Here is a 55,894-nt window from a genome sequence, read left to right on the forward strand (position 1 = left end):
GGGCCCCGACTCCACTTATCAACAAGTCTGTCCACAAAATCTGTGGACAACTTTTTACGATCGACCGAAGGGTGGTCCATGAAGCTGCAGGAGCGAAAGCGCTATAGATTTGGATAGCATTGGAGCCTAGCGCTGGCCGACAGCGAATTAAAGTAGGCAGCTCTACCGCGCGTCTCGCGCATCGACCTCAGCGAGTCCTGGCGACTCGTTCAACCACACCTTTTCGATCCGTTCTATCCCGCAGGGGCATGCTCCCTAGCGGGCGTGCGCTTGCTCTTTTTCATTGGAGAAACGCATGAACGCGCAAGAGCACGACTATCTGACGTATTGGAACCGGGCTAAACCGCTGATGACCCTCAAGCTGGAGCACATCAGAAGGCTCCTCGCTGAAAAAACGGCTTTCGGGCTGAGTGAAATCGTCGAGGGAGGTGACGAAGAGTTTCGCATGAGTCTTGACCTCGTTCGGCCGGACGACATCGTCGTCCTTAGTATGGATTTCACACTGCTGGATTCGGCCGTAAATGGCGGAGCGTCTGGCGCGGTGGCCGTGAGTTTGTCAGCCATAGGCTATAACGCGCTGGCGCTCGGCGGATACATGCCGCGCGGCTATACGTCCGACGCTTTTACCGACGACGTCGTGGAAATGCAAGCGCGGATAGAGCGGCTGGATGCTGCTGAATTCGCACGGTACGTTTGTGACGAAGCGTTGACCAACACGACGTTACTACGCGAGCTTTCCGAAGCTTCCTAAGGGGGCCTCTGCGTACCCCTGCTAGCACCGCGTTGCTTTTCACCGCCGCACCCTGTAAGCCACACCGATCTTCATCTTTTATCACATAGGGGCACGCCCCTGCGGGAGCGTGCTCGCGCTTCTATTCTGGAGTTTCATCATGAGCCGCAAAAGTGCAGAGAAAAAACACGACCAGACCGCCGACCAACATCAGCGCAATCTGATCGCAATGGTCAAGAAGTTCTCGCATAGTCACCACACCCACGCCGTGTTCGCGGACTTTGTAGAGATGGCCGCGATCAGTATCAGCAACGCAGTAGACCGCACGCAGTTTGATCCGCGTGAAAAGCGGTACCTGGACATCGTGCGTAAATACAGTAAAGAGGAAGTTGCGCTTTTCCCGCAAATGTTTGCCGAGCTCTAGCGAGATCCTGCACCTCGACGAGGTGCGTCGTAGCAAGCGGGTGATGGCCCAACATCAATGACCTCGGCAGTGCTTGCAAACTTCCGGGGCATAGATCGGCGAGCCGCAGTCATGGTCATTGCGCTCCGGACAACAGCGTATCCAGAACCTGCTTGAACATGACCGCTTCCACGGCGATGGCGCGCAGGTAGCGGTCTGTAGTCTCGATGTGCTCATGTCCCAAGAGCACCTTGACGATCATCAGCGGGTTGATCGCAGCGCCATCGCTCGCCAGCCGCTGGAGGCGCGCCAACAGCATGCAAGCGAAGGTTGCTCGCAGCAGATGCGTGGTCGCCCTGAACCCGCCGGCCTGCCCGGCCCGGTTGACGACGCGCTGGTAAGCGTTCTTGCCAACGGGCGAGCCGCGCGAGTTGACGAACAACGCTGGGAACTCGGCGCAGCACCCTCTGCGGCGTGCGCGCAGCAACCAGGCTCGCCGAAGCCCGGAAAGGTAGGCCGTCGTCTCATCAAGCAAGCTCGCAGGTGCAATCACGTAGCCCGGCTTACGTCCCTTCCGCATCACTTCAATCGTGTGCTCCGACACTGACGATGATGATCGCTTCGTGATGTCCTGGACGCCCAGGCTCAGTAGCTCGCCAACGCGTAGCCCCGTGAAAATCTGCCAACGCGCCATCAAGTCGTATGGTGATGGCAACGTGGCCAGGAGTTCACACGCCTGCTCGGACGTGAGTGGCCGTGGCAGGGACTCAAACTGTCGCAGGATGAACAGGCTCTGCTCGGCCGACTGAGCTGCGTAGGTCCTGACCGGTCGCGACGGTCTGGTCACTCCGAAATTGAGAGGTATGCAAACCAAAGTTGAAGCAGGCAGCCAATGCGTGCGCACAGCCCAGCTGTAGAACCGCAACACACCGCGTACCCGATGGTTGATCGTCGAAATGCGATACGGTCTGCCGGTGTGGGCACTCGGCTGCGCCAACATGCGGTTGCGATAGGCCACCAGGTCGACCGCGTCAGCGTCGTCCCACCGAATGTTGTTCTGCTCAAGCGTCTCGAACCAGTCGTAAAGGATCTCTGCGTAGGTCCTGAGCGTGTCGGCAGTGTGCCCTTGCCGCACGAAGTGGTCATGAAGGAAGGCAACTGCCGGTTCGATCAGCAGCCCCTGCGCCGTAAATAGAAGTGGAAAGCCTGCTGGCCTTGGTTCGCGCAGCGTCATTGCAAGAGCCTGAGTGGCTGCTGGACGCAGACGTTCGATGACTTCCGCGGGCGCCGGCAGCGCCGCCTTACGAATGGTCTGGACCATGTTGGCCCTCCTTGGCGACAAGGTGTGTGACCGCATCGACGAACGATAGGCCCAATAGATGCATTGCCAGATCGATCGCACCGCCTCCACCGGACTGCGCCCGCGTGTCGTACCACTTGACCCCTGTGACGAGGATCTCGAATTCACCGCACACAGTGGTCACATGCCAGCGTTGGCTGTGCTGGTCCTTCAAAGGCAGGTACGTCGTGTCGGTCTTGGCGTGGACGGACAGCAACTCCAATGCGACGCTCATCGGCATCGCGCGAAGCCGTGTCAACGTCGTCGCATCGAATGACCTGCGCACCGGCATCACGGGCCCCTCGGGACTGCCGCAAGAAAATGCGGCGCGCCGGGCTACTCGCCTCTGAAAGAGGCATGGGCTGCTCGGGCAGTGCCCAGTGTTCATCAATTCGCCAGATCACGCAATCATGTTGACACTCGTGAATGCAACCTAACAACTATCGTTGCTGCATATTCCAGCGGTGGTCGTGCATGGAAACGCCCTTTCTCTCGATGTATGGGGCATGTGGTACACGCCGGCTCACGTCATGGGTGGTTGGAAGTGGAAGCTGCGCAGACGCGAGGCCGAGTCTCAGGCGCAAGCGTTGCTCGACACGCCTGTGGCCGAGCCAACTCGATCTGACCCACACCCTGCATCGGATGTCGATTATCCTTACAGCGACGGCGATCTGGTGATTGAGGACCCTGTCGTGGTAGACGATATAGCGTGCATCGAAACGGTGGCGCATGAGGAAACGCCGACGGTGAAGCTTTTCACGAAGATCGACCAGCTTGCTTTGTTTTAAGTATTGCCCTTGTTCGAACCCGGCCGCGTGTGCCGGGCTTTTTTGCCTATGCGCCTAGAAAATCGTCTCCGTCCAGGATGGTGGCAGAATTGCGTGTAAGATCCGGCAAGTTATGCCGCGCGGTCGCACCTTCTACGTGAGCCACCATGACGATTCCCCCACGGCCCAAGACGCAGGCCATTACGACGCACGTCCCGGAACATCTGGTCGAGGGTTTTCTCGAGACCACCACCGAATTTCTCACGAATGCGCGTGGCGGGAAAACCGCCAGTCAGCGGGCGGCGGAGTTGAGGGCGCAGGATAAGGATCAGGGGCTGGACTCGCTCGAGTATCTCCTACGCGTCGCCGAGAGCGACACAGGGCAATCGGCCGTCATCGCGCGATTCCTGGCCGGCCTATACAACGGGACGGATTTTCCTTTTGACCTGACTGACTTGCGGGGGCTGGATTCAGACTTGCTCGAGCACTGCCTCAACGTCTTGCGGCTCGATAGCCGGCCGGCTGTCGAGGTTCACCAATACTTCCCAGGCGGGCAGGTACGGTGGCAGCGGATGATTGCGAGCTGGAATCTGGATAACCGCCCGAAACCTGCACCAGCGCCCGTCGAGGGAGAGCGATATCAAGCGAGGTATGTGAGATATGCCGATTCGCCGGGTTATCGCGACGTGACGTTACTGGTTTCGTTGAACGACGATCCAAAGGCCGCGCCGGTCGAACTGCACTTTTCGGGCAACGAATCGTTGGAGATGGCCAAAGACATAGTGGACCTGGACGGGCGGGCGTGGAGCGGCCGCGTGCCGATCGATGCGAAGCCCGGCGAAAAACGACCGATCTGGATCTAAATCACCGCCCTCAAATTAAAAGATGGGGTGAATTCGAGAGCTTTAGCATCAATGCGAGTTTGCTAACTCGGTATCTTCTGCATATCACCTGCGTCTCTGACGCATCGACCCAAGGCCGGACATCGTTCGGCCATCATTTTTTTGTTCAACCCTTCGGGAACCTCTCCCGACGGGGCAGGTTCCCTCCTTGGAGACCTGCATATGCAAACTGCTGTCGAGCAACAATCACCGACTAGCACAGCACTCGTGATGACTATGGCGTCGCTTAAGCCACCGACTTTGCCGCTGAAGGCTATTGTCGTGCGCCACAACCCCCGTAAGTACTTCGATCCGGCTGAGATGGCGGAAATGGTGGCATCCGTAAAGGAAACGGGCGTCATTCAGCCGATCATCGTGCGCGTGGATGCGGACGGTGTCTTTATCCTGGTCGCGGGCGAACGGCGCTACAGAGCGGCAATGATTGCTCACGGCGAGGACTATGAAATTCCGATTAAGTTGACGGAAGCGGATGAGATAGGGGCGAAGCAGCTTGCGCTTATCGAAAACGTGCAGCGCGCCAACATGGCGCCGTCCGAAGAAGCGGCTGCGGCTGCTGAGCAAGTGGGCATCTGCAAAGGGGACCGCGAAGAGGCGGCACGCATCATTGGCTGGTCGCTCTCGACGCTTGAGGTGCGACTCGCGCTGATGAACTGCAGCAATGCGGTGTTGGATGCACTCAACACCCGCACGATCAAACTCGGTCATGCCGAACTGCTCGCCGCGCTCCCGAAGGAGACTCAGGACAAGCTTTTGCCTGTGATCATCAAGGAAGACAAGTCGATACCCGAGATCAAAAAGACGATCGAACAAGTCGCATGCTCGCTCTCCGCGGCAATCTTCGACAAGACGGATTGCGCAGGTTGTCACCACAACTCGGCCAATCAGGGCGAGATGTTCGGTGAGTCCATCAGCACGGGCAACTGTACCAATCGCACCTGCTACAACGAGAAGACCGAAAAGCAACTTGATTCGGTCTCGATGGGGTTGCGGGACGAATACCCGGTCGTGCGAATCGTGCGCGCAGGTGACAACGAGACCCGCGTGCAGCTCGCCGTCGACGGCCCGAGAGGTGTCGGCGCCGAACAGGCGATCGCCTGCCATGCGTGCCAGAACTACGGCGCGGCGGTGAGCGGCTTGCCCGATTCGTTGGGTAAGGTCTACAAGGGCCAGTGCTTCGATACCGTCTGCAATATGAAGAAGGTCGGAGCGCGCCTGCAGGCCGAGAAGGCTGCAAGCCAGACGCCGGCGTCACCAGCGGCCAAGGGTGCGGCTGCGGGCGGCAAACCGGCCGCAAAAACTGCCGGTGCCGCGTCGACGTCATCGCCCTCGACCAATCCATCGGTCACCGTGGTGTCCGAGTCCGACAAGATGAAGACGTATCGGGTTGCGCTCTGGCGCAAGTCGCTGCGTCGGGAAGTCGGTAGAGATCCGGCCACGGCGCGTAAATACCTGATCGCCATTGTGCTGTCGGGGAACGCGCGCTGTATCGAGGACAAGACGTTTTCGGGTATCTGGGAAAAGATGACCGAAGAACGGATTCCCACGATGGACGTCGCCAAGTCCGTAGCCGCTGTACAGGCCGCGCCGGAAGACACGCTCGACAAAGCGATGGTGGGTATCGCCATCGCCGCCATCGAGGGGCTCGAAGTCAACTACCTGACGCAACTCTGCAAGCACCACAAGCTCGATCTGGGTCTGCACTGGAAGCTCTGCAAAGAGTTTCTGGAACTGATCACGAAATCGGAAATGATGGTGGTGGCCGATGAGCTTGGTATCCGCGCGGCGCTTGGCGAGACCTTTAAAAAAGTCTTCGCCAAGCCGAAGTCGGAAGTCATCGACGCGCTGTTAGCCGTCAAAGGCTTCAGCTACGAGGGCAAGCTCCCGAAAGTTCTGAAATTCTGAGCGCGCCTCGGCGCATCGAAAAGCAGTATCCCTTTTGTTTGGACCGCCCTCGGGTGGTCCTTTCTTTTTTATGGAGTTCCTATGTTTGTAGCACTCGAACCGCTGTTGAACACGTGCGAAAAGATCACGCTCACGCTGAAGAAAAAAGGCGATGAAATCGTGGTCTTCGTTATGCCGCAAGGCACGACAAAAGACGCCGCCATGCTTCAGCCGCTCGCGATGACTGCGAGCGCTGCAGAGCTGGATGCGGCCTTTGTCGAACACCTCGCGGCCTATACCGGTGCTCACGCGTCTTTGGCTGAACAGGTCGCTGTTACGACCGCGATTCTCGAGGCAGCCCAAAAGACGCAAGTCACCAAGGCAACCAAGACGCTGGGCAAGGGAGGCAGACCAGCGCTACCCGCGCCGAGTACGTCATCGGAGGGTAGCGACGATGAATCCGACGCGGCTGAAGAAGGTGACCAGGACGATCAGCAAAGCAACGCTGTCGTGCCTCCGGCCGCCGTCGAAGAAGCCGCGCCGAAAGGCACCGACCTTTCCTCTCTTTTCGATTGAGGTGATTCATGACTATCTCCATTACCAAGCTAATCCGCGAATTCACCTACAACGGAATGACGTTTGTCGATCCGGGTGCTGCGTTCTCGCCTGACGACGTTCGCGATCTCTACTCCGCGCAGTATCCGGAGTTGACGACCGCGGCCATCGACGGGCCGGAATACAAGGGCGAGGTTGCCCATTTCAAATTCGTGCGTGCGGCCGGAGCGAAGGGCTCCGATGCGTAAGCGCGATCTACTCGAGGCTTTGTCCGATCCGGATAAGGCCCTAGGCAATGATGAACCGCCCGGAAGGGCGGTTTTTTTTCATGACAAGGAGATGGAAACATGCTCTTCGATCCTGGGCAGGCTGATTCAGAAGTCCTTGTCGGCGAACAGCGTTGGCAACAGCGACGCATTGCGCTTGCCGAACGTCGACTTACCAATGATTTTTTAACGCTGCCAGCTATCGATACCGACGTGCAAACCAAAGCAGTGATGCGATGGAATGCACAGGGGCAGATCGGCTCTCTCGTTACCGCGCAATTCGATGCGGGTGTCCTTCGTGCGCGTGACGTGCCCGGTTTCGCGGGGGCGGGTCACGCGCTCGCGCATGGGTTCTTCGCGTGGGCTAAGCGACAGTGCAACGCCTGGCGGCGCCTGACGTTGAACCTCGTGCTGTGCGACGTCGCAGCGGTACAGGAGCAGATCCAGTACCAATACGATGCCAGCGGCTTCGATCCGTCATCCCCGTTGTATCTGGGAGTGGAGGTGGGGGAGGACAACATCTATGAGATCGGCCCGAAAGCGGACGAACTACGGGCGGTTCACCCGCGTCTGGTTTCAACTGCAATCACGCTGATCAATCGGGCGGCTGGCCGTACGGTCTGGATCCGTACGCCGGACGAGTTCCTGGGCATGTTTGCGTCCTGGCACTGGGACGGTGATACGCACGCGACTGACGAAGCCGCACTTGAATCGCTACGAGAGTGTTTCGGCGAAGAGGATTCCGAGCTGGAGCGCTACCTGCCATCTGTTGTGCGGCCGGAACTCTGCCCAGACGACATGGACGTCGTCGGCTGGGATTCGCGTCAACGGAAGTTCCGGCACTCGCATGCGCTGGGCATTGCTGCCTTGCGTCGTCTTCAACGATTAAAGGGCGGATGGATTCGACGTTTTTGTTTGGAACTCGAAGTCCTGACGCTATTGCTTCGTAAGGCCGGAAATCGCTGTTTGTTTGATACCACCTATCAACCGCAGGCAGCGTATGCGACCTGCACTTTGGTCGCTGACGATAACCCGCGGATCACAGAGTTGCTTGATGACCATTATGAACATATGGCATCCAGCAGCGAAGGCTCGACCTTTCTTGGATTTATCCCCTTTGCCACCACACCGGATGCCATCCGCGCGCAGTACGCGGACTGGGCACTCGGTTTTTCCATTCTGAATCAACTCGATCGCGTCCTTGAGATGCTGACCGATCACAAATGAGGTTTTGACATGAAAGGCTTGATTGTGAGCTCTGACCGTCGCGAGGAGATTGCGGCAACGAGCGCGATCCTTCTATACACGGGCCGAGACGGCAAAGTGGTCTACGGCACTGCGCATTCGGTTTCCCCGCGCGGGGACTCCAAGCGTGCAGCGATCGGCGCCGGTCGGCCGATTGACCGTGATGGGCTGCGTAAATGCTTGCTCGAGCTGTCCGAGAGCAACGCTCCGAAGGCGGAATTTTTGCCGGACTCCGTGCTGGGTGTAGGTCAAGACTCGATTACCTGGTGGTGTAGACCGGCGACGAGGCGTGTGTTTTTCGATTGCCCTGAACTTGGCAAACGAACGGCAATTACGTCGCATCCGGGTCTTGTGTTCCAGGCAGCAACGAACGGGTTTCGCGTATTCGCGCTGGAAGGTCTCGACCGGCCGACACCCGACACGAGGCTGTTCGAGCCGCCGTATTTCAACACCTGGGATCTCGGAAAGATCTGCATCGGCACGGCTCATGTGCCCAAGCGGATCGATGTCGCATCGATTGCCGGCTGGGAGAGCGGCTTTTTCGATTCGGCCTTTACTCATCCGAACGTTGGCGGCCAGCGTGTGAACTTTCCGAAGGGCATTTTCGCCTTCTGGAAAGCGATGCTGGACGGTAAGTACCGCACGACGTTTCCAAAAAAGACGCTCGTCCCCATGAAATTTACGCTCGGGCAGTTCATTGCCGGCACTAAAGGAGCTTGATATGAACGCAGCAGATATGGTGTTGCAGCGCTCGTTTCCGACTGTCATGGTGCCGCGCCGTGAGCCGGTGGCACCAATGCAGTCGATAGGCGAGCGGTTGTTGATCGCGCAGAACGGCGTGTTCCTCGAAATCAAGCAACCTTGGATTTCGTTGGTACGGCGCATTGCTGACTTCTCGGTACCGACCGCTATTCCTTACGGGCGAGTGGTGGAGCATACGGCGTTGCACTGCGGGCGTGTGCCTGATTTATTGGTTGCGGAGTTTGCTTCGATGGCACGCGCCGCGCATCCGATGGAAACCGGTGCTTGGATCGTCTGGAACGAGTCAACACGCCAGTTTCGTCTGGTCGCGGTGAAGATTCTTTCCCACACCGCGGGCTCGCTGAACTATGAGCGGCCCGAATTGGAGCCGGACGAAGTGCTGGTCGTGGATTGTCATTCCCACGGCAGGCACAAGGCGCATTTTTCGATAACTGACGACGAAGACGACAAGCACGACATCAAATTCGCACTTGTCATCGGCAATTGTTCGTCGCCCGTTCCAAGTTTCGCGCTTCGGATGTGTGCGAAGGGTGTGTTCGAAGATGTTGAGCGCGTGCCGTCAGCCTGGTACGAGCTGAGCATGGTCAAGGAGGCGGTATGAGCGGAGCAATCCGACATGCGCTGCCGACTTGCATGGTGCAAGGCGCATGGGAAGTTGTTGTGGTCGGTACGGGCGGGACGGGCAGTGCAGTTCTGCCCAGTCTCGCGCGGCTGCACCACGCCATGCTCGAGCTCGGTCATCCCGGGGGCATCAACTGTACCGTGTTTGATGACGATACCGTGAGTCCCACGAATGTGGGGCGTCAGGGGTTTTACCCGAACGATGTCGGCGAATACAAGGCATCGCTTATTGTCAACCGCTTGAACATGCTCATGGGCACGAACTGGCGGGCGGAGACTTCGCGCTTTACCACCAACGTGAACTGTCGAGACATCGACCTGATTATCGGTTGCGTCGACACGCGAGCGGCCCGACAAACGATCGTCAAGGCCGCCACGATGAGCGGTAACGGGTATTACCTTGATTGCGGCAACGACACCGACAAGGGACAAGTTGTGCTTGGTCAGTTGATGAACTCGGTGGCCGCCAAGAAATGTCTGGGCCGGCTGCCGCATGTCGGAGATCTGTTTCCGGATCTGGTTGACCCCTCTCTCGATGCGAAGGATGAAACGCCGTCCTGCTCGATGGCCGACGCGCTGCGCAAGCAATCGTTGGTCATCAATCAGGCGATCGCAGTCCAGGCGTTCAACATGCTCTGGACGATGTTCAGGACGGGCCACGTGCCGTTCTCAGGCGTGTTCGTGAACCTCGCGACGGGGCGCACGAATCCCATTCCCTGTGACCCTGTTACTTGGGCGCGTTTTGGCTATGAAGCGCCAAAGCTTCCCGAGAAAAAAGCGCGCAAAAGTCGCAAGACGAAGGCCGCTGCTTAAGTAGATGTGCAGTCCGAAGCCGGCTCCCGAAAGGGGCCGGCTTTTTTAATCTCGCGGGTACGCAGCCCGTGAGGGGCTGTGCCGCAACTTTTTTGGGAGCAAAAAATGGGTGCAACTGTTTTGACGGGTAAGCGGGCTGGCGCGTTTCAACGAGGTAATGGCGAGTGGATCTTCGCGTTGTTCGAGAGGACGTACGATAAGAACTGCTATCCGCATCGAGACCACTGGTCTGGGATTACGATCGGCAATTATGCGAGCGTGATGCGACGGGTTTTTCGGCACGCCAGATCCTGCGAAGGCGGCATGCTGCAGTCCAGGTCGGGTGGGATTCGATCTGAACACTATATCGAGGCCTGGCGGCAGGAACTGGCGAGGCCCATGGTGCTGAATGATCGCGAAATCGATCTGCGGGTGGGCGAGACGTTTGGTGCTCCCATTCCTAAGAAGGCACTCGATGACGTCCGGCTGTGTCTTGCCAACGCGGGCCAGCATAGCCGTTTCGATGCACTGGTTGCCGGAGGCTTGTCCGTTTCGTTGTTTGCGGACATCGATCTGCTCATCGCGCTGTACGGCGAGGAGGGACCGTTTAGCTTGTGGCGGGTGCTTTCGGTGGACGATTGTGGTCCGGTGTCGATCAGCGCATCGGTGCCTCGTTTGTTGCCTGCCGCGAAAGTCATGGACCAGATGCCTGATCTCCGTTGCCATGCGATCGACGGTGACAGTCGTTTAGTGTCATTTGACGGGCAACCGTGGCATCACGCCGGTTGGCAGTACAGCGCTGTCGGATCTTTCATAACAGAGGTCGCGTACAGGCTTGAGATGGTCCATCCCGGCTTTGCCAAGCGAGCCATCCCTGAATATCGGGACACGCTTCGCAAGGCATCTCCGGTACCGCCTGATACGAAGCTGACCGTTTCGCGCGCGCCGGAGGGTGTCGACAAGTGGCGGTTGAGCACGGCAGACGAGATCGCTCAAGGACTGGGTCTTGTCAGCGAGGGCGAAGACGCACCCGCCACCTTCTCTTTCGAGTTCAGTGCGATCACCGGAGAAAACCCACGATCAAATCTTTACAGTTTGGGCCGCTTGGCTCGCGAACAGGTCAAGTGGGAGGTGCCGCAGACATCCGAAGTTTCGCCCGGCGCCGACGAAACCGACGCTTCAATGGGCAGCCAGCAGTTGGCGCTCGTTCTTCCCTAGCCGTGCAGCACCATCCGCTTTAGAGCAACACCACCCCTGACCGGGTGGCTTTTTTTTCGTGTTCGACTGGTGGACAGCATGTCCGCCGGGTACGACCTCAGAAGGCGAAGGCAGCCTGCTCATGAGACCGATTGAACGGCGGCTGCGGGATGGCACGGTCCGCGAGAAGCGCATCGTATCGATCAAGGATGGTGTCTGCATCGGTATGCCGCGCATCCAGGCCGATCAGATTTGAAATCCGCGAACGCACGCCTGCGAGTAACGTTGCTTCGTCCCGGCTCGGTCGGCAAGTTGGCCAGCCGGCCGTGAACAGCAGGTGCGCGGGGATCGTGGCTTCGATAGCCTGCCGTTGAGCGGCGGTAAGTTTGGCTTGTTCGACGGCCGTTTGCAGCGTGTCGGACAGCAGATGCGGAGCGACATCGGCGAGCCACCGGTTTCCTTGAAACGCGAACGTTGACTGTGCCTCGAGTTCGACCATAGCTCGGTACACGTCGTGGTTGTCTGCGCACCCGGCGGCGGCTCTCAGATCGTCCAGGGAACTCATGATGCAGAAACAGCAGGAAACGCGCGTTGCTCCGTAGCGTGTGTACGCCTCGTGCGGTTCAAGGCCGGCTGCGGCGATTTCTGCAAATACGTCTTCGATGGGCCAATCAATAATCGCGTTCCATGCCACGCCCGTCTTACCCTTGCGCGTGAGGGCGGCGAGCGGCGCTGCGACGGGCATTTTGCTGCGAGCGGCACTCTCCTGCCGTCAAGTCACATCTTCGACAAACCGTGAAAGTGTTACAGGCCTTGTTGCATCGACGGATTCATGCAGGTAACACTTTAAATGTGTCTTGCCTTGCAATTTTTCGAGTTTTCCGCTGCCAGCTTTGGGGAGTGTTCCCTCACCATTCGATGGTGCAATGTGCCGTGACCGGCTCGAACCGATCCTCAACAGCCAATCCCTCCGCTTTCGATTTCGATCGGTTCGAGGCTGACAAGTGACGTTCGCAACTGGAGCGCGAAAAATCAGAAACACGTCGTAATACCAGTGACGATCAAAATCCGGCGACGCCGTCCATGCTGAATTTTCCGCACGCCAGTGTCGGCACCCGTAGTCTCGACACCATCGGTTTACCATCCCGTTTGATACTTCCCATTTCGTCCGCTTCCTAACAGAATCACATTTGCGTTGCCGCTCGCGTGTGCCCTGGAAACGATCATGGAGAAGCCCATGAATGACAACCCGCAAGGCTCCCTGGATCGTGGTGGGAAATTGCGCCGAGGCATCCTGAGGCCAGTAGCGGCGGTTGGCCGTTGGCTGGACCGGGTCGACCCCGGCACGCACCGTCGAATCAAGGGGTTGCGGCTCGTGACGGCGTACGGCATCGCGGCTGCACTCGGGACGTTGCAGGATATTGCCCACAGCGTACCCAGCAGCATCTCGCTGGGTTATCTTGCTGGAAGCTTCGCACTCTGGGCGAGCGTGTCGGAGGGAAAAACGACGCGCGCTGAGTCGAGCCGTGATCTCGTGCTGCTGAGTTTTGCCGCCGCGTCAGGCGCTGGCCTGTTCGTGGTTTTTTCCCAGCCGTTGCAAGTTGCGGGTCGGGCGGGACCGGAACTGATTCTCCTGACCGGCGCGTTTCTGGTCGGATATCTCAAACGATTCGGCATCCTGGGCGCCGGAGTCGGATCGCAAATCTATATTGGAGAATTGCTCGCATACGGCGCGCGTCTGACGATTAATGATCTGTGGGCTATTGGGATTGCGGCGTTCATCGCCGCCCTGGCGTCGGTGGTGCCACGCGTGCTAAGCGGCCCCGCAGAGCGGCCTGTCGCGACAGCGGCGCTCGCTGCCGGACCAGCACCCGCTCCTGGGAGGTGCTCGCCGGAGTTCTTCATGGGACTGCAGGCGGCCATCGGCGCTTTGGTCATCGTCGCCCTGAACGGCTTGATTGGTCTTGAGGAGTCTGCCTGGGCAATCACCGCATGTACCTACGTCGTCGCAGGTTCGGCGACCGGCACGATACATCGTGTGCGTCGCCGGATTCTCGGTACGCTGATTGGCGTTCCGATCGGTCTTGCCTGCCTGCCGGTTGCAGAGCATGCGCCGCTGCTGATCTGGACTGCAGCCGCACTCGCGATGGTCATATATGCAATGGCCTTGCCAGAGCGTTACGACATCGCCTGCGCGGCGTTCGCTTTCACGTTGATCGTGACACTTGCGGCAAGTGGTGTGCACTCAGTCCCCCTGCTCGCAGCACGCGCCTGGGAAACGCTTCTCGGCGGGTCACTCGGCCTGGTTGCCGCCATGACCATTTTTCCGCTCCGATCTTCGGGTCCCGGCGAATAGGCCGCGACCAGGCCCGAATCTATCTGAACGCGACGGCGCCAACGATACATACTGCCAGCCCGTGCTGGGGGTCACCGAACGCAAACGCTGCCGGAAAGGTCATGGCCTCATTGCTGCGACCACTACACGATCGCCTGGCATCGATCTCGACAGTCTCGACGAACGTCTGCAATGGCCTGACCTTTTGTCATCCAACGCGATCCCGCGGGTGTCGGTTCCTGGCCGATCGCCGTCTGCTAGAGATCGTTGGCACGCGACCCAATTCGCGTCTGTCAGATTTCTACAAACCGGCCATTCGATCGTCGTGCAGTGCAGTGGTTATCGGTCCCATCGCGAGAAAGGTAACACTCCTACGCCAATCGCAGATCCCACAATGCATCGAGTACATGTTGCGTGGACCGATCGACGTGCCCCGTGCGATGCGCAATGCCGAGCCGACGCCACAACGCAGGACGCAGCGGACGCATGCCAATGCGGCTGTCGGGTAACGGCGTCGTGGCCTCGTGAGGTAACAGCGCCGCGCCATAACCTGCCGCTACCAGACTCTTGATCGCATCGTTGTAATTGAGCTGAATGCGCGGCGCAGGATGATGCCCCCCGGTTGCAAACCACTCCGCGGTCAGACGTGCGAGACGCGTGGTCGCATCATTAAGAATGAGAGGGCGAGCGGCGAGCCATTCAGGCGTAATGCGAGCCGGACAGGGCCAATGCGCCGGCATAAAAGCCATCACGGGATCGCGGCGCCAAGGCTTTATCACGAGTCCCGCCGCCGGAGGCTGAGGCAATGCGACCAGCCCAACATCCAACGTTCCATCCGCCAATCGGGTTAGCGTTTCATGCGAGGTTAGAACCGCGATTTGAATATCGATGGCGGGATGGTGCTCACGCAGCACTTCGAGCGCCTGAGGCAACAGGTGCGCAATCGCGCCGGTCGACGCACCGAGCCGAACGCGTCCGACAAGCCCTTGCACCTGGCGGTGAACATCGTCTAACGCCTGTTCCGCGTCGGCCAGCAGGTGACGCGCGCGCTCGACCAATAACTCGCCTGTTGCCGACGGCCGAACATGGCCGCGCTTGCGCGACAGGAGCGGAGCCCCGATACGCTCTTCCAGTTCGGCGATGTGGAGGCTGACCGTTGGGGGCGCCAGATGCAACGCACGCGCCGCGTCGGCGAATGAGCCACGGTCGGCAATAGCGACCAGAGTGCGCAAACGGTCCAGGCTGATCTCTCGCATGTCGGGCCCCAGAATCAGAAAAACTGAATGTTCAAGTTATGAAATTCAACTTTCGCTATTCTAGCGGGGCGCGGAACATAGCACGCTCGTTCTACCTGTTGTCATTCAGTTACCGGAGTATCCCGCGCATGAACTCTCCCATTGTTTTCATTGACGGCGACCAAGGCACCACCGGGTTGCAAATTCACGAACGGCTTCGCGGCCGGACCGACCTGAGACTCGTCACGCTTCCCGCGGCGGAGCGCAAGGATTCCAAGCGTCGCGCCGAAGCGATCAACGCCTGCGACATCGCCATCCTCTGCCTGCCTGATGCCGCCGCGCGCGAGGCTGTGGATGCCATTGCTAATCCTGCCGTCAGAGTAATCGACGCCAGTTCCGCCCACCGCACCCAGCCGGACTGGACATACGGCTTTCCTGAAATGACTCCGGGACAGGCTGAGCGCATTGCGACCGCGCGTCGGGTCACCAACCCAGGTTGCTATCCAACTGGTGCAATCGGCCTGCTGCGTCCGCTGCTACAGGCCGGCCTTATTCCAGAGAACCACTCGATCAGCATTTACGCGGTGTCTGGTTACTCGGGACGCGGGCGTGCCGGCGTGGAAGAACACGAGGGGCCGGGTGCTGCCAACGCATCGTCGTACCAGGTATATGGACTCGAACTCGCGCACAAGCACACCCCGGAGATCCAGCAGCACGCCGGACTCGCGCAGCGTCCGATCTTCGTCCCTACTTATGGTGCGTTCCGTCAGGGCATCGTGTTGACGGTGCCCTTGGATCTGCGGCTGCTGACACGCGGCGTAGACGGCGTCACGTTACACGCGTGCCTCGGCCGCCACTACGCCGAGGCGGCCCGCGTCCACGTCTTGCCGCTGCATGAATCGTGCGTTTTAAAGCATTTGGATCCACAGGTACTGAACGGTACGGACAATATGCGCTTGAGCGTATTTCCTAACATGGAACACGGGCACGTCTTGCTATCCGCAGTTTTCGATAATCTCGGCAAGGGCGCAGCCGGCGCAGCGGTTCAGAACCTGAACCTGATGCTTGCGCGATAATAATGTCCGATGGCTTTCGGTGACAGACATGGCGGATTCTAAGATCCTACTACGCGTGGCGTTGCGTGATGATGCACGGTGCATCGCAAGGCTGCACACCCAAAGTTGGCAGGCGGCCTACCGTGAAATCCTCCCTGCTGCGTACCTACGTGAAAACGTCCCGGCCGAGCATGCCTCGCATTGGGAGAACTATATGCTGCAGCCAGCAGTAGCGCGAGGCCTCGTCATGTTGGCGGAGCTTAATGGAACAGCAATTGGCTTCGTCAGTGTCGAGAAGGTTGAAGGCTCGCCCCACGGAACATTACTTGACTGCCTACATGTGCTCGCCATCCATCAAGGACGCGGAGCAGGACAGCTCATGATTGACGCGGCACGCGAGTGGACGAAGGAACAAAATCAGAATCTGATGCATCTTTACGTACTCGACGCAAACGCTCCTGCGATCGCCTTCTACGAGCGGAATGGTTGGCGATTTGCAGGGATTGAAGCCGGTTACATCGACGCTACACCAGTGATCGACCGTCGATACGTTATTGACGTATAGATTGTCGGCGGTTTGGGTGCATTTCGTAACGGTCCGTTATTGGCCGACCGCGGGAGTTCGTCGCATGCGCTGCTCGCCACTGATCGCGTCAATTTGCGTGCTTCCTTTGCCGACCCTGAGCAGCCCTTGACGTACCCACGAGGCTCATGGCTGCTTCCAATGCAAACCAGTCATCAACATGTCCTTTGCCAGGTGTTGGCAGACTTCCGGCGGACGGTGGCAGTTGAAGCGCTATGAGCAGTAATAGCCCAGTCACGTTCATACGCACGGTTATGTGTCAATAGCGGGAAAACGGCCGGGCAATTCAAGTTGAGCTGTGGCAAACACTTTTAGATTGCCATATCCTTGCCGCCGCTCACGCCAATCGCAACTGCGGCATGCGAGGCAAGCAACGCGTCGACGTCTGGAGACCGCGCGACGGTCCTGACTGACGCACCGACGGGAGTGGAGCGGTTAAACAAGCGAGATACATCGATGGGCTGGAGCATTTTGCTGGACAAGGAAGATGACGATTCATCTTCGCAGGCTCTACGCGAAGTCAAGCCTGCACCCAGCGTATGCGCGGTGTTCCGGCGCGCCGTTCTTCAAATATGTGGTGGATAAAGGCGGAAAGAACACCGTGCCGATCCGACCATTCGGCTGATGCGTATCGGAACCGGCGGGTTCTGGAAGGTCTGAAAGACGCGGCTATACTCTACTTACTCTCTCAGGTTTGGCTCTTCCCCCCGGAGTCGGACCCTTAACGCCGTTGGCAACATCGGCGTTTTTTTTAGTCTTAGAAAACCAGTTCAACCCGCGCTTGCTGGAACATGCTGTAGATGAACGAGGGCAGGCCACTTAAGCCTGTCGCGGCTTCGACCGACACTGCGCCCTCGTTGGGAGGGATGTTGCTGCGGCTCATGAGGCCGAGCAACGATTCCAAGGGCCAGCGGGCGAGCAAGCTCAAATCACAAAGCGTTTCTTCTTCGATGTCGCGTAGCAGATGCCACGTTAGATCGGCGTCTGCCGCCCGATATCGCTCGACAATTACTCGCGCCACGCGTTTTACGTCAGCGATGAGGGCTGCTTGGCCCAACTCCAGCGCTTCCACTTCGTTATCCGTCATCTTGATAATTCCGTCGCTTTTATACTGTTTGTGACCGCAGTATAAAAGTCATCCATGAACGGCGCAGATATGGTCCGGCTCTGTCGGGGAAAGGGTGGACATCAGGAGCCGTGCAGTGCGCGGCAGGTGGCCATCAGCGCCCGCGCGCAAAAGCCATAGCGAATTTCTGATCTTTCCGGCGAGCAGTGCGCCTTCTGCCCCGTAGACTCTCCTCATTCCCCGCGCTTCTAGCGCATCGATCCAGGCAGTTCCAGCATGCTGGACGCTTGATTTTTCTCTCTCAGGCTGTTCCCCGGACAGTCTTTTAAGACGGGCAAATTCGTTTGCCCGTCTCTTTTCCATCCCCGTGGGAGTTTTCCCACTCGGGACGACTCCCGTTTCTATCGGAGTCGTCATGCTTGTCACTTTGAAACATGCCTACAACAGCTTGCTCTGGTACATCGAGCAGGATGCCGAGGCATACACAATCTTGCTCGGCGGCGGCAGTTTCATCGCCGCTGTCGTAAGCCTCGCAGTGCTCAACGCAAGCTGATCACTGCATTTTCTCGCCGTAGTTCGATTTAATCCCTTTGGGGCAACCAGCCCCTACGGACTGATTGCCCTTTTCTATTCGAGGCAATCATGTTCAAGGTTCTCTTCAGCATTCTTCTTCTCTCGATCCTGACCGGATGCGCTTCGGCTGACTTCGGTTCGCCGAATGTCTACCAGCGCTATGACGTTCAACGCGTTGGCCAGATGGAGCAAGCAACCATCGTTCGCGTGCGCGCAATCACGATCGAGAGCAATTCCGATTCGTCGGGTGTCACGTCGCTACTCTCCGCCGCTGTCGGCGCGTTTCTCGGCTCACAAACCATTGGCAACGGTACCGGTCGCTATGTCGCCGGCGCTCTATCCGGCACGGTGACCGGCGTCGTTGCACAACGCGTCGGCTCCTACATGTCCCGCCATTCGGGGATTGAAGTCTTCCTGCGCAAAGACAGTGGCCAAATCATTGTCGTGAGCCAGGTCGATGACCAGCAGTTCGCCCCCGGCGAGCGCGTGTATCTCGTCAACAGCAATTCGGGTTATCGCATCACGCATTAATCCGGTTTTTGTACTGATCCACAGCGACGTCCTCGGGCGTCGTTTCATTTTCTTCCCTTGCGGGGCAGTTCCCGCAAGGGACCTGCCTCGTCTTCACGAGGTATCGCATGAAAATCCCGAAGGTCTTTTACGCCGACCGTACCAGCGCTTCTGCCGGTACGAATGCGGTGCTCCACAAGCATGCAAGCCGCATGCTCCGGCGGGTCGCACACGACCTGCGCCTGAACAAACGCGACCATGAGATTTTGGTGGAACCGGCAAGACGCAACGCTTCGAGCCGCGTCAGGCTGAGAACCGACAGCCTTTTCGTGGACGTCATCGACAAACCCTGTCGCCAGGGTGTAGCGCTGAGTTTTCGTACGCGTCGCGGCCGCTCGGATTTATCGGGTGGAGGCGATAACTACGTGGCGTTTGAGCAAATTGAATCGGCATATGGCTATCGAGCGTTTCTCGACGGTCTGCGGCTCGCCGGCGGCATCGCTCCTGACAACGGAGGCCGCTGATGAAGCTCGTCAGGGTCAAGGTCGAGTACTCGTGCGGGTTGACGTTACTCGAGCGCGCGTCGCTTGAGGTCGGTACGGGGGAAGTCCATCTACCTCCCCGTCTGATCGGATTGATGGCGAAAATGCGAGACACCGAAGTTTTTCCGATCGTAAGCGTTGAGCACAACGGACATGTGCTGTCCGCAATCGTTTCTGAAACCGGCGCGGCCGTCGCAACTATCCCGGAGAAATCTGGGTCCGGCATGCGCCGGTTGTTGCACGCGATCACGTTCCCGACGAAGGATCAGCGGCAGCAAAATGGGCGGTTTTTGCATACGCTTGCAGCAGCGTCGATCGGCGGTGCGGTGGGCTATTCGCACTCCGCGGCGTCATGGGATCTGCAAACGATAATCGGGACTGCAAGCCTAGCTGGGCTTGGAGTACTATTGTGGTATGCGGGTTTTGAAGCAATGAAAGGAGATTAGGCCATGGGTGCGACGATTTTTACTTTGGTGTTGGGCGTGTCCATCGCGGCGTTCTTCCTTTGGACTAGCCACAACGGACAAAAGGCCGATCGCGAACGCGACTGGAATTGAACAACTGATATACGGCGTGCGGTAACCCGCACGCTCAACTAGCTAAGGCTGCACCTTCGGGTGTGGCCTTTTTTTGTTTACGCGCTTCGGCGCATTTCTTCGTTTTGGAGGCTCGAATGAACGCAGTAATCGATGCAGGCCATCTGCCGCAGGGTGTTTCGGCAGATGGCAAGGTGGACCTCAAGGCGGTGGCGAGGCTCGATCTGGAAGGCAAAACGGTCGATCAGGTCTACTCGGCGCTGTCCTCGTTTCTTCGCAAAACCGAGCTGGAGCCGGAATGGCTATCTCCCGCGAATCTCATGAACGATCCTGACGAAGGCGCTTCCGGCGCCCGTCACAGCAGACCGTGGCCAGAGCGCCTGGTGCGCGACCGGATTTCGGTATCGGTCTGTATCGGGACTTCAGAGGGGTGGATCGTTCACGTCGACTGGATCTACCGGGGTGCCACGCATGACCCCATCAACTTCAACTATTCGGTCATGCCGCTGCTCCGCGCAAAGGTATTTTCTTCTGATCACGCGTGGAAGCTGGCGCGCTTGTTCGCTCACCAGCTCGACGTAGCCTGATCTGTTTTTCGACAAATTTTGATGCCGTCAGGCATCTCAACCCTTGCCGGGCATTCGACCCGACAGGGAACGATTGCCCGCACTTATCCGAGGCAATCGTCATGTACCACGTTTCTACCGTTGGTTTTTCGCGCTCCCTTTGTACGCTTCTGGATGTATTGTGGCTGTTTAGAAACGATGCGCATTTTGCGCATCTCGAGGCGGCCGACGTCAGTCTGAGTCACGCCGGCCAGCCAATACACGTCACGAAGTTCAACGGACAGCTTACCGTGCGCGTGTCGGGCGCAATGCGGGATATCTTCCTCGCATTGATCGACGAAATCGACGGGCAGTATTTTCGCCCATACGGTAGCCAACTCCAGCCGTGGCAGATCCGCCGGCCGCACTGGAAATTGTTGTATTTCGCGTTCGAGCTTTCAACCGAGCCGTTGTACCTGTTCTCATCCGACCAAGTCTGCGATTCAGCGGACGCACAGATGGCCGGACGCACGCCGAGCCTCTCGGAGACATGTCAGGCTGAGGCATTTGCCCGTTTCGGCTTCGGCACCGCCGGACCCGCCTATGGGGACTCCGGTCAGCAGAACAGCCGCCACGAAGTCCATCTTGCATACGCGTTGGCGGCCGGGCTGCCCGTGCCTCTGGACGTGTTGAGCGACTACACGGCAGAAATGCAGCAGAAGTTCGTCGACATTCCGTGGGCGATACCGCTGCTTGAAGTGCCCGAGTTGCGCGGCGCCGTACCGGTTGCGAAGCTTCGCCCGCTCGCGAGTGTCGTGCGGCATTCGGGGAAGAAGATCTCCTCGGAAAACGCTGCGTTGCTGGCGATGGTGACGCGGCTCCTTCCCAACGAGCCGACAACGGTCCAGGTCGACGATCTTCTGTATCGACATGAGTTGCTCGATGCGCAGCCGTTACCGGATGCGTATAGCAAACCGGTCGACATTGGCGAGCCAGTCTCCGCGTTCCCAGCGGTGATCAGGCGTGTCATGGCCGATGAGAGAAGAGACGCCACGTTCAGCCGGTTGGATCTGGAACGGGCGGATGGCCGGATCAGCCAGCGCTACTACGAGCTGCACCGTGCGATGGCCGCGTTGGATCACGGTCGCGGCACCTTCCAGTACGCCAATGATTTCGCCCGTGCACTCGAGAACGGCGACATGCAAATGTTGCTTGATATCGTGGACCGTCCCGATGATCAGAATCGGTGGACCAAGATGGCCATTCGCGAGCATTTCGGCGTGAAACTGATTGGCCTGAAAGCCGCGGCGCGCCGCAGGGCGATTTTTGCCTTGGCGGGCATGAGCGAGTCGCAGCAATCGCAATGGGAGGAGGGCACGAAGCAATCCCGTGCGGCCGCCTGGATGGAACGCGAAGCGGATCGGGCGAAAGCCCGTGCTGCGACGGCTCGCTACCGTGACGGCGCGCAGGTCATTTCAGGCGCGCAACACGTCGAGCTGTCGATCGCGAGCGGTTTCACCGAGATCGGGCGCTTCTGGCAAGGCGCAAGCTGTCGCTATTACCTGAAGAACGCACAGGTACAGGGCGCTCTGCGGTATCTGCGCGCCGGCGACGGCACGCTGGCGTACGCGCAATCACTCTTGTCTAAACAGTCGCAACAATCGACTTAGGCTAGATCTTTAACCAACCCCGGCGCTCGCGAGCGCTGGGGTTTTTTCTTGGCGTCGCGCAAACCCCGCGGCGGAAAGCTACCCAAAAAAAGCGACGTTTAGCCGGCTTCCCTCACAGCCGATCTCCCTACACTCGATCCATTACCCGCGTCATTGACGCATCGACCTACCGAGCAACGTATCCGTTCGCTCGTCTACTACTCACCCCACAGGGACCACGTCCCTCTGGGCGCTGGCTTTGTGGGGTTTTCTTTTTAAGGAAACCACCATGCAAGTCACGCCTTCCCAACTGACCGAACTGCTGTCGCTCTTCGTCCCGCGAGGCCTACCGGTGCTCATTACCGGTAGACCCGGCATCGGCAAGAGCGACATCGTCGAAAAGGTCGCGCAATTGACCAATCACGAGCTGCTGATCAGCCATCCGGTCGTCGAAGATCCCACTGAATCGAAAGGCTTGCCGTTTCCGTCTCCGGACGGCAGAACGGCCAAGTTCCTGCCATTCGGGCACCTTGAGCATGCGCTGAACGCCAGACGCCCGCTCATTTGGTTCCTGGATGACCTTGGGCAGGCTTCGCAGGCCGTGCAGGCTGCCAAGATGCAGTTGCTGCTCGCCAGACGCGTGGGCGAGCATGCGCTGCCTCTAAACGTCACATTTCTGGCTGCCACCAATCGCAGAACGGACAACGCCGGCGTCTCGGGGATCCTTGACCCGGTGATTTCACGTTTTGCGACCGTGGTCGAGCTTGCTCCAAGTATCGACGACTGGGCTGCGTGGGCCGTGGAGGCGAGTTTTCCGCCGGAACTCGTCGCATTCCTGCGATTCCGTCCGGATCTGCTGTCGATGCAAAAGACGTCGCGCGATATCGAGAACACGCCGAGTCCCCGCAGTTGGGGGTTCGTCGCGAAAACGATGCCGTTCTTGCCTGAGCCGCTCAAGCACATTTCGTTCGCGGGTTCCGTGGGCGAAGGCGCCGCAACGGAGTTCATCAGCTTCCTGCAGATCTTCCGCGAATTACCGTCACCGGCCGCTGTCTTGCTGGCACCCGATACGGCGCGCATTCCCGAAAGCCTGGCCGCGTTGTATGCAATTAGCGCGGCGCTCGCCGCTCACGCAACGGAGGCGAACTTCGATCGCGTGATGATTTATGTCGAACGTCTCATTGCCGGCGGCAGCAGTGAATTCGCCACGTTGCTGGTTCGCGACTCGGTGCGTCGCGCGCCGGGAATCCAAAACTCTTACGCGTTCATACGCGCTCAGAGTGGCGCGCTCGGCGAAATCATCCGCGGCGAATAAGCCGCTTCAGCTTTTCTCATTTTTCTTCGAGGCGACGCGCGTATCACCGCGTCTTCGCTTCTCTTCGTTGTGCCCCTTCCTGCCTTACCCAACCCTTTTTATTCGGAGTTTCTATGAACACGTCTATTCAATCGAAAGTGATGTTGTGCTCGGTCACGATCTCCTCGTGGGTCGCTCGGCGCTTTGACGGTAAAGTCACCGAAGAGGTCGAGAAAACGCACCACGCCAAAGGTCTGGGTCGATTCAACAAACGGCTGTTGCCTGAGCACGCACCAAGCTTTGCCGAAGTGCTGTCGATCGGCGGCAGAATGCGCTCGTATTTCTATGCCCACACGCTTCAATACGATCAACTGGGCGTGCGGCTGCTGCCGACGATGATCTACATGGATTTCGCCGCCAAGATGCGGGCGCTCAAAGATGAGTTTGATCTTGCTGTCTCAGTCTTCCTGACGGACTACCTGGACCTCAAGGAACGGGCGCGCTCCGAGCTGAACGGACTCTTCAACGAGGCCGATTATCCGAGCCTCGCGGAGATGAGCAAGAAGTTCGGCGTGAAGATGGCTGTCCTGCCGTTTCCGGACGCAAGCCAGTTTGGTGTTGACCTGCCTGACGACGTGCTCTCGACCTTGCGCGGCGAACTGGATCAGCATGTTCTCGCATCGATCTCGACCGCGAACGAGGACCTGGTCGGCCGGCTGTACGAAGCTGTTTCGCAGATGGCCTCGCGGCTGTATGCGAGTGGCAATGTGCGGCTGGACGTGGCCAACAACGTGCGGGAGTTGTGCGCGTTGCTGCCGAAGCTAAACTTTTCCAACGATCCGAAGCTCACGCACATTCTCGATCAGGCCAAGACGCATCTGGCCGTGCATACGGGCGCGGATCTGAAGGAATCGTCGGTGCTGCGTTCTCAGGTGGCCAACAAGGCGCATGAGATCGAAGGGTTGATGGCGGCCTTCATGGGCATGTCACCGCCGTCTATCGATATCGAGTCGGATCATCTGCCGCAACAGCAACTCAAGCTCGTCGCTTAAGGGAGAAACGCCATGCAACGCATCATTGCAACGTTTCACCCGCAGGTTTGGGTGAACAACTACGCGGTCGATGTTGATCCCGAAGGCGAGTGCGATTTCGACGTGACTGAGCATTTTGTCAGTCTCGGCGAGAAAGCGGCAAGGGCAGTGCGGGACTACGACGATTCGTCGGACGCCCTTGCTGCTCTCCCACAAGCGCCGGAGTGGGTCCGAAACTGGACCGGTCCGTTCTTCGTCACGGTAGAGGAATCGTCGCGAGACTATTTCGACATGCTTCAGGTTGCGTGGGATTGGGCATGACTATCGATCCTCGTATCGCGAAGCAACGCAGAGAACTGGTGCTCTCGCAGCCGTTTTTTGGAGCGCTGGTTCTTCGTCTGAATGTGGTCGAGGATCGTTCCTGCGAGACGTTTTGGGTGGACGGCGTAGACCTGGGTTACAACCCGGATTACCTCGCTACCCTGAACGATCTTGAACTTCGGGGCGTGCTTGCGCACGAAGTCCTCCACGTGGCCAATGGCCATACGTGGCGGATGGGCGCGCGAGACCTGGAGCGATGGAACGATGCTGGTGACTATGCGATCAATCCTCTCGTCCTGTCGGCCGGAATGCTGTTGCCAAAGGGCGTGTTGCTTGATTCCCGCTTCTTGGGCAAGTCAGCCGAAGAGATTTACGGTCAACTCACGCAGGAAGCCAAGCAGGCGGCTAAGAAGGAGCAGTCCTCTCAGAATGGGAAGCCGGGCAATAGCGGTGACGCAGGGGGGCCGGGGCCGCAAAGCCCCGTTCAACCAGCTTCACCTGCAACGTCCGGCCAATCCGGTTCATCGGGCGTACCTTGTGAACCCACTGCGTCGAGTCCGTCGTGCGGCGAAGTTCGTCAGTACGCCGGGACGGACCTGCCAACGAAGGAAGCGGAGTGGAAGATTGCCGTGATCCAGGCTGCGAAAGCAGCCCAGATGTACGGCAAGCTTCCGGGCGATCTGCAGGCGATGGTGGGCGAAGCGGTACGGCCGGCTGTGGACTGGCGTGCGGTGCTGCAACGTTTTGCGCAGCAATCAACGCCAGAAGACTACAGCTTCGCCATGCCCAATCGCCGGTATCTGCACTTGGGGCTCTATTTGCCCTCGTTGCATTCGCCGGCGATTGCCGATGCTGTCTTCGTGCGCGATTCCAGCGGCTCTGTATTCGATGAGACGCAAGCGCAGTTCGACGCGGAGATCCTGACGGTGTTTTATTCGTTGCGTCCGGCGCGCCTGGTCGTGATGGACTGCGATACACGCGTGACGCAGGTGCAAATCTTCGAGCGAGGGGACTCGCCGGAGCTGCTCCCCGTGCGCGGTGGTGGCGCGACGGCGTTTGCAGCGCCGTTTGAGCGGGTCATCGCTGACGGGATCGATCCAGCTTTTCTGGTCTATCTGACAGACATGGAAGGGAAGTTCCCGGCCGCGATACCGCATTACCCAGTGCTGTGGGCTTCTACAACGCCGCTTGCCCGGGCGAAGAAGGCCCCTTTCGGGGAGTGTGTCGAAGTGATTTGCTAGTCGGGGAACGCATTGCGCGTCTTCCCATCCCCTTGAACCTAGACCCGGCCTCGCGCCGGGTTTTGTCGTTTACGCGCGTGCGTGGCACAAAACCCTGCCACGTCACCCGCCCGCGTGAGCGCCGAAAGCTATACGTTTTTCGCGAGCTTTCCGGGTTTTGCCCTTCAACATGTTGGAGCCTGGCGAATGCGCCGGTGAGTTGCGGTGCAAAACGATTCGGCCGCGCGGCATCCCCCCATTTTGAAAGATGCGCGATTTAGCGGGTCTTTCAGAGCGCTGACCCTGAAGCGAAACCCTAACAATAGCTCCATGTTAGAGACCGCCGATGGGGCCCATGACCGCTGAGAATTCGATCCTCAAACTGCGTCCGCTCGAGGCGAACGCCGTGAAGATGTTTTTTCAGTCGCTCTCGGTACTGAAGACGCAGCTCGACGCGCCCGACACCGCAGAAATCATGGTGAACAACTACAAGGACATCTTCGTTGAACATCGCGGAAAGATGGAGCGCCTGGATCTTGAGCTGAACCCCGCCACGCTCGAGGGTGCCATCCGATCGCTCGCATCGTCCGTCGAGAAGAGTGCATCTGCCGGTACGAGCCAGGGCATCATCAACGCAGGCCACAACAACCTGCGTATTGCGGCAGTGATGAGTCCGACCGCGATAGACGGTCACGCACTCAGCATCCGCAAGCACAGTGATTCGAAGCTCGAGCTCGAAGACTACTGTGCCATGGGCGCTTTTTCCGCCGCGAACGCGCGCCCGGAAGTGGCCGATGTGGTGCCGTTCGAGGAAGGCATCGAAAACGAAGCGCTCATGCGGGCGATTATCGCGGTTGTCGAGACCCGAAAGAACGTACTCGTTGCAGGCGGTACGTCCGCAGGTAAGACAACGTTACTCAACGCGATGTTGAGCAGAATCCCCCACTCCGAACGCACGATCACTATCGAAGACACGATGGAGTTGAAGGTCCGCGTGCCCAATCGCGTCCGGTTGCTCTCCAACCCCGACAAGAACGTCACGATGAAACTGCTGGTCGCGCTGTGTCTTCGCATGCGCCCCGACCGCGTCGTCATCGGCGAAGTGCGCGGTGGCGAGGCCTACGACCTGCTGCAAGCGCTGAACACCGGCCACGACGGTGGCTTCGCCTCGATTCACTCGAATAACGGCAGGACCGCTCTCAGCCGTCTGGAAAGTCTCGCGATGTTGGGGGTGCCAGAAGGTTCCCAGTGGAGCTTTGACATCCTTCGCAAGATGATTGCCGACTGCTTTCACTACGTCATCCACATGCGCCGGTCCGGCGCGCTGCGGCATATCTCCGAGATCCTGGAGATCCGCGGAGTCGCCAACGGCGAATACATCCTCAAGCGTGTTTTTTAAATGGAGCTGGAAATGAAGAAAGGACTTAAACGGGCCAACCGAGTGGCGCGTCGCATGCGCCCTGGTATGCCGATGCTCATCGGGGCGCTGCTGAGCGGCATGTCGAGCGCAGCATTCGCAGTTGCTGGCGATTACTCGAGCTTAACGAGTGTCACCGACATCATCTGCACGATCAGCAACCTGATCAGCGGCCCGTATCTGTACGGCATCGGCATCATCCTGATCGTCGTGGGCGCAATCGCGATTGCCAACTCTGAAGGCACGCTGGCCAAGTTCTTTTCGATCGTGCTGATGGGTATCGGTATCGCAGCGGCCGCCATTCCGATCATGCGCGATCACATGAAGATCACGGTCGCCTGCTAGGTCGGAGAACCCATGCGTTCACACAAGGTAAGCCGTGGCCTCTCGTTGCCGCGCGAGATGGGCGGGGCTGATCGTGGCCTTGCGATTTTCAACGGAATGATGACGGCCTTGCTCTGCTACACGAGCATGAGCCCGATGTTCCTCGCGCTGGGTGTCCTTTGCCATTTTTTCTTGCGCTGGAAGACATCGACGGATCCTTGGTGGCGGCTTGTCATGCTGGTCTACAACCGGTATCCCGATGTGTATGAGCCGGGCCCATCTTCCAAGTTCAACGTCCGCTTCAAGCGTCCATACGGCTTTGATCAGGACCTGCCATGCTGAAAAAGGGTTTTACGCGACGCCCCGTGCAGGAGATCGCGCCATGGATGACACTGGTTACGCCGGACATCGTGCTCGACAAAGACGGGTCTCTTTTGACCGTCTTCGAGTTCGAAGGGGTCGATGCTGATAGCCCGAACGCGAACGAAGCGTCGGCCGCTCGCGACAATCTGGACCACGCGTGCCGCAATTTCGACCATCGAGTCACTGCCTGGTGGCGGGTGTCGCATCGGCGCATTCGAGGTGGTATCGAAGGCGAGTTCGCCTCCCCAATCGATGCGCGTCTTGACGCAATCAACCAGGCCAACATCGGCAGCGGCAAGTACTTCCGCAATTCGCACTCGCTCGCGCTCGCGTACACGCCCGAGACAGGCATATCGCGGATTTTCGACAAGATCGGCTATCACATGACAGTGGGCGGCAAAGCGCTACCCATCGCATTGTTTGAAGCCGTCAAGGACATGGTGTTCGCCCGCAGCGCGTTCGCGTTCGATCTGACCAAAGTCCAAAGCGAGATCAAGCGGTTCGAATCAATCCTCGACGCGTTCACCGGCGGCGTCACGCGGCTCAAGATGAAGCGGCTTCAGCTTCAGAACGCGCTCTCGTTTTTGCACCAACGTGCGAATCCCAGCACGCCCAAGCGGCGAGTTCGGTTTCCCGTCACGCTCCTCGACAGTCACCTGACCGAGACGTTTGTAACGATTGGCGCCCAGGAATTGATGTTTGAGTCCGCGCACGGCAAGCGTTTTGCCCGGATCGTGAGCGTAAAGGAGTGGATGGGGTTTCAGGAAGCGGCGCTCGATGTGTTGACCCAGGTAGACGCAGAACTCGACGTCTGCGTGATGTATCGATTTCTCGACACGTCGCGCGCGTCGGCCTACATCAAGAAGATTCGCGGCTTCTACAAGATGGCGGCGTTCAATCCGATCGCGATCATCAAGCAGTTTGCCACGAAAGAAGAGCAGAAGAACGACGAAGGCCGGGAACAGTTGGCCAAGGAGGCGGGCACGGCACTCGCCAAGCTGCAGGCCGAGGGCCAGCAATACGGGTTTGCCAACATTTCGGTGGTGGTCTACGGCGACACCTCCGAGGAATGCGACGACGCGACGCGAGAAGTTGTCGGCGCGATCGGCAATGCCGGGTTCGGCGTGATCCTCGAGAAAACGAACCTGTTTGCCTCGTGGGCGACGACGCTTCCGGGTCGTTGGGATCAGCAGAAACGGCTGCAGTTCGTCGAGACGCCCGCAGTCTCTGACATCGCGCCTTTGCGCAGCGTCGGTGACGGCGGGACGGTCAACGAATGGTTGACGGCACAGTCAGGCAAGCCAACCGGGCCGCTTACGTGCCTGCCGACCCGGCATCGCACGCTTCAACGGGTTGATTTGCACCATCCGGGCGGCAAGGGCCACTTGCTTGTCATCGGGCCGATCGGCGCGGGTAAATCCGTCGTTTTGAATTTCCTGATGTCGCAGACCGGACGCCATGAGGCACGGCGGATACGTTGCGACAAGGACCGTTCAACCCGAATCACAACGGTGTTAGGTGGCGGGAAATTCATTGATGTCACCGGGCGTTTCGAAGCGGCGACGCACGTCAATCCGCTGTCGATGCTCGATTCCGATAAGCACTGGAGTTACGTCGCGGACTGGATCCAGTTGGCGATCGAAGATGACAATTTCAGTTGCGAACCGCGGCAGGAGGCGGAGATTTATGACGCGGTGCGCACGCTTGCCAAGGGCTTCCCAAGGGAATTCTGGCGGCTGTCGTTTTTCATCACGTTGCTGCCGATGGATCTGCGGGAACGGCTCGCGGTCTGGACAGAAGGGCAAAAGAACGGACATTTCTTCGACCACGTCGAAGACGGCTTCCAGCTTGCCGACGATATCTCGATCGAGATGGGCGATCTCTTCCAAAACTCGCCGGTGGCCGCCGCCCTGTTCCTCGACTACTTCTTCTACCGCATCACGCAGTGGCTCGACGGCAAGCGCTATACGGTCATCGAGATCGAAGAGTGCGGCTTCTTCTTTACCTACCCCAAGTTCTATGCGCGCTTGGAGGTCTGGACCGTGACCATCCGGAAGTTGAACGGTCTGTTGATGCTCGCCACGCAGTCACTCTCACAGGTCGCACGCGTGCCCAACTTCGAGATTCTCAAAGAGAACATCCCGAACATTATTTACCTGCCGAATCCGGACGCGATCAACAACAAGAAGCTCTATCACGACGTGTTCGGGCTGACCGACCATCAGATCCAGATGATTTCCGACGCAGTACCGAACCGCGATTACCTGTGGGTCACCGCGAGCCAGACCCGCATGCTCGAGGTGTCTTTTTCGAAAGAGTCACTTGCCATGCTTCGCTCGGACGGGCGAGCGCAGGCGATGTTCGACAAGCACTACGCGTCGGGTGCATCGGATTGGCAGGACGCCTACATCCGCGATGCGGTTGCCAACGGATAGCTGCACGACACGCCAATTTATGAAGAGAGGGACGAAAAAATGCTCCGCAGAATGATTCTCACCGTCGGATCCATCGGCGTGCTGACGCTTGGCTTGGTCCAGGTGTCTCATGCCCAACTGACCGTGATCGATCCTGCAAACTTGCTCAAGAACACCATCACGGCGGCGCAACAGGTTAAGTCCGAGGTGTACCAAAACACGAACATCGTCTACCAGTACCAGATGATGCTCAATCAGCTAAAGCAGGCGACCAACCTAAATCCGGCCGCGATGATGTCGCAGTTCAACACGATCACATCGGATATCAATAGTTACTCGAGATACGCCGATACGCTCAAGTCGCTTTACGGTGGCTTGCAGGACAACGCACAGTATCTGACCAAGGTCCAGTCGCTCGTGACGCAGTCGGGCAAGACCCCGGACCAGTGGTTCAACGATCAAAGCACGCTTGTGCAAAACAATGACAAGACAGCGAAAGCGCTGTTTCAACAAGGGGCGGACGTCCAAGCACATGTCCAGACGCTGGCGACGCGCAGGCAGGACATTCAGAACCAACTTTCGTTGGCACCGACGCAGCAGGCAACCGCTGAGTTGACAACCCACATGCTCGATATCGTAGCGAGCCAGAACTCCGACATGCTGCAGATGATGGCATCCAAGCAGCAAAAGGACGCTACTGCGATGCAAGCCCAAGCAGCGACCGACGCGGCCCGGACCGAGGCGCAGAAGACTTTGAGCGACAAACAGGATCAGGAGCGTGCTGCCCTTGAGAATCAGGTGTTCAGTGCGACGAAACTTGGGCACTGAGCATGCATATCTCGAACTGGTTCAAGAAAGGTTGGCGCATGGTGATGGTCTGTCTCGCACTCTCATTTGCTTCGATGCTTGGTGCGGGTGTCGCCCACGCGCAGTCCAACGGGACGAATGACGTTTTTCCGTCCGACATGCCCTCACAGAATGCCGGTGGGGGCGCCGGCACAGCCAACAAGCCCAGCGCAGTCGCGAAGAGTGGCGAGTACTCCCTGGGCGGAAGCAAATTTATTGACCAGATGGGCCATCTTATCAGCGACTCGGTCACCAATGCAGTGACGATCAGCCATTCGGTCAGGGCTGAAGCTGACAAGTTCGCGTTCGGGCTCGGGGTGATTACGCTGGTGTTGGCTGGGGTGAGATTCGCGAGCACTCAAAATGCAATTGCGGCGTGGACCGACGCTATTGAGGAGATAACCATCCTCGGAATTTTCGTCGCGCTCTATCTGGGGTACGACACCGTGGCCCCCGGGTTTTGGACCTGGTTTGTGAAGCTTGGCCAACTCATAAATGGCTCAGACGTCAATCCTGCGATTGCACTGGGCAGCCTCGCGGGAACGATTTACGACGCATGTATGGCCCATATTAGCGCAGCGGGCTGGACAGGTGTGATCCAGATTATTCCGTCTTTAATACCCCTGCTCCTGGCGTTTATCGTTGCGACCTTGGCATCGATTGTATTTTTCTACTTCCTGGTGCTGGGACAGATACAGGCGGCTTTCGGCATTATCGTCGGGCAGATCGCGATCGCACTGGGGTTCTCAAGCTACACACGGGGCTTTTTCGCCAAATGGCTTGACTGGATGATCAGCTCGGGCATGTACGTGGTGGTGGTTGCCTGCCTGACGCGGCTCATTGGGCAATCGATCACCACGGCAATTGGCAGCGTGGCATCGATTGGCGGTTCGACAGTGGAAGGGGCGGTGTACGTTCTGGACCTCTCGATCTTCGTTTTTCTGATCTCCTTCGAGATTCCGAAAATGGCAGGGATTTTCGGCGGCGGTGCAAGCGTCAACGGCGCTGGGGGCGCCAAGATGGCGGCCAAACTGGCGAAGCTGGTATGACGATCAACTACGTGCCGAGCTCCGCAGATGAACTATTGAGCGTTCATCGAAAGCGGATCGAACTGATCCGCCAGTGTGCCAACGAAAGCAGCGAGACCGAATTTCAACGGAAGTGGTTCTCCGTCCTATACCGTTGCGCCCAATGGTTTTCGACCGTGCCGCTCACGCCCGAGCTTCACCGCGAACCCGGTGGAGCGTTTCGGGCGACGATCGAGACAGCGTTCTATGCGTTGCGGCTCGCAGGCGGGCAAAAGTTCGCCGCCGACCTCACCTCAGAAAAGCGGCGCAGGCTCGAACCGCAGTACAACTACGGCGTTTTTCTCTCCGCAGTCTGCTCGGCGCTGGATGAGCCGTGCCGACATTTCGTGATCGCGAGGGTTTCCGATCACGCGGACTGGCATCCAGCCGGCCACGGGCCGTTGGGCCCTTGGCTCGGCAACGTTGAGTACACGGTGCAGCGCAGACCCGAGGCAATGAAACCGGAGCGCATGCGCACCGCGACGTACGCGCAGATGATCGTCGGTCGGGATCTCCTCGAAGGGCTGGATCCTCCTGTGCTCGCCGACATGTTCGGCGCTATCAACCCCGACAAGGTGCCGCAAGGGCTGGAAACCCTGTTGCATCAGGTCGTGCGCAAGGCCATCGACGTTTCGGTGGGGTTCGAGCGCAAGGCTCAGCAGGGCGTCTTTGCGCCGGTGAAGTTCGACGTACCTTCAGCGGTGCATGTAGCACTCGAGTTGCAGGCGCAGCCCGTGATGCCGAAGGGGACGATAGTCGATCTCGATACTGGAGAGGTTCTTGCGCCGGCCGCTGCAGTCGCGAGCGCCGCAACGACGCCGGCACCGCAGCCGCCCGCAAGTGCACCTCAGGGTCCGCCTGCTGAGGGGGGTGAAGCGGCGCAACCTCCAGCACTCTCACGATCCTTGCTGGATGCGATCGAGCGCAGCGAGGCGATACCCACAGCGTCTGCCGAGCCCGCCAATCCTGCTGACACCACCAGCACACCGCGGCCGATTGATCCCGCGACCCTTTTCAGCGCTCCTGCCAAGGATGTGGCCGCAGCGAGACCAGGAAGTCCAACGAACGAAGAGCTAAAAGCGGTCCTCGGGAACGACTCCGTGATGATTCTCGAGTTTTTCCGCGCGCTTGCGCAAGACGTCGCGAATGGCAAAGCGAGCGTTCAGTGGGAAGACAAAGGGCTCGTGTTGCAAAAGCGGCTGGTGGGCGCCTACGGAGTCACGAGTAACACGCTGATCGAAGAGATGCGAAAGCGCAGCCTGTTGCTGCGGGCGGCCGGCAACGAGATCTGCATCCTTGAGAAAGCGGGCCGGCTCATTCAGGAGCGGCCAGTCGCATGAACTACATCAACCATTTTCGGCCGGTGTACGAAGCGCGATCTGCTGCTGTCTGGACCGTCTCCATCGTTGGTATCGCTTCGTCGGGCATGCCCTATGGATGGGTTTTTGCGCTGTTCGGGCTCGCGGTCCTCGCTCTACGCGCGCTTCAGACCTGGCGCGCGCTCAGCTTCCAGATGGCGATCTCGACCAAGTGGCTAAGCAAGATCCACATCAAGAAGTTGCTCGCCACCCAGCAGACGATGCGCGCACGTCAGGAATCGATGTACCTCGGGACCGGCTACGAGTGGACGCAAAAGCACTGTCAGATCGCGCACGACATCTTGCGCATGCCCTCGACGGAAATTCCGTCGTTGCCAAAGTGGTTGTCGAAAACGAGTGCGGGGCGGGAAGTGGAGCGGAGGATCGAGCTGCTCTTCGCGCCGACGGACAGTATTCGGGATCGGATGCCGCAAGGGTCGTCCTGGATCCACGGGATGGAGCCCAAGAAGGTCCGCGTCCCGTTTCACTACAAGGCAATGGGCGGTCACACACTGGTCGGCGGCACGACCGGCTCCGGTAAAACGCGAACGTACGAAGTGATCTCCACCCAGGTGATCCACACGCCGGACGATGTACTGATCATCGTTGACCCCAAAAACGATGCCGACTGGAAGAAACGGGTCGAGAAGGAATGCAAGCGCTCTGGACGCAAGTTCCTCTATTTCAATCAGGCGAAGCCGGCGGAATCGATTCGCCTGAACCCGATCGAGAACTGGTCGCAGCCTTCCGAAATTCCATCGCGCATCGCTCAGCTGATGGAAGAGGGGCCGTTCCGGGACTTTGCGTTTCTGTTCATCGACCGCGCAGTGAAAGGCGAGCTTTACGTCGGGGACAAACCCAATCTGCGGTCAATCCTCAAATACGCGCAGTCTGGGATCGCTACCGTGCTCGAGCGCTGCCTGCGCCGGTTCTTCCCAGAGAATGGGCTGCCTGACTGGGAACAGGAAGTCGCGGTTGACGCTCAGCGTAACTCGCAGGGCAAGAATGACGTCACTCGGCTCGACCTGATGGTGCGGCTGTACGTCGACAGATTCGTTCTGCACGACCGCGGGCACGAAACTATCGACGGTCTGGTAGCCACGCACACGCATGACCGCGAGCACTACATGCGAATCATCGCGTCGGCGCTGCCATTGCTGCAGATGCTGGCCACCGGCGAAACCGGTTTGCTGCTCGCGCCGAAGGCAGATGATTTTGACGATGAGCGCGAAATCTGGGACATCGACAAGGTCATCAAGCAAAAGGCCGTGTTGTACATGGGCCTCGACTCGCTATCGAACAACATCGTGCAGAAGGCGATCGCGTCGATGGTGCTCTCGGACGTGGCGGCCGTATGCGGCGCGATCTATAACTTCTACGCAAAGCCTCCAGACGTCGTTTTGATCATCGATGAAATCGCCGAGGCGATCAACGAGCAGGTCATCCAGATCCTAAATAAGGGCCGCGGCGCCGGCTTCAAAGCGTTCGTCGCGTTCCAGGCTCGAGCCGATCTGGAAGCGAAGCTCGGAAACGCAGCAAAAATGCTACAGGTTTTGGGGAACTTGAATAACCAGCTCATCTTACGATTGGAAGACAGCGACACCGCACAGTGGTTCAGCGACAAGGTGGGGGAAACGGCCATTCGGATCGTCAATGTCTCGAATAGCACGAGCACCGGTAGCGAGTCTCATGCGATGGAATTCAACGGTTCGCAGTCGCGTACCTTGCAACTGGAAAAGGCTCCGCTTATCCCAATCCGACTGATTCACAGCTTGCCGAACCTGCAGTACTTCATGCGGATATCCGGGGGCGCTGTGTACCAGGGACGCATACCAATAATCGAAGGCTAAAACAATCATGTCCGCCGTATTTAAAAACATCATTCGAGACCACAAGCTGTCCACGAAACTCAACCGCGTGTTTATCGTCGCGCCTGAACTGGACTATGCCTGCTCCCGGCTTGCTGACTTCGTCGGCGAGAATTTCGTTGGCCAGTCAGGTCCGCTCGCCAAGGAAATGTTCGAGTCTGCGCTGAGCGGCTACAAGCGTGCCAAAAAAGCGGGTAACGCGCATATCGCATTCATGCAGGGATTGTTTGAACCCGCCAAACAGCTTTACGCGCGTCGGTATATCGCCCGCGACGGCGACAAGATCCACGTGTGGTGCCCAATGATTGAAGCGATCACGGCGTTCGAAGCGCGTTACAGCGCACTGAAGGTTGAAAATTTCGACGAACCGTGCCCCGACCACATTACCGAGCGCACGGCCGCTTTCCAACTCGCTGCCCGCGTGCTTCATGGCGAGGCGTTTCGCATGTACTTCGAGGAATACGATGTCGCTCACCGCTTCGATCATAGCGAAATTGTCACTGACTGACGTGGCGCTTGCGCGTCGCGCGCTGGATACCGCGAGCGCGCTAGATGACCCGAATGCGAAGCCTCCTGCTGAGTTTCAGCGCGGAGCCGGTGCCCGCTGCTACGCATTCGCCGTCATCGCACGGTACCGCCCTGGACTGCTTTGGACCGGGATGGTCGCGGCTATCGCCATTCCGTTTTTCCTCCTCATGAGACTTTTTCACTGATGGCTAGTCGGTTCGGTTCGCACCTGAAGGTCTGGTTCTTCTTCGTGCCCTTGCTCGCGATCGTTGTGATGCCAGCGATTCCGGATCGGACGTTGTTTCAGATTCCGGCCTCCGAGACCCAGTCGCTGATCGATTCGCTCGGTACCGAGCGCGCGGACGAGGTCACCCGAGCAGCGAACGAGGTGTTTCGCCATGCTTTCGTCAACAACGGCGTTCTGCACCGCACGATGGTGGCAACGCAAGACTCAAGCGGGATCTCGGATGGGGGCGCGTCGACCTTCGCCTATACCTGGACGCGCAATTTCTGGTTGCTGATTTATCGGATGATCTATCGGGCGATGGTCATGAAGGTGTGGATTATCGGCACCGCCTGCTTTGCGGCGGCGATGTTCGTCGACGGCACCATGCGCCGCAAGATCAAGGCGTCTGCTGCCGGTTATGCGAGCCCGTTGTCGTTTCACCTGGCTGGGCATGGGTTGCTGCTAGTCGGCGGCACGCTGTTCGGTGTACTCGTCGTCCCACTGCCTGTTCTGGGCTTCTACTGGCTTGCTGTGGGCGCTGTGCTTGGCCTGCTGCTCTGGAAAGCGGCAGAGTCGTTTCAATCGGCGGGATAGCGAAAGCTACACGGTCTTGCTGAGCTTTCTTCGAAATAGCCTTCAACATGTTGGAGGCTATTTTTTTGCGGTGGCGATGAAGTAGCGATCGGTGGGGCTCACGTACGAAAGCCGCTCGAAATAGCGTGTGTTTTGAAGCCAAGCGCAGCCGCGCGAACGCAACAATGTCATGACGGCCGCACATCGTACGGCCCCTATCCAACGGTGAATCCGGACGTGTCCGGGCAAGGGAGAATACGCATGAGCAAAGTAGCGAACAAGGATCAGGTGAACGAGGAACTGGCGGCTGAAGGGTCCGTACAGATCGGCGATGCAACGCTTGTGCCGGCGGCAGGCGACGCAGGTATCGTCAAGACAGACGGCGCGGACGACGGTAGCCTTGAGCTTGAGCTGAGCCAGATGGAGTCTGACGCGGATCGTCTGCATCAAGAGGGGGTGATCTCGACCGACGATGCCATCATGAAAAAGGCTGAAGTCGCGAAGACCCGGCGCCTCTTCCGTGACCTGCCCGCCGAGGATCGTGCGGCAATCATCCGACGCCGGCGCGAGATCGGCCGCCAGCTGCTCGAGCGTCAATTGTCGGGCGCGGCCGTCGTGCAGGTGGCAGTGCGTCTGAACCACACCCGCCTGAAGCCGTTGTTCGAACAGTGGTGGCCGTACCTGAACCGCATGAGCATCAACATGCAGCGTTTCGGGCAATCGACCTTTGGTGCCGACGATAAGCAAGTGGTCGATTCCTGGTTCGAAAAGCAACTCGACGCGATCGAGGAGTACGTGGAGGAACAGTTGCGTGTGGCGGATGGTTTTCGCAAGAAAAGCGAGGCGGATTTGCGCGAGCGCGGCGATTACGTCTTCGAACCGAGCATCCCCATGCCCGCACTGGCGATCGACGTCGAGGCCTATTCGCGTTTCTCCATGCGCGTGCTCACGGCGATGACGAAGTTCGACCGGGCGATGGATCAGTTCGATTTCATGGTCTGGAACGGCATCCGCGACCAGTCCGACGTCGATAGCGAAGTGGTGCGTTTCCTGAAGAAGGTCAATCCGCTCGGCGTGCGCGGCTACCTGACCCATCTGCGGCTGATGACAACGGTGCGCGGTGGCTAACGGAGACACGGCATGCTCGACGACCTGAACCCGCAGCAGCGCGAGGTGACAGAGCTTCGCAATCATTGCGTGGCGATAGCCTGTCCCGGCGCGGGCAAAACGAAGACGATCGCCACGAAAGCCGCGCTGCTGTTGCAGGAGGATCAGGGCATCATCGGTGCGGTGACGTTTTCGAAGGACGCCGCGCTCGAGCTGCGCACGCGCATCCTCGTTGGCGCCAGCAGTTCGGCCAAGAAACGCTTGATCGCAGGCACCTTCCATTCGCTCGCCTTCAAGCAGCTTGCCCGGCCCGGAGCGAGGTCGCCCGATATCGCGTCGGACGGCGATCGAATGGGCCTGGTGATCCGCGTGATGCAGGATCTGGGCATGGAGGGAAAGGCGGAAGATGTCATTCCCACAATCGAGAAGATCAAGACGAATTTCGGCCGTGTCGATCCCGCGTCAGAAGACGGCAGGTTCTATCAGGCGTATCAGGACGCGCTGGCGCGCAATGGAAAGATTGATTTCCAGGATATGTTGCGCCTCGCTGTCGCCGGCATGGAGGCCGGCACGATCCTGCCATACCCGTTCAAGCATCTGCTCGTCGACGAGTTTCAGGATACGGACCCGCTTCAATATCGGTGGATTGAGCTGCACGCGATCGCCGGCGCGATCGTGACGGTCGTGGGCGATGACGATCAAAGCATCTATGCGTTTCGGGCCGCGTTGGGATACCGCGGCATGGAGACGTTCATCAAGCAGTTCGAGGCGAAGCCCGTCGTGCTCGGCAGCAACTATCGGTGCCGCTCGGAGATCCTCGCGGTGGCCGACCGTCTCATCCGCAAAAACGTTGACCGTATCCCAAAGGTGCTCCGCGCGGAAAAAGGCGCGGGCGGTCGCGTGGAGTCCTCGCGGCACAACGACGAATACGCCGAAGCGGTGGCCGCCATCGACACGCTGGGCTCGCACCTGGCGCGCGGCAAGTCCTGCGCGATCCTGGCGCGCACCAACCGCATCCTGGACCCGCTGGAGGCCGTGTGCCGCTCTCATGGGGTCAAGTACTACCGTGCGTCGGGAAAATCGGTCCTGAAGCTTCCTGAGGGGGCACTGATGTGCGACCTGCTGGAGATCGTCGAGCGGGTGAAGGTAACCGGTCTGGATTCGATCCTGGCTCACTCGGGCATGCGCAATGAGCAATTGCGCTCGCTTCATCAGAGCATGGGCACTGAGCTAAAAATGAAGGGGCGTGCCGAGCTCGTGAACCTTGGTCTGTCCGAGGACGTGGCGACCAACTACCGCGAGTTCATGAAGCGGCTGGCTGAATGGCAGGGGTTGAGCGACCGTGGCTTTCATTCGTTGACGCTTTCGGGCGTCTCGGAATGGATGATGAAATATGCCAAGAAGGAGTCCGCGACGCGGGCGATCCAGGCGACCTACGAGGCACTCTCACGCCTTACCGGCTCGTTTCAGGACCGTATCGACTTCCTTCAGCAGGACAATAACCAGCCGGCGCCGGATGCGCTGATTCTCACGACCATGCACAGTTCGAAGGGACTGGAGTGGGATCATGTCTGGATCGTGCGGGCCGAGGAGACGATCGTTCCCGATGAAAAAAGCACGGAACCTGAAGAGCGCCGGCTCTTTTACGTCGCCATGACGCGGGCGCGCGAGTCGTTGATGATTTCGGCGATTAAGAAAAATTACACATCGCGCTTTGTTGGTGAGGCGGAATTGCCGACGATGGCCGGCGCCGAGACGCTTTGCGTCGGTATCGCGTAGTGCGCGGACGATCGATGTATGCAAAGCGCTAGCGCAAGCGCCCGAATTTCAGCGTTGCGGCGATTCCGGCAGATTTGCGATGTCCTGGGCCCACGCAAGTGCAGAACTGCACCAACTCTGCTTAAGCGCGGGGATCTGAGCGCGCTGCACTATCGCGCCGAGTCGAAGATTGAACTGTGTCGGGTTATCGGCGGCCGCCGCATAGATCGGAGTACCGCAATCGGCACAAAACGCCTGAGCGCGCTGCGTACCGGACGCCGCTGTTTTGATGTAAAGCTTCGGCTGGCCCCGTAAAATACGAAAGTCGTCTGCCAAGGCAGGAACGCTCGCGCGGAAAGGCGCGCCAGAGAGTGTCTGACAATCGGTGCAATGGCAAAGGCCTGCCTTTTGGGGATCGACGATGGCTTCATACGCGATTGCACCACAATGGCAGTTGCCTTCGACTTTCATCGTTCTCTCCACGACTCGAATGGTTCCGATTGTTGCACGGAGTTCCGGCAGTAGTGTGTTTCGATACTCTCGACAACATGACCGTCCGGTTCCGATATACCAGCTGTGGCATTCAATCGAGTACCGTCAATCACTGACAATCGGTGGCCGACCAGGAAGGGACATTCGACTCTATGCGGGAATTGTTGACAATCCCTCGTCCTGACCCGAACCGACTCAAACGAATAAGATAACCGCTGTCGTAGACCGCTGGTTAGCCGGCAGTGGATAATTTCGTCGTACGTCCTTTAATCCTTCGTGTGGATCGATTCATCCGATATTCGGGGCTGGGATGGCGGCGCCCGCCCCGCCGTGGCGGGGCGCAAGCCGATAACACGTAGATAGCGCAGAATAGACGTGAGCACGTTCAAACGCGCGTGGGACAGCCGCGCCCGACTCCGGTCGTTGGGGAATCAATGAAGAAAGGAAAAACGAAACTCACCCGCCAGGATGCTGAGCGCCTCTTTGAGGGACTGCCCAACGGGAACGTGAAGAAACGGAGTCGAGTCGAGAACCCATTCGAAACGGGCGTGTTCGACGTGGTCAAGCGCGTCGAAGACGAAACCACGATCTGGAAGGACAGCCTCATTACTCTACCGATGGCGATCGAGTTGCCTGCTGGGTACGAGTCGGCGTCTCGCATGCGCGGGGCGATGACGCGCGCATTGGGCGTGAAATGGGGGAGGGAGGGTACAAACGAGGTGGTCGCCGAGTTTCCCGACGGATGGACGGCCGCTCGCCCGGAAAGCGCTCCCATAGAGTTGCGAGATCCGTCCGGCGTGGTCCGTGCCCTATATGGGTGGGCCAAGGATGCTGAGCTGAGGGTTCTGCCACGGTATCTACTTGAATCACAGGCGAACAGTTCAAGTGGACTAGGGAGTCTGCTTGTCCGAGATCGCGCGAACGGCCAAATCCTTGAGAGGTCGTCAATCTGGTCCGCTCAAACTGGTACTAACCACCCAGATTGGACAAGGTTGTCCGCGTGGCTCGACTTACGCTATCCGCAACATCGGGATCCACTGCGGTACTGGGAAGACTGCGAGAGGAACTCGCGAGGCTGAGCTACTTCTGGGCGCTGTTCTAGCACCAACCTACCGCACGCACTTGAGCAGTGAAAGCTGGGCACCGCTTAATTGGGCTTCCGAGTGCGGCCATGAAGGGTCACTCGCGTTTCGTGCCACTTTGACATTCATACGGCAGCGCAGTTCGGCAAAGCGGCCATTCGTTCTCGAAGCGATCATGGTTGGCGACGGCTAACGCAACGACGCTTCAATCTGCCCCTTGATTCCGCGGGTAAGGACGCTCTGACAAGGGCAATATGCCGAAAAGCGAGGTGCATATTGCCCTGTCTCCCACATTGCTCGGGCGGGGCGAGGCCTTGCTGTCAGGCGTCGACCTGACGGCGCTGCGCTTCAAGCGCACCGAGGACGTTGCCTCGCCCCACGCGATGCATTCATCCTGTCGAAATAGAACAACGCGCGCGGAATGCCGGGTCGACGTGACCATGGCCTACTCGGCGCACTTCCAGTGCTTCGTGATTGGGGTAGGTCGATGTCCAGCCAGGAAGCGGTCGGTCACGAACGGATGCTTCGAGGACACTTCCCGGCACAAGATGCGCCGGGCAACGAGCGCGGGCTCATTACCTAGACGGCATATCGGATGATGCTCTGATCTTGAACGTTTGCAACCAACTCGTCGGCACGAGATAAGAGCCGAAGGAGCAATGGAGATGTATTCGCATTGTTGTATCCCAGGACGAGATCAATCGTCGGAGGCACGCCGTCAAGCGCCCGGGCGACAACATTCGGTGTCAGCATATTTTGCGCATATAGCGGGATGAGCGTAACGCCACCCGTTGACGTGACGAGCGACATTGCCGACGGCAGGTCCTCGCCTTCGTAGCCCGCCTTGAGCGTGATCCCGACTTTCGATACGTAATCCTGAATGACGGATTTCAATACCGGAGAGGTCCTCGCCGGACTGACGTATATTTCGCGGGCAAGATCCTGCGGCCGAATCTTTTTGCGTGACGTCAAGCGATGGTCCGCCGGCAGCACCGCGATCAGAGGCTCCTTTGCCAAGAATTTAAAGGACAGGCCAACGGTCTCTATCTCCGGTCGAAGAAAGGCAACGTCAAGTTTCCCTCGCATCAGCCTGAGAGCAAGTTCTAGGGAGGACTGACTGCACAGCGTGATTTCGGCCTCCGGCGCCTCTTCCCGGAGGATGCGTAGCGCCTCGGGTAGCCATACAACTTCCTGCCCCGCAAGGAAACCCATGGCCAAGACAGGCTTTTCCGGCTGTTCTGCCCGGCGCGCGCCGTCAGTAGCCGCTTCAACTTGCAAGAGCGCCAAGCGCGCGTGATCAAGGAAAATTTTCCTGGCAGTGGTGAGCGCTACGCCACGTGCTTGGCGCTCAAGCAACTTCACACCGACTTCGGATTCGAGATCGCGAATTTGCCGGCTCAACGACGGCTGCGACGTGTGCAGTCGCCGCTGAGCGGCCATTAACAGGCTGCCTTCCTCCGCAACGGCAACGAAATAGCGCAAATGTCGAAGTTCCATCAGATCTCCGTTATACCTTCAAGGCATAGGTCGAATCATACAAAGTCTTTGTGGACGAGGGAAGGGACATATATGTTCCCAGTAGCTACCGTCTATGTCACCAACGGAAGCACCCCACTCAACCGGTCGGATCTAAGTAGGAGAGGCAAATGTCTATAGATTCCAAGCTTAGCATCGTGTTTTGCCACTGCATTCCATCGCGGCGTTGTCGGAGTGCGCTCCGCTCGCACGTTTTCAGATGCGCATTGTGAAATAGTCTTCGAAAGAAGCCGCTGGCAGCCTTCTCGATGCCTCGCGGCGCACCAACACTTCAATCAATCTCTTAAGGAGGTAACAGCGATGCCTACGATCACCACTCCGGACGGCGTACAGATCTTCTACAAAGACTGGGGGTCCGGTCAGCCGATCGTCTTCAGCCATGGCTGGCCCCTGTCGGCCGACGACTGGGACGCCCAGATGATGTTTTTCCTTCACCACGGCTACCGGGTGATCGCCCATGACCGGCGTGGGCACGGTCGGTCCGAGCAAGTCGGCACCGGCAACGACATGGACCACTGGGTCGCCGACCTCGCTGCACTGACCGAACACCTCGGCGTCCGCGACGCGATCCACATCGGGCACTCCACCGGCGGCGGCGAGGTGGCCCGCTACGTCGCTCGCCACCAGGAGCGGGTCGCCAAAGCAGTGCTGGTGGCCTCGTTGACGCCGAACATGGTGAAAACCGACGCGAACCCTGCAGGTCAGCCGCGGGAGTGGTTCGACGCGGTTAAGTCAGGCGTGCTTGGCAACCGGTCGGAGTTTTACCGGGCAGTCCCGGAGGGTCCGTTCTATGGATTCAACCGTCCGGGCGCCAAGCCGTCTGAGGCGGTGATCGCGAACTGGTGGCGCCAGGGCATGGCCGGCAGCGCCCGGGCCCACTACGAGACCGTATTCTCCTGGCTGGAGGACTACACCGAAGATCTGAAGAAGATCACTGTGCCGGTACTGGTCATGCATGGCGAAGACGACCAGATCGTCCCGTTCGCCAGTTCGGTGCCCCGCGCTGTCGACCTGCTCGCGAACGGTGTGCTGAAGACATACTCTGGCTTCCCGCACGGCATGCTGACTACCCACGCGGACGTCCTCAACCCCGACCTTCTCGAGTTCATCAAATCCTGACGGGACGCCAGCCTGAACCGGAACTGGGCGATTCGAGTGGCGCGCTCCACGGGTGCGTCACTCGACCTACGTGTCCGCTTAGGGTTGACTTCTGCCCGACGCGGACCGATCAATGGCGACCCGATCCGCCAGTTCAACGTCGGACCGGGTTCGGCCATGAAGCGTCATTCGCTCGGACATTCAGGCGTCGGTTCTACCCAGGAAGCGGCCATTAGTTCACGATGGTGAACAATCTAGGACGAGATGGACTGGACTCCGCCCTCCCTTCACGCAGGGTCCTGCGGGAACGCAGAGGCCCTCCAGAACCGATCGGCATCAACGGCCAAAGTGCAGTTTCGACACGTCCAGTTGAGTTGCTGGTATCTCTTACCAAATGACCGTTTTATACCAAACAAATCGCATGTTCGCGGCCAACTCTAATCGGGTAACGAGATGACGATCTTCCCCACGTGTTCATTCGAGCGGAGCGCTTCCATAGCCGCCTTGCTTTCGGCAAACGAAAACACGCGCCCAATGACGGGTCTCACGCCAGCCCCCACAACAGCACGAATCAATTCTTCGAGCAACGCACGATCACCCACACCGACCGGTCTGAGGGTAGCGCTGCTCGATTTGATCAACGCGGCGTCCAGCGGGGGACCTTGCGTTGACAACTGTCCGACCAGTACGATCTCGCCACCGCGTCGTATCGCTGTCAAACAATGAGTTAGCGCACCTGCGCCAACTACGTCGACGATCCGGTCCACGCCCACTCCACCGGTTACCTGTTGCTTGATATGGCGCCCCCAAGATTTGGTATCCGAATAATTGACAATGTGGTCCGCGCCCAGTTCTCTCAGTCGCACGCCCTTCCTATCACTGGAGGTAGTGCTGATGACCGTGGCTCCGACTGCTTTGGCGAGTTGAATCGCAAAGACAGAGACGCCCCCACTGCCAAGCGTCAGCACAGTATCTCCCGTTCTAATCGGAGTCGGACCGGACAGCGCATTCCATGCGGTCGTCGCTGCGCATGGGAGCGTGGAGGCTTCTTCGTATGAAAGTCCAGCAGGCAAGGCCAGGACAGCTTCCTGAGATATCGCCTTGAATTCGGCAAGCCAGCCATCGCTGCCATTTCCATACGTGTCGGTCGCGACGCTTGCAGGCGGTCGGCCGCCGAACCAGCGAGGATGGAATGTGCTGATTACCCGATCGCCAGGTTTGAAAGCGGTGACGTCGTCGCCGATCGCAATGATCTCGCCCGCCGCGTCACTGCAGGGGATCTTGCCTTCGGCAACCGGTCCAGGGTAGCCGCCCTCGGCGATCAACAAGTCGCGACGGTTGAGCGAAACCGCTCGGATTTTGACGAGTACTTCGCCACGTTGTGGAATCGGTGGAGGCGCATCTAGTAGTGCAAGGTCGTGCAAACCGGTCAGCTTTTCGAAGCGGAATACATTCATGTCAATCTCCTTGTCTGAGTGCGAGATACAACCTGCTCGCCGATCGTATGCGTTCGCTGTTATGCAGCTTGACCGGGGACGGTTGACGCTTGTCCTTCGATGCTGACGACTAGCAGTCTGCTAACGCCACTGTCTTTCGCGTTATGCCAACTGTGGTGAACGCCTCGTAGTACTGCCGAGTCGCCGGTGTGAAGGCTGATCACCTTGCCGCGGTCGAGGACAATCTCGATCGCGCCATCAAGGACCACGCAATAGTCGATTGAACGCAAGTTAGCCGCCGCTGTGGAGCATCCAGGTTCGAGCGTTAGCACCCTGAATGACGATCCGTTTGCCGGGTCGGTATCCCGCTGTTGCGTGGGTCCGTTGTGGAGGGAATCATTCGACGGCGGAACCACCGACGTCCGCCACATACTGATCTCGCGGGCACCGCCCGCATGCGTAGGTTGAGTCGCTAATGTGTCGTCGATCATGACGATTGCGCGCGCAGAACCGTCGTGGCCCGTAACAACGCGACGGACAACCTGCTGCGAGTCACGTGCCGATTCCACCGAACGCGCCCCTGGATAAACTTGCCGCTTGCGCCGCAACCCCAGCGCGAGTGAGGCGATGATCATATTGATCAAGGGCGTCCGGCCTAGCCGCTTACCCTTGATGACAACAGGTCGGGCTTCGATCATGCAAACAGCCAGTTTGCAGCGATCGACGCCGGGATTGCGCCATGCATGGCGAGTCCCGCATTGAATCACCGCATCGCCCTCTCGCAGCAACGCGGTCTGGCCGCTATCCAGCACGAGTTCGAGTTCTCCCGATAGCACGAAGCAATAGTCTGTCGATAGCGTTCGATGCATCGGCGTCTCATAGCCTGGACCAAACTCGGTCAGGCGAAATACCGACCCCCCATGAAGCGCAACACCGACGTTGCGGCGGTGCCCGTCGAGATCCCCATCGCTATTGTCGGCGGGGACCTCCGCCGTACTCCAGACTACGGTCCCGGCAGCGTCTGCCCCGGCCCATTTCGCCAGCACAGCCTCGTCCTCAAGGAAGACGACGGCCTTGCCGTGGTCGTCTTTCTTGAGGACGAGCCTGCGAATTGCATTGCTCATTTCGATTGCCTTCAGGGTTCAATTTCTCTTGATACAACGATCGTTTTCCCAGATCATAGCGTAGATAATGCGCATGCGTCAGGCTCAACAACTTGAACGAAGGAAGGTTGCCGGTGAAGAAGTGGTCGAACGATCATCCCAAGGCTGGGATCATGGCGGAAAAACGCGGCGCGATCGTGGCGGCCGCGCGCATGGAGTTTTTCCGGCTTGGATATTCTGATGCGTCGATGGATGGCATTGCGGCGACCGCAGGTGTATCGGTGAAAACCATCTACAACCACTTCAGGAACAAGTCCGAATTGTTCAGTGCGGTTATTGAAGCCGCCTGCACCGACGATGGGCTATTCACGCAAGCGCGCAGCAATGCCGAGCTGGCGATCAAATTTGCGTGGTTTGACGACGAATCAGAGCAAGGCCTGGCCGGGGCTGGTACCCAGTACCTCACCCATTTGCTGTCGACGGAGCAGATAGCGCTATATCGAATCGTCACCTGCGACTCCGAGCGGTTTCCCGAACTCGGTGAGTTGTACGCACAGAACGTTGCGCGTGGGCGAACTCGGATTCTGGCGGCGTACCTGGCGGAGATCTCCCGCCGGCACGGATGGAAATCGTTCAATGCAAAAAGGTCGGCCTCACTGGTCGAGGCCTTGCTTCGCTGGGATCTGTTCGAGAAAGCGCTGCACGGAAACGCGCTGGCTGATGCGACGGCTATTGCGCGCCACGCAAAAAAAGTTGCTGGCGTTGCCTGGCAACTGTTCGCCCTTGAGCGCTAAGTGGAAGCCGTCAGTCAAAAAATTGACGATGCGCAAGCTGAGTCCCTGCGGACAATCGCGTAGCGCACTCGTCACTTTGCACTAGACGTGTATCAGCGTTCCACCTTCAAAACCGCGATCCTTACCGATCGGAAGTTGCTGGAACACCTTGGTTCTCTCCGGTATCAGGAGCATTTCAAAATACTGGATTGGCACATCTTCTTCGTTGAAGATAGTGCGATTCAACTGAATCAGCGCAATACCGACATCAGCTTTCAACGCCTGCGCGCGGGCGGGATCGGCGATGCAGGCGCTGATCTCCTGCACGACACGGCCGAAGTTCAAGCCACGTGACAACAGCACCTCGAACAAAGGTGTCTCCTGCAGATCACGCTTGGTGATCCCTTCACTGAATCGCTCTGGCACATACGCATCTAGCAGCATGACCGGAAGCCGGCCTTTGCTGCGGGTGCGAACCACATGCAGGACCCGGTCGCCAGGATCGGTGAGCAAATTTTGGCGAACATGAGCCGGTGCCGGTCCGAATGCGAAATCGAGCAGGGTGATATGCGTTTCAACGGACGTCCGTTTAAGGTGTTCGAGATAGCTTGTCGAAGAGAGCAACGAGGGCCGTGCCGCCTGCTCGACCGGAAATGAACCTTTGCCGTGCATGCGTTTGATAAGTCCGGCGTTCTCCAGATCGGCGAGAGCGCTGCGAACCGTGGCGCGAGACACAGAAAATTCAATGGTCAGAGCTTCTTCCGTCGGAAGGCCCTGATCGTATCGGTGTGCGGCGAGGCGCTCTTTCAGTACCAGAAAGATCTGCCTGTGCAGGGCGGTCCCACGCTTTCGTTGGAGGATGTCCACTTGGTGTCCTGGAATTGCTTCATGGCTAGCGTAAACACTATGCCATATGTCGCTTGTTGGTCCGTCATTTGGTTGTTAGTATAAACGAACAACTTGGAGAAACAAATGACTCGGAAGCAGTTGGAATTATCAGGCGCGGGGGCACGATTGATTCGTGCCCCCGGGGTGTTTGACGGCCTGTCTGCGCGTGTCGCCGCATCCATCGGGTTCGACGCCTTGTATGTCACAGGGTATGGCGTCTCGTTTAGTCTCGGTCACCCGGATGCCGGGCTCATTACCTATTCGGAAATGGTCGAACGGGTCGCGGTTATTGCCGATGTGACGGATATCCCGCTAATCTGCGATGCTGACACTGGCTTCGGCGGCGTGGCGAACATTCGCAGGACGGTGCGCGGCTATGAATCCGCCGGCGCCGCGGCGATCCAGATCGAAGATCAGATCGCACCCAAAAAGTGCGGGCATACCGATGGTAGGCTGGTCGCGCCGGTCGAAGAGATGGTGACCCGAATCAAGGTTGCAACCGACAGCCGTAAGTCGGACCGCACGCTCATCATTGCTCGCACCGACGCACGCACCACCCTTGGCTTGACCGAGGCGATCGACCGCGCCCATCAGTACGCGCAAGCCGGTGCGGACATTCTTTTCATTGAAGCGCCCGAAAGCGTTGAGGAGCTTGCACAGATTACTTCGAGCCTCCGGGGTCCGCTGCTCGTCAATATGGTTGTACGCGGCAAGACGCCAATGGTGTCGGCACAGCACCTTCAGGAAATGGGTTTTGCGATTGCAATTTATCCGAGCATTGGCTTTGCCTCAATCGCGCAGACATTAGCCGTCGCCTATCGCCACCTGCGGGAAAGTCCAGACGCGCTTGAATTCCCCGTCAGTTTCTATGGGGAAGGTGAACCTCCTGGTGCGCTCCATCGACTCGCGGGGTTCCCGGAGGTATGGGACCTCGAGCGGCGCTTCGAAATCAGAAAATGAATTGTCGCTAACTCGCACGCATTCGACTCTGGCGAGTTAGCGAGTGATTTCAGAAGTCGGAAGAATTAGAAAAATATTAAGTACTGCAAATATAAAAATAGATGCTGATCTCGCGCAACCCAGAAAGTAGCTAGCGCCACTCGCACTGCAATGAACCAACTATAAAAAATATTGGAGATATGTTGTGAAAAAATCACTTCTTACAGTTGTCGTGGCAGTCGCCGTGACGCCAGCGGTCCATGCACAGTCGAATGTGACATTGTTTGGCATCATCGACGAAGGTCTGATGATCCAGTCGAACGCGAGAACGACTGCAGCTACTGCCACAACGGCAGGCGTCGGATCGAAAAAAGTGTTTCTCGATTCGATTGCGGGCCAACTCGGAAGCCGGTGGGGCCTCAGGGGATCCGAGGATCTCGGTGGGGGCACGAAGGCCATATTCATGCTGGAAAGCGGCGCAAATATTAACAACGGCTCGTTGGGGCAAGCAGGTCTGGAATTTGGGCGTCAGGCTTACGTCGGATTGTCGAACGACAGTTATGGGACCGTGACATTCGGTCGGCAGTATGAAAGCATGGTGACTTACTTCGCTACGATGATCGCAGCGGGGCAGTTCGCTACAGGGTTCTATGCTCAGGCGGCTGACGTGAATAACACCAACGCGTCGCAGCGCGTCGACAATGCCATCAAATACGCGAGCCCCAATCTGAAAGGACTGACGTTCGGGGGGCTTTACAGTCTCGGCGGTGTGGCAGGATCAATGGGCCGAAACTCGATCTATTCGGCGGGCGCGAACTATGTGGCTGGACCGATCACGCTAGCCGCTGCCTACACCTTTGTTCATCAGCCGAACACGGCGTATTTTAGCAATAGTGCATTGGCTTCCGGGCAACTGAGCGCGGGCGGATCGCAGGTTGCCGCCGCCAATACGATCTGGGGCGGATATGCCACCGCCGAAACCTATCAGACGGCTGCGATTGGCGGCATCTATACGCTTGGCCCCGTTGGTATTGGGTTGAACTACTCGAATACGGAATTCCGGCATCTGGAAAGCCCTTCATCAGGGCTGACGGTGTCCGCACTAGGTCCGCAAGGCACGGCAATCTTCAATACTGCGGAGATCAATGTTGTGTGGCATGTCACGCCGTCGTTCCAACTGGGGACAGCGTACACCTACGCTCATGGCAGTCGTGTCTCGCGTAATGCCGTGACGTCGTTTGGTGGTGCGACGTATAACAGCGCCACCCTTGGCGCAGACTATTTTCTTTCGAAGGCGACAGACGTCTATGTAGTCGGCATAGTCCAGAAGGCGAGCGGCATCGATTCAACGGGCAATGCAGCCGTGGCTAACATTGCCAACCTGACGCCGTCATCGAATAACCGTCAGGCGGTGATTCGAATCGCCATCCGCGAGAAATTCTAAAACATAGGACTCTCGTATCGTTAAGCGACCGGCGCGGGGAGCAACAGAGCGACCTGCCGGTCATCCGCTGCTAACAGGGAGCACATATGAATGCGGGATCAGAAGGAAGACTTGCCATCATCAACCGGAAAAACGCACTGCGGTTGCTGCCTTTCATGCTCATGGGATACGTACTGAACAATATCGACAAATCGAACGTCGGGGTGGCCGGTTTGGCAATGAATCGCGATCTGGGATTCGCGCCGTCGGTGTTCGGTTTTGGCGCCGGAATCTTCTTCATTACCTATACGTTGTTTCAGATTCCGAGCAACCTCGGACTGGACCGATTCGGCTCACGCAAATGGCTCAGCGGCATTCTGATCATCTGGGGGCTATGTGCCTGCGCCACTGCTTTAACCTCTGGGGCCAGAAGCTTTTACGTGCTTAGACTGCTGCTAGGCGTCGCCGAAGCCGGCTGGTATCCCGGCTTGTTGTTCTTTATGTGCTGCTGGTTTCCAAAAGCGTTCAGGGCACGCGCCTTTACCTGGATTGCGCTGGGCGTACCCATTTCGGCGGCGATCGGCTTTCCGTTGGGCGGTGCGTTGCTGGAAATGCCATCAGCTTTGGGACTGGTGAACTGGCAGTGGTTATTCGTCATTGAGGGGCTGCCTTCGGTCCTGCTCGGATTGATTGGACTGTACTGGCTACGTGACGGACCGCACGGGGCACATTGGCTTACAAAGTCCGAGCAGGTCGAACTCGCTGATACCCTCAAAGCCGAAGTACGGGCCGACCAGTCACAGCAGGTTTCACTGGCATTCGCACTTTGGCATCCGTTGGTGCCATTCGTTTGCCTCGTTCATTTTTTATACGCGATGGACGTGTTCGGCGTGTTCATGTGGATTCCGCGTCTGGTGAAAGATCTCGGGGGCTTAAGCTACGCGCAGGTCGGACTCGTTAGCGCCGTGCCGTTCCTATGCGCAGCAGTGGCGGTTTTCCTTTGTGGACGAAGCAGCGATCGTTGGGGAGATCGCAAGTGGCACATCGCAGTGATGTTGTTCATTGGAGGCCTCGGTACGCTTGGTGTCGCGCTAGTCGCTGATCCTGTCTATAAAATGGTGTTTCTCTGTGTCGCGGTAGCAGGCGTGTCCGGCCAAGCGAATGTGCTCTACGCCTTCGCGACCGAAGTGTTCGGAAATATTTCATCGAACAGCAAGGTTCTGGCGGTTCGACTTGCGATCCTGATCATGTCGGGCGGTGTGGGCGGGTTCCTGGCGCCCTATCTTGTCGGTCTGCTTCTCGAGCGCTTCGGAAACTTTTCATATGCGCTCTGCGGCGCTGCTGCGATGCTCATGTTGACGTCTTTGCTGATGGCAGTCGTGAGCAAAAAATTCCTGACCCTTGAAGGGAATCCGGGCGCGATCGTAATCGGCTTGACCCAAGAGCATTCACAGAAAGCTTGATAGAGAGGCCGTGGTGAATGTGCGTCTGTCGTTGATGGACGCGCAAAAGGGGGAAAAGAATGGAAGATGCGGTAGCGCGATCGCTAGCGCCAGCAGAGATTGGCTTGCTGAACCGTCATAGGTTCGAAGAATTTCGCAGTCAACGGGGAGGGTGCCGTCTGTGCAGTGAGTAAAACCACCGGCGATTCACCCGTTCCCCGCCGCGGTTTTTTCAGACCGCGGTAACGCCGCCGCGTGACTCTTCATAAATGCGGCGTAGGTCACGCTTCAATACCTTCCCGATCGCACTTCGCGGGAGCACATCGATTAGGCTTAGGTCTGTAAGTCTTTGGGTGCGTCCTACCCGTTCGTTTACGAATACTTTAAGGGTCTGGGCTTCAACGCTCACGCCCTCGCGGAGCCTGACGAATGCAACAGGCGATTCACCCCACTTTTCGCTGGCAATGCCAACCACTGCGCATTCCTCGACAGCAGGGTGAACTGCCAGCACGGCCTCAACATCGCTCGGGTAGATGTTGAATCCGCCAGATATGATCATGTCTTTCGCACGGTCGATCAACACGAGGAAACCATCGGTGTCGAACCGGCCAATGTCGCCCGTGCGAATGAAGCGCAGGCCGTCGGGGCTGAACCATTCCGCCTCTCGTGTCTTTTCAGGTAGGTTGTGGTACCCCACCATCATTGATGCTGATCGACCGACGACTTCCCCGGCTTCGCCGATGCCGCGCTCGACGCCATATTCGTCGACGATCCGGATATCGTTGGAATCCATTGGTTTTCCAACGGTATGTAGTTTGTCGAGGTAACGGTGCGCCTCGAGCATGCAGCTACCTCCTCCTTCGGTCATCCCGTAGAGTTCGACAAGTCCTCCGGGCCAGCGTGCGAGGACCTGCCGTTTCAGGTCAGCGGCAAAGGGGGCGCTGGTCGCATACTTGACGCGATAGCTCGAGAGATCGAAGTCATCAAACGATGGGTGAGTCATCAACCGGCGATATTGCACTGGAACCAGCATAGTGTGCGTTGCGCGGTATTGCGCGCTAAGCTGCAAGAACACAGTGGCCTCGAATTTCGGCATCAGGACGACCGTTGCGCCTGCCGCAAGCGTTGGCAGGAAGCAGACGAGTGTGGTGTTCGAATAGAGCGGTGTGGATACGACTGTCACCGCATCGGCTTCGTAGCGGATGCGTTTGAATTGGGCCCAACGCATAGCGTGCGGCTGCACGATGCCCTTTGGTGTTCCCGTGGTGCCGGACGAATAGATGATATTGAATGGATCGTCGGGCTGTATTGTGACGTCGGTGAGAGCGGCCTGTTGCGGCGCCAGCCATGCACGAAACGGCACGCCGGCGGCGGGATCATCAAAACAGACGGTTTGGATCGACGAAAGCGCAGTGTTCGTATCGCCGATGGTCAATGTCTCGGCTGTGGCGGCATCGACAAAAGCGATAAGGGCGCCGCTGTCGATCAGCATTGCAGCGAGGCTTTCACGAGAAGAGGACGGAGCAAGCGGTGCGACCGCCGCCCCGGCGCGTAGCGCACCCAGAAACGCCAGGGCATATTCGATCGATGCGGCACCGCAGATTGCCACCACGCTTCCCGGACCAGCGCCATCACGCTGGAGTGCGGCAGCGACTTGTTGGATTTGCTGGTCGAAAGCCCGATAGTTAATCTGTGCTGCACCGCAGATCAGGGCCGGGTGCAGCGGCCGCGCCCGGGCATGCGCCGAGATCAGTTGGTTTATGGTTCCAAAATCTTGTTCGAGCAGGACATCTCGATAGTCCATGCGAGTCTCCATCCGATGCGTATCCGTGATCGAATCATCGAAAATAGAACCCGGTCGCGCAAGCGGGCACGAACGGGCTCGAAGCGAAGTGTTTCACGTGATGGGGCGAGGTAATTCCTCGCGCCCGGCGAAGATCGTTCCTTGATTAGATCTGGGCGCCGATCGACTGGCGGAAGAGCGCGAGCTGGCGCTCTGTCGGGCGGCGGTATTCCCATTCCCGCCCGACCTCGAGTTGCATCTTTTTCTTGAGGCTCACCAGCAACTCGGCGTATTTCCAGGCCATGCCGAAGCTGTCAAACACAGGAGCCTTACCGATCCGTTTCACGCCGTTCAGATACAGCAGTTCGCTTAGCACGCCTTCGACAGGAATGATGACGTCGGCACCGGCGCGAATCGCTTCGTGCGCGATCGCAGTAAATCGCTCGATGATTTCTCCCGGCTCATTCCACATCTGCTGCATCAGGTGTTCGTCCATTTCCGGCCCAACGGCATAGACTCCAGCGACACGATCGGTCAGACGGTACTCGTGTACGTGGTCCGTCACGATACGCGCAACTTCCGGCACATTGGCAATATGAGCCTGCAGCTTGCCATACGAGCACGCCAGGAGAAAGTTCGCTTCCCCAACCGATACCACCGGAATACTGACCGTCGCACGCAATTCGCGCAGGAACGGCTCGCTGAAAGATCCGATCACAAATGCGTCGTAGCCATCGCGCTCGGCTTCAAGAGCATGATCGATAATGCGACGGAAGCCCATGTGATAAATGTAGGGCGAACCGAGCATGTCGCCGGTCGTCATGCGGTCATCGATGGATGCGTCACCTTGTGCGGCGATTCCGACAATATAGTTCTTCGGCGGCATGCCCTTTACCGCCACTTCTGTGTCTTCTTCGCACACTTGTGACGAGTGCTTCTTGATTGCCGCACCGTACGTTTCCAGCCGACCAAAGTCGGCCATGGACTGATGCCAGATCTTCATGCTTTGCTCCTTGGATTTGACTGCCTGAGATGGGGCGCTGATGCGATGTCAGCATCTTCTGTCGTTAGGTGTTTAAGAATTCAGTGACGGGAAAACAAGCTGCCGTAGCCTTCGACGCGGTCATTGATGTTTTCGCGTCGCAGTGCGTACCAGTACGTCGCCACGTTCACCGCGATCACGGGTTTGTCAAGCCACAATTCGGCGGCGGCAGCGACGCGCCCAAACGGAAGATTCGCGCCGAACTGGACGATTGCTGCTACGTCCTCTCCATCAACGGCCCGCACCGCGTCCAGAGCCGTCTGCGGTTCTGTATGAGCAATACCGGCGAGGGTCGATACCGGTACCGCACGCGTGCGGGCCACGGCATAGCCGATTTCATCAAAATAGGCGCGTAATTTTGGGTCTCCCTTGTCGCCATAAGGGTGGATGACGCCCAATTTTCCAGTCACACCGAGCGCCTTCAGCGCAGCGGGAAACGCGTCGGCTGCCTGAGAGACAGGAAGGTCGCCGGCGATTGAACGAATTCGCTCGTCGATGCTGCGGGCCGCCGATACACCACCTCCCCAGATACTTTCCGCCGATACGCCAAGGATGATGTGATCGGGCCTGCAGGTGGCGATTCGCTCAATGGCATTCTCGAGTGCAAGATCGATCCGGCGCAAATTCTCTTCGTCGTTCGCGTTCGCCATCGTAGGGGCATCAGGCACGTACATGCCCTCGCAGTGATTGACGACACCCGCTGGACGCAAGTCGTCGAATTCGAGTTGAACGACGGTATTGACGGATGGCGTAGCGATGCCAAACACGCGTCGCCAACCTAATACGCTGGGCATAATGTCTTCTCCATATCGGTTTGTTTGCGAAAGGCTAACGCGGGTGTCGATTCAACTGCCCACAGCTTCCATCGGATCCACCGTGCATGCTTGCGGTGTAAACCCTGCCGTACCGTGACTTGCATCATCGAGGTACGGTTGTTAGTATAAACAAACAACTTGGCAATGCAATGGTTTGATTTGCATCGCTAGCGCAGCCAGTCGCATTCGGCGATGCTCGTCGATTTGATACGGAAGGGATTCGCCACGCTTTACATCAGGAGACAGGTAAATGGGGCAA

At 58.3% G+C, this 55,894-nt stretch carries 58 protein-coding genes (1 of these 58 cut by a window edge); 45 read left to right on the forward strand and 13 right to left on the reverse strand.

From position 1 onward, the window contains the following. Positions 1–295 precede the first annotated feature (295 nt). Positions 296–751 (forward strand): hypothetical protein, encoded by a 456-nt coding sequence (locus tag ACSQ36_RS44875; protein ID WP_436187274.1) that lies wholly within the window; start codon positions 296–298, stop codon positions 749–751. 139 nt (positions 752–890) lie between these two features. Continuing rightward, positions 891–1,154, forward strand: a complete 264-nt coding sequence (locus ACSQ36_RS44880) for a hypothetical protein (protein WP_436187275.1) — start codon at positions 891–893, stop codon at positions 1,152–1,154. 115 nt (positions 1,155–1,269) lie between these two features. On the opposite strand, the gene ACSQ36_RS44885 is transcribed toward ACSQ36_RS44880, so the two are convergent. Both ACSQ36_RS44885 and ACSQ36_RS44890 read right to left on the reverse strand, forming a co-directional pair. Further along, complete coding sequence (locus ACSQ36_RS44885; protein WP_436187276.1) at positions 1,270–2,454, reverse strand: tyrosine-type recombinase/integrase; 1,185 nt, start codon at positions 2,452–2,454, stop codon at positions 1,270–1,272. Next, the gene (locus tag ACSQ36_RS44890) at positions 2,435–2,707 is read right to left on the reverse strand and encodes a hypothetical protein (RefSeq protein WP_436187277.1); all 273 of its coding nucleotides are present in this window, start codon (positions 2,705–2,707) and stop codon (positions 2,435–2,437) included. Before ACSQ36_RS44890 ends, ACSQ36_RS44885 begins: the two co-directional genes overlap by 20 nt. A 211-nt stretch (positions 2,708–2,918) precedes the next feature. Between ACSQ36_RS44890 and ACSQ36_RS44895 the strand changes: the two genes are divergently transcribed. From ACSQ36_RS44895 to ACSQ36_RS44940, 10 genes are all read left to right on the forward strand, one after another. Further along, complete coding sequence (locus tag ACSQ36_RS44895) at positions 2,919–3,260, forward strand: hypothetical protein (protein ID WP_436187278.1); 342 nt, start codon at positions 2,919–2,921, stop codon at positions 3,258–3,260. Between the two features lie 146 nt (positions 3,261–3,406). Then, positions 3,407–4,102: a DUF7673 family protein gene (locus tag ACSQ36_RS44900; protein WP_436187279.1), complete on the forward strand. Its 696-nt coding sequence runs from the start codon at positions 3,407–3,409 to the stop codon at positions 4,100–4,102. A 249-nt stretch (positions 4,103–4,351) separates the two neighbouring features. Continuing rightward, positions 4,352–6,043, forward strand: a complete 1,692-nt coding sequence (locus ACSQ36_RS44905; protein WP_436187348.1) for a PRTRC system ParB family protein — start codon at positions 4,352–4,354, stop codon at positions 6,041–6,043. A gap of 81 nt (positions 6,044–6,124) precedes the next feature. Beyond that, on the forward strand, positions 6,125–6,598 hold the full coding sequence (locus ACSQ36_RS44910; protein WP_414967955.1) for a PRTRC system protein E: 474 nt from the start codon (positions 6,125–6,127) through the stop codon (positions 6,596–6,598). An 8-nt stretch (positions 6,599–6,606) separates the two neighbouring features. Next, a complete protein-coding gene (locus ACSQ36_RS44915) occupies positions 6,607–6,825 on the forward strand; it encodes a PRTRC system protein C (RefSeq protein WP_414967956.1) in 219 nt (72 codons plus the stop codon). A gap of 99 nt (positions 6,826–6,924) precedes the next feature. After that, positions 6,925–8,070 carry a PRTRC system protein F gene (locus tag ACSQ36_RS44920; RefSeq protein WP_436187280.1) on the forward strand — a complete coding sequence of 382 codons (1,146 nt, stop codon included), beginning with the start codon at positions 6,925–6,927 and terminating at the stop codon, positions 8,068–8,070. Between the two features lie 9 nt (positions 8,071–8,079). Further along, positions 8,080–8,808 carry a PRTRC system protein B gene (locus ACSQ36_RS44925; RefSeq protein ID WP_213766556.1) on the forward strand — a complete coding sequence of 243 codons (729 nt, stop codon included), beginning with the start codon at positions 8,080–8,082 and terminating at the stop codon, positions 8,806–8,808. A 1-nt stretch (position 8,809) separates the two neighbouring features. Continuing rightward, positions 8,810–9,451 carry a PRTRC system protein A gene (locus ACSQ36_RS44930; RefSeq protein ID WP_213766557.1) on the forward strand — a complete coding sequence of 214 codons (642 nt, stop codon included), beginning with the start codon at positions 8,810–8,812 and terminating at the stop codon, positions 9,449–9,451. Next, positions 9,448–10,284: a PRTRC system ThiF family protein gene (locus ACSQ36_RS44935; protein WP_213766558.1), complete on the forward strand. Its 837-nt coding sequence runs from the start codon at positions 9,448–9,450 to the stop codon at positions 10,282–10,284. Before ACSQ36_RS44930 ends, ACSQ36_RS44935 begins: the two co-directional genes overlap by 4 nt. Before the next feature lie 105 nt (positions 10,285–10,389). Further along, positions 10,390–11,481 (forward strand): hypothetical protein, encoded by a 1,092-nt coding sequence (locus ACSQ36_RS44940; protein WP_213766559.1) that lies wholly within the window; start codon positions 10,390–10,392, stop codon positions 11,479–11,481. Positions 11,482–11,578: 97 nt separating this feature from the next. Here the strand turns inward: ACSQ36_RS44940 and ACSQ36_RS44945 are convergent, their stop codons facing one another. After that, the gene (locus ACSQ36_RS44945) at positions 11,579–12,205 is read right to left on the reverse strand and encodes a hypothetical protein (protein ID WP_213766560.1); all 627 of its coding nucleotides are present in this window, start codon (positions 12,203–12,205) and stop codon (positions 11,579–11,581) included. A 492-nt stretch (positions 12,206–12,697) separates the two neighbouring features. On the opposite strand from ACSQ36_RS44945, the gene ACSQ36_RS44950 reads away from it, so the two are divergent. Then, complete coding sequence (locus tag ACSQ36_RS44950) at positions 12,698–13,816, forward strand: FUSC family protein (protein WP_213766561.1); 1,119 nt, start codon at positions 12,698–12,700, stop codon at positions 13,814–13,816. 350 nt (positions 13,817–14,166) lie between these two features. Here ACSQ36_RS44950 and ACSQ36_RS44955 read toward each other — a convergent pair whose 3' ends face one another. Further along, complete coding sequence (locus tag ACSQ36_RS44955) at positions 14,167–15,051, reverse strand: LysR family transcriptional regulator (protein WP_436187281.1); 885 nt, start codon at positions 15,049–15,051, stop codon at positions 14,167–14,169. 128 nt (positions 15,052–15,179) lie between these two features. Here ACSQ36_RS44955 and argC point away from each other — a divergent pair, with 128 nt between their 5' ends. The 3 genes from argC (at position 15,180) to ACSQ36_RS44970 (ending at position 17,293) form a co-directional block, all read left to right on the forward strand. Next, positions 15,180–16,106: an N-acetyl-gamma-glutamyl-phosphate reductase gene (gene argC, locus ACSQ36_RS44960; RefSeq protein WP_213766563.1), complete on the forward strand. Its 927-nt coding sequence runs from the start codon at positions 15,180–15,182 to the stop codon at positions 16,104–16,106. Positions 16,107–16,134: 28 nt separating this feature from the next. Then, positions 16,135–16,650, forward strand: coding sequence for a GNAT family N-acetyltransferase (locus ACSQ36_RS44965; protein WP_213766564.1), 516 nt, complete (start codon positions 16,135–16,137; stop codon positions 16,648–16,650). Between the two features lie 505 nt (positions 16,651–17,155). After that, entirely contained in the window at positions 17,156–17,293 is a 138-nt protein-coding gene (locus tag ACSQ36_RS44970) for a hypothetical protein (protein ID WP_436187282.1), read from the forward strand. A gap of 132 nt (positions 17,294–17,425) precedes the next feature. Here the strand turns inward: ACSQ36_RS44970 and ACSQ36_RS44975 are convergent, their stop codons facing one another. After that, positions 17,426–17,755: a DUF2471 family protein gene (locus ACSQ36_RS44975; protein WP_213766565.1), complete on the reverse strand. Its 330-nt coding sequence runs from the start codon at positions 17,753–17,755 to the stop codon at positions 17,426–17,428. A 394-nt stretch (positions 17,756–18,149) separates the two neighbouring features. Between ACSQ36_RS44975 and ACSQ36_RS44980 the strand changes: the two genes are divergently transcribed. The 22 genes from ACSQ36_RS44980 (at position 18,150) to ACSQ36_RS45085 (ending at position 39,804) form a co-directional block, all read left to right on the forward strand. After that, the gene (locus ACSQ36_RS44980) at positions 18,150–18,287 is read left to right on the forward strand and encodes a hypothetical protein (RefSeq protein WP_213766567.1); all 138 of its coding nucleotides are present in this window, start codon (positions 18,150–18,152) and stop codon (positions 18,285–18,287) included. 89 nt (positions 18,288–18,376) lie between these two features. Next, positions 18,377–18,838 carry a hypothetical protein gene (locus tag ACSQ36_RS44985; RefSeq protein WP_213766568.1) on the forward strand — a complete coding sequence of 154 codons (462 nt, stop codon included), beginning with the start codon at positions 18,377–18,379 and terminating at the stop codon, positions 18,836–18,838. Positions 18,839–18,945: 107 nt separating this feature from the next. Further along, entirely contained in the window at positions 18,946–19,341 is a 396-nt protein-coding gene (locus tag ACSQ36_RS44990; protein WP_213766569.1) for a hypothetical protein, read from the forward strand. Further along, complete coding sequence (locus ACSQ36_RS44995) at positions 19,341–19,805, forward strand: hypothetical protein (RefSeq protein ID WP_436187283.1); 465 nt, start codon at positions 19,341–19,343, stop codon at positions 19,803–19,805. The genes ACSQ36_RS44990 and ACSQ36_RS44995 overlap by 1 nt, the downstream gene beginning before the upstream one ends. Before the next feature lie 227 nt (positions 19,806–20,032). Next, on the forward strand, positions 20,033–20,482 hold the full coding sequence (locus ACSQ36_RS45000) for a hypothetical protein (RefSeq protein ID WP_436187284.1): 450 nt from the start codon (positions 20,033–20,035) through the stop codon (positions 20,480–20,482). A 101-nt stretch (positions 20,483–20,583) separates the two neighbouring features. Then, positions 20,584–22,110: a hypothetical protein gene (locus tag ACSQ36_RS45005; protein ID WP_436187285.1), complete on the forward strand. Its 1,527-nt coding sequence runs from the start codon at positions 20,584–20,586 to the stop codon at positions 22,108–22,110. 268 nt (positions 22,111–22,378) lie between these two features. After that, the gene (locus ACSQ36_RS45010; RefSeq protein WP_436187286.1) at positions 22,379–23,404 is read left to right on the forward strand and encodes an ATP-binding protein; all 1,026 of its coding nucleotides are present in this window, start codon (positions 22,379–22,381) and stop codon (positions 23,402–23,404) included. 113 nt (positions 23,405–23,517) lie between these two features. Then, entirely contained in the window at positions 23,518–24,435 is a 918-nt protein-coding gene (locus ACSQ36_RS45015) for a hypothetical protein (RefSeq protein WP_436187287.1), read from the forward strand. A gap of 12 nt (positions 24,436–24,447) precedes the next feature. Next, entirely contained in the window at positions 24,448–24,735 is a 288-nt protein-coding gene (locus tag ACSQ36_RS45020; protein ID WP_436187288.1) for a hypothetical protein, read from the forward strand. Between the two features lie 2 nt (positions 24,736–24,737). Next, positions 24,738–25,976 (forward strand): vWA domain-containing protein, encoded by a 1,239-nt coding sequence (locus tag ACSQ36_RS45025; RefSeq protein ID WP_436187349.1) that lies wholly within the window; start codon positions 24,738–24,740, stop codon positions 25,974–25,976. A 334-nt stretch (positions 25,977–26,310) separates the two neighbouring features. Continuing rightward, positions 26,311–27,354, forward strand: a complete 1,044-nt coding sequence (locus ACSQ36_RS45030) for a CpaF family protein (protein ID WP_436187289.1) — start codon at positions 26,311–26,313, stop codon at positions 27,352–27,354. 12 nt (positions 27,355–27,366) lie between these two features. Further along, positions 27,367–27,717, forward strand: coding sequence for a TrbC/VirB2 family protein (locus ACSQ36_RS45035; protein WP_436187290.1), 351 nt, complete (start codon positions 27,367–27,369; stop codon positions 27,715–27,717). Between the two features lie 12 nt (positions 27,718–27,729). Continuing rightward, positions 27,730–28,038 (forward strand): VirB3 family type IV secretion system protein, encoded by a 309-nt coding sequence (locus ACSQ36_RS45040; protein WP_213766577.1) that lies wholly within the window; start codon positions 27,730–27,732, stop codon positions 28,036–28,038. Then, the gene (locus ACSQ36_RS45045; RefSeq protein ID WP_436187291.1) at positions 28,032–30,494 is read left to right on the forward strand and encodes a VirB4 family type IV secretion system protein; all 2,463 of its coding nucleotides are present in this window, start codon (positions 28,032–28,034) and stop codon (positions 30,492–30,494) included. Before ACSQ36_RS45040 ends, ACSQ36_RS45045 begins: the two co-directional genes overlap by 7 nt. A 39-nt stretch (positions 30,495–30,533) precedes the next feature. Beyond that, complete coding sequence (locus ACSQ36_RS45050; RefSeq protein ID WP_436187292.1) at positions 30,534–31,301, forward strand: type VI secretion protein; 768 nt, start codon at positions 30,534–30,536, stop codon at positions 31,299–31,301. A gap of 2 nt (positions 31,302–31,303) precedes the next feature. After that, positions 31,304–32,368, forward strand: coding sequence for a type IV secretion system protein (locus tag ACSQ36_RS45055; protein ID WP_436187293.1), 1,065 nt, complete (start codon positions 31,304–31,306; stop codon positions 32,366–32,368). Next, complete coding sequence (locus tag ACSQ36_RS45060; RefSeq protein WP_436187294.1) at positions 32,365–33,726, forward strand: TraI domain-containing protein; 1,362 nt, start codon at positions 32,365–32,367, stop codon at positions 33,724–33,726. The genes ACSQ36_RS45055 and ACSQ36_RS45060 overlap by 4 nt, the downstream gene beginning before the upstream one ends. Beyond that, entirely contained in the window at positions 33,723–35,594 is a 1,872-nt protein-coding gene (traD, locus tag ACSQ36_RS45065) for a conjugative transfer system coupling protein TraD (RefSeq protein ID WP_436187295.1), read from the forward strand. The genes ACSQ36_RS45060 and traD overlap by 4 nt, the downstream gene beginning before the upstream one ends. A 7-nt stretch (positions 35,595–35,601) precedes the next feature. Beyond that, a complete protein-coding gene (locus ACSQ36_RS45070) occupies positions 35,602–36,120 on the forward strand; it encodes a hypothetical protein (RefSeq protein WP_414967979.1) in 519 nt (172 codons plus the stop codon). Between the two features lie 201 nt (positions 36,121–36,321). Beyond that, complete coding sequence (locus ACSQ36_RS45075; protein WP_436187350.1) at positions 36,322–36,939, forward strand: DUF4400 domain-containing protein; 618 nt, start codon at positions 36,322–36,324, stop codon at positions 36,937–36,939. A 240-nt stretch (positions 36,940–37,179) separates the two neighbouring features. Beyond that, positions 37,180–38,046 carry an ATPase gene (locus ACSQ36_RS45080; protein ID WP_436187296.1) on the forward strand — a complete coding sequence of 289 codons (867 nt, stop codon included), beginning with the start codon at positions 37,180–37,182 and terminating at the stop codon, positions 38,044–38,046. Positions 38,047–38,058: 12 nt separating this feature from the next. Continuing rightward, the gene (locus tag ACSQ36_RS45085) at positions 38,059–39,804 is read left to right on the forward strand and encodes an ATP-dependent helicase (RefSeq protein ID WP_436187297.1); all 1,746 of its coding nucleotides are present in this window, start codon (positions 38,059–38,061) and stop codon (positions 39,802–39,804) included. Between the two features lie 48 nt (positions 39,805–39,852). Here ACSQ36_RS45085 and ACSQ36_RS45090 read toward each other — a convergent pair whose 3' ends face one another. Further along, complete coding sequence (locus tag ACSQ36_RS45090; RefSeq protein ID WP_436187298.1) at positions 39,853–40,254, reverse strand: GFA family protein; 402 nt, start codon at positions 40,252–40,254, stop codon at positions 39,853–39,855. Between the two features lie 455 nt (positions 40,255–40,709). Here ACSQ36_RS45090 and ACSQ36_RS45095 point away from each other — a divergent pair, with 455 nt between their 5' ends. Further along, positions 40,710–41,354, forward strand: coding sequence for a hypothetical protein (locus tag ACSQ36_RS45095; protein ID WP_436187299.1), 645 nt, complete (start codon positions 40,710–40,712; stop codon positions 41,352–41,354). 582 nt (positions 41,355–41,936) lie between these two features. Here ACSQ36_RS45095 and ACSQ36_RS45100 read toward each other — a convergent pair. Beyond that, on the reverse strand, positions 41,937–42,854 hold the full coding sequence (locus ACSQ36_RS45100) for a LysR family transcriptional regulator (RefSeq protein ID WP_436187300.1): 918 nt from the start codon (positions 42,852–42,854) through the stop codon (positions 41,937–41,939). Positions 42,855–43,193: 339 nt separating this feature from the next. Between ACSQ36_RS45100 and ACSQ36_RS45105 the strand changes: the two genes are divergently transcribed. Next, positions 43,194–44,012, forward strand: a complete 819-nt coding sequence (locus ACSQ36_RS45105; RefSeq protein ID WP_436187301.1) for an alpha/beta fold hydrolase — start codon at positions 43,194–43,196, stop codon at positions 44,010–44,012. A 416-nt stretch (positions 44,013–44,428) separates the two neighbouring features. Here ACSQ36_RS45105 and ACSQ36_RS45110 read toward each other — a convergent pair whose 3' ends face one another. Both ACSQ36_RS45110 and ACSQ36_RS45115 read right to left on the reverse strand, forming a co-directional pair. Next, positions 44,429–45,448 (reverse strand): zinc-dependent alcohol dehydrogenase family protein, encoded by a 1,020-nt coding sequence (locus tag ACSQ36_RS45110; RefSeq protein WP_436187302.1) that lies wholly within the window; start codon positions 45,446–45,448, stop codon positions 44,429–44,431. Positions 45,449–45,507: 59 nt separating this feature from the next. Beyond that, on the reverse strand, positions 45,508–46,551 hold the full coding sequence (locus ACSQ36_RS45115; RefSeq protein WP_436187303.1) for a cupin domain-containing protein: 1,044 nt from the start codon (positions 46,549–46,551) through the stop codon (positions 45,508–45,510). 92 nt (positions 46,552–46,643) lie between these two features. Here ACSQ36_RS45115 and ACSQ36_RS45120 point away from each other — a divergent pair, with 92 nt between their 5' ends. Next, on the forward strand, positions 46,644–47,324 hold the full coding sequence (locus tag ACSQ36_RS45120) for a TetR/AcrR family transcriptional regulator (RefSeq protein WP_436187304.1): 681 nt from the start codon (positions 46,644–46,646) through the stop codon (positions 47,322–47,324). 81 nt (positions 47,325–47,405) lie between these two features. On the opposite strand, the gene ACSQ36_RS45125 is transcribed toward ACSQ36_RS45120, so the two are convergent. Beyond that, positions 47,406–48,170, reverse strand: a complete 765-nt coding sequence (locus tag ACSQ36_RS45125; protein ID WP_436187305.1) for a GntR family transcriptional regulator — start codon at positions 48,168–48,170, stop codon at positions 47,406–47,408. A gap of 105 nt (positions 48,171–48,275) precedes the next feature. Between ACSQ36_RS45125 and ACSQ36_RS45130 the strand changes: the two genes are divergently transcribed. The 3 genes from ACSQ36_RS45130 to ACSQ36_RS45140 all read left to right on the forward strand — a co-directional run bounded on the left by ACSQ36_RS45130 (position 48,276) and on the right by ACSQ36_RS45140 (position 52,016). After that, entirely contained in the window at positions 48,276–49,151 is an 876-nt protein-coding gene (locus ACSQ36_RS45130; protein ID WP_436187306.1) for an isocitrate lyase/PEP mutase family protein, read from the forward strand. Positions 49,152–49,335: 184 nt separating this feature from the next. Then, complete coding sequence (locus ACSQ36_RS45135; RefSeq protein ID WP_436187307.1) at positions 49,336–50,574, forward strand: porin; 1,239 nt, start codon at positions 49,336–49,338, stop codon at positions 50,572–50,574. An 86-nt stretch (positions 50,575–50,660) separates the two neighbouring features. Next, positions 50,661–52,016, forward strand: coding sequence for an MFS transporter (locus ACSQ36_RS45140; protein WP_436187308.1), 1,356 nt, complete (start codon positions 50,661–50,663; stop codon positions 52,014–52,016). Positions 52,017–52,227: 211 nt separating this feature from the next. On the opposite strand, the gene ACSQ36_RS45145 is transcribed toward ACSQ36_RS45140, so the two are convergent. The 3 genes from ACSQ36_RS45145 to ACSQ36_RS45155 all read right to left on the reverse strand — a co-directional run bounded on the left by ACSQ36_RS45145 (position 52,228) and on the right by ACSQ36_RS45155 (position 55,614). Beyond that, on the reverse strand, positions 52,228–53,799 hold the full coding sequence (locus tag ACSQ36_RS45145; RefSeq protein ID WP_436187309.1) for a class I adenylate-forming enzyme family protein: 1,572 nt from the start codon (positions 53,797–53,799) through the stop codon (positions 52,228–52,230). A gap of 145 nt (positions 53,800–53,944) precedes the next feature. After that, entirely contained in the window at positions 53,945–54,781 is an 837-nt protein-coding gene (locus ACSQ36_RS45150; RefSeq protein WP_436187310.1) for an aspartate/glutamate racemase family protein, read from the reverse strand. 80 nt (positions 54,782–54,861) lie between these two features. Beyond that, a complete protein-coding gene (locus ACSQ36_RS45155; RefSeq protein ID WP_436187311.1) occupies positions 54,862–55,614 on the reverse strand; it encodes a maleate cis-trans isomerase family protein in 753 nt (250 codons plus the stop codon). Between the two features lie 271 nt (positions 55,615–55,885). Here ACSQ36_RS45155 and leuC point away from each other — a divergent pair, with 271 nt between their 5' ends. After that, on the forward strand, positions 55,886–55,894 hold the 5' end (the start) of the coding sequence (gene leuC / locus ACSQ36_RS45160) for a 3-isopropylmalate dehydratase large subunit (RefSeq protein ID WP_436187312.1). Its footprint extends 1,392 nt past the window's final position; 9 of the gene's 1,401 nt are visible here — the first part of the coding sequence; the start codon lies at positions 55,886–55,888; its stop codon lies off the right edge, out of view.

The sequence above is a fragment of the Caballeronia sp. LjRoot34 genome, from assembly GCF_964253815.1.
GTDB lineage: Bacteria > Pseudomonadota > Gammaproteobacteria > Burkholderiales > Burkholderiaceae > Caballeronia.

Bases quoted from the DNA above. Each gene is read 5' to 3' on its own strand.
- ACSQ36_RS44950 (WP_213766561.1), top strand. From the start codon at position 12,698: ATGAATGACAACCCGCAAGGCTCCCTGGATCGTGGTGGGAAATTGCGC.
- ACSQ36_RS44995 (WP_436187283.1), top strand. From the start codon at position 19,341: ATGAAGCTCGTCAGGGTCAAGGTCGAGTACTCGTGCGGGTTGACGTTA.
- ACSQ36_RS44880 (WP_436187275.1), top strand. From the start codon at position 891: ATGAGCCGCAAAAGTGCAGAGAAAAAACACGACCAGACCGCCGACCAA.
- ACSQ36_RS45090 (WP_436187298.1), bottom strand. From the start codon at position 40,254: ATGAAAGTCGAAGGCAACTGCCATTGTGGTGCAATCGCGTATGAAGCC.
- ACSQ36_RS45040 (WP_213766577.1), top strand. From the start codon at position 27,730: ATGCGTTCACACAAGGTAAGCCGTGGCCTCTCGTTGCCGCGCGAGATG.
- ACSQ36_RS45045 (WP_436187291.1), top strand. From the start codon at position 28,032: ATGCTGAAAAAGGGTTTTACGCGACGCCCCGTGCAGGAGATCGCGCCA.
- ACSQ36_RS45140 (WP_436187308.1), top strand. From the start codon at position 50,661: ATGAATGCGGGATCAGAAGGAAGACTTGCCATCATCAACCGGAAAAAC.
- ACSQ36_RS44970 (WP_436187282.1), top strand. From the start codon at position 17,156: ATGACGATTCATCTTCGCAGGCTCTACGCGAAGTCAAGCCTGCACCCA.
- ACSQ36_RS45115 (WP_436187303.1), bottom strand. From the start codon at position 46,551: ATGAGCAATGCAATTCGCAGGCTCGTCCTCAAGAAAGACGACCACGGC.
- ACSQ36_RS45055 (WP_436187293.1), top strand. From the start codon at position 31,304: ATGCATATCTCGAACTGGTTCAAGAAAGGTTGGCGCATGGTGATGGTC.
- ACSQ36_RS45145 (WP_436187309.1), bottom strand. From the start codon at position 53,799: ATGGACTATCGAGATGTCCTGCTCGAACAAGATTTTGGAACCATAAAC.
- ACSQ36_RS45110 (WP_436187302.1), bottom strand. From the start codon at position 45,448: ATGAATGTATTCCGCTTCGAAAAGCTGACCGGTTTGCACGACCTTGCA.
- ACSQ36_RS44890 (WP_436187277.1), bottom strand. From the start codon at position 2,707: ATGAGCGTCGCATTGGAGTTGCTGTCCGTCCACGCCAAGACCGACACG.
- ACSQ36_RS45030 (WP_436187289.1), top strand. From the start codon at position 26,311: ATGACCGCTGAGAATTCGATCCTCAAACTGCGTCCGCTCGAGGCGAAC.
- ACSQ36_RS44945 (WP_213766560.1), bottom strand. From the start codon at position 12,205: ATGCCCGTCGCAGCGCCGCTCGCCGCCCTCACGCGCAAGGGTAAGACG.
- ACSQ36_RS45130 (WP_436187306.1), top strand. From the start codon at position 48,276: ATGACTCGGAAGCAGTTGGAATTATCAGGCGCGGGGGCACGATTGATT.
- ACSQ36_RS44900 (WP_436187279.1), top strand. From the start codon at position 3,407: ATGACGATTCCCCCACGGCCCAAGACGCAGGCCATTACGACGCACGTC.
- ACSQ36_RS45155 (WP_436187311.1), bottom strand. From the start codon at position 55,614: ATGCCCAGCGTATTAGGTTGGCGACGCGTGTTTGGCATCGCTACGCCA.
- ACSQ36_RS44965 (WP_213766564.1), top strand. From the start codon at position 16,135: ATGGCGGATTCTAAGATCCTACTACGCGTGGCGTTGCGTGATGATGCA.
- ACSQ36_RS44885 (WP_436187276.1), bottom strand. From the start codon at position 2,454: ATGGTCCAGACCATTCGTAAGGCGGCGCTGCCGGCGCCCGCGGAAGTC.
- ACSQ36_RS45105 (WP_436187301.1), top strand. From the start codon at position 43,194: ATGCCTACGATCACCACTCCGGACGGCGTACAGATCTTCTACAAAGAC.
- ACSQ36_RS45020 (WP_436187288.1), top strand. From the start codon at position 24,448: ATGCAACGCATCATTGCAACGTTTCACCCGCAGGTTTGGGTGAACAAC.
- ACSQ36_RS45035 (WP_436187290.1), top strand. From the start codon at position 27,367: ATGAAGAAAGGACTTAAACGGGCCAACCGAGTGGCGCGTCGCATGCGC.
- ACSQ36_RS44930 (WP_213766557.1), top strand. From the start codon at position 8,810: ATGAACGCAGCAGATATGGTGTTGCAGCGCTCGTTTCCGACTGTCATG.
- ACSQ36_RS45150 (WP_436187310.1), bottom strand. From the start codon at position 54,781: ATGAAGATCTGGCATCAGTCCATGGCCGACTTTGGTCGGCTGGAAACG.
- ACSQ36_RS44925 (WP_213766556.1), top strand. From the start codon at position 8,080: ATGAAAGGCTTGATTGTGAGCTCTGACCGTCGCGAGGAGATTGCGGCA.
- ACSQ36_RS45015 (WP_436187287.1), top strand. From the start codon at position 23,518: ATGAACACGTCTATTCAATCGAAAGTGATGTTGTGCTCGGTCACGATC.
- ACSQ36_RS44975 (WP_213766565.1), bottom strand. From the start codon at position 17,755: ATGACGGATAACGAAGTGGAAGCGCTGGAGTTGGGCCAAGCAGCCCTC.
- ACSQ36_RS45005 (WP_436187285.1), top strand. From the start codon at position 20,584: ATGTACCACGTTTCTACCGTTGGTTTTTCGCGCTCCCTTTGTACGCTT.
- ACSQ36_RS44875 (WP_436187274.1), top strand. From the start codon at position 296: ATGAACGCGCAAGAGCACGACTATCTGACGTATTGGAACCGGGCTAAA.
- ACSQ36_RS44910 (WP_414967955.1), top strand. From the start codon at position 6,125: ATGTTTGTAGCACTCGAACCGCTGTTGAACACGTGCGAAAAGATCACG.
- ACSQ36_RS45000 (WP_436187284.1), top strand. From the start codon at position 20,033: ATGAACGCAGTAATCGATGCAGGCCATCTGCCGCAGGGTGTTTCGGCA.
- ACSQ36_RS45100 (WP_436187300.1), bottom strand. From the start codon at position 42,854: ATGGAACTTCGACATTTGCGCTATTTCGTTGCCGTTGCGGAGGAAGGC.
- ACSQ36_RS44935 (WP_213766558.1), top strand. From the start codon at position 9,448: ATGAGCGGAGCAATCCGACATGCGCTGCCGACTTGCATGGTGCAAGGC.
- ACSQ36_RS44915 (WP_414967956.1), top strand. From the start codon at position 6,607: ATGACTATCTCCATTACCAAGCTAATCCGCGAATTCACCTACAACGGA.
- argC (WP_213766563.1), top strand. From the start codon at position 15,180: ATGAACTCTCCCATTGTTTTCATTGACGGCGACCAAGGCACCACCGGG.
- ACSQ36_RS44985 (WP_213766568.1), top strand. From the start codon at position 18,377: ATGTTCAAGGTTCTCTTCAGCATTCTTCTTCTCTCGATCCTGACCGGA.
- ACSQ36_RS44990 (WP_213766569.1), top strand. From the start codon at position 18,946: ATGAAAATCCCGAAGGTCTTTTACGCCGACCGTACCAGCGCTTCTGCC.
- ACSQ36_RS45010 (WP_436187286.1), top strand. From the start codon at position 22,379: ATGCAAGTCACGCCTTCCCAACTGACCGAACTGCTGTCGCTCTTCGTC.
- traD (WP_436187295.1), top strand. From the start codon at position 33,723: ATGAACTACATCAACCATTTTCGGCCGGTGTACGAAGCGCGATCTGCT.
- ACSQ36_RS44980 (WP_213766567.1), top strand. From the start codon at position 18,150: ATGCTTGTCACTTTGAAACATGCCTACAACAGCTTGCTCTGGTACATC.
- ACSQ36_RS45070 (WP_414967979.1), top strand. From the start codon at position 35,602: ATGTCCGCCGTATTTAAAAACATCATTCGAGACCACAAGCTGTCCACG.
- ACSQ36_RS44905 (WP_436187348.1), top strand. From the start codon at position 4,352: ATGACTATGGCGTCGCTTAAGCCACCGACTTTGCCGCTGAAGGCTATT.
- ACSQ36_RS44940 (WP_213766559.1), top strand. From the start codon at position 10,390: ATGGGTGCAACTGTTTTGACGGGTAAGCGGGCTGGCGCGTTTCAACGA.
- ACSQ36_RS44955 (WP_436187281.1), bottom strand. From the start codon at position 15,051: ATGCGAGAGATCAGCCTGGACCGTTTGCGCACTCTGGTCGCTATTGCC.
- ACSQ36_RS45095 (WP_436187299.1), top strand. From the start codon at position 40,710: ATGAAGAAAGGAAAAACGAAACTCACCCGCCAGGATGCTGAGCGCCTC.
- ACSQ36_RS44920 (WP_436187280.1), top strand. From the start codon at position 6,925: ATGCTCTTCGATCCTGGGCAGGCTGATTCAGAAGTCCTTGTCGGCGAA.
- ACSQ36_RS45085 (WP_436187297.1), top strand. From the start codon at position 38,059: ATGCTCGACGACCTGAACCCGCAGCAGCGCGAGGTGACAGAGCTTCGC.
- ACSQ36_RS45050 (WP_436187292.1), top strand. From the start codon at position 30,534: ATGCTCCGCAGAATGATTCTCACCGTCGGATCCATCGGCGTGCTGACG.
- ACSQ36_RS45080 (WP_436187296.1), top strand. From the start codon at position 37,180: ATGAGCAAAGTAGCGAACAAGGATCAGGTGAACGAGGAACTGGCGGCT.
- ACSQ36_RS45060 (WP_436187294.1), top strand. From the start codon at position 32,365: ATGACGATCAACTACGTGCCGAGCTCCGCAGATGAACTATTGAGCGTT.